Below are 57,671 nucleotides of genomic sequence, written 5' to 3'. Positions count from 1 at the left end.
TAACGCCTTCACCTAACTCAACAATTTCTCCTGCCATTTCATGGCCCGGTGCCCAGGGGAATTTTCTTCCCATGGATTTTCTGAACCCTTTCCAAGTCTGCCAGTCTACCGTACATATATTACATTGATGTATTCTTACAAGTACTTGCCCTGGCCCAGGTTTTGGTATATCCATTTTTCTAATAGCTACCTTGCCGATATCCTCCATTATCATTACTTTCATCTTGCCTTCCATTCTATATCCTCCTTTATATGGTTGCTCCAGAATGTTCTATAATAAGTACATCAAAAGCCATAAAATAAATTTAACAATTTCTGTTACAATACTTTATTGCATCCTTACAACTTTCCGCGCCTGCTCTCTCTACTGTCTGAACTAATTCCTCATTTGAAAGATACTCTCTTGAGGTAACTGCCTCTATAAGCATAGCTAAATTAATTCCGCTGATTACAGAACAGTTATATTTCTCTGATAACATTATTGACACATTACATGGAGTTCCTCCAAAAATATCTACCATTATTAATGAACCTTTCGGCATAGAATCTAATCTTGTTCTTACTTTTTTAGTAAACTCCTCGGGACTCATGCCTGGTAATAGGGCCTCTCCGTAAACTCCCTCCATTTCTCCTAATATCATCTTCGAACTTTCAATAAGTTCTATGCCCGCCCTTCCATGAGTCAAAATTAAAATTCCAGGCACCCTGCCTTTACATTCTTGTCCCATATATAAATGCACTCCTCTCTTAATAAATCTAATTTACATAAATTTGCTATTCTTCACCAAACTTTGTTCTTATTAAACTTCTTAATCCCATTATTGTTACTTGTTCATCCTCAGTCATTAACAAAATTTCCGTTCCTTTTGTTATTCTCAACACCAGTATGTTCATAATCGATTTGAATTTGCCGTTTTGTAACCTTATTGCTTCTTTTGTAAGTAATGAAGCAAGTCTTACATATAAGCCTGAATACACATTTTCCTCCCGTTGATTCTACTTTAAAATTATCACTTTAACATTTACAAATTTATTATTAGCAAATTCCATGCCAACCATCTGTAACAAGATTTAAATTTCCTAAGCCCTTAGCAAAACATCCTATAACTTCATCCTTTATAATAATTATTGTTGAAATAAAAAAATCAGTAACTATTTATTAGTTACCGATTTTTTATTACGTAAATAGTAAATCATATATATAATAAACTTCTCCATCGGATAAATTTATGTCATATGTAGATTCAATATTTTTAAATGATACTTTTATTACACTTAAAATCCTTTCGTCTACATTTTCAATCATACTTTCCGGTATCTCTAACGGCCTTCTGCTTACTACTATTCTTTCAACCATACAACAGCAGTGAATCATAAATCTTAATGTTACCTGCTGAGAAAACTTCATATTTAACTCCCTACAGATTTTATCATAAACATCATTAATCTCCGATAATACCCTTTGAGGATTCAGAAAAGTTATATAATCTATTATACTTTCAACAGTCATATCTTGGATAAACTTTTTAGAAACATCTTCAATAATGTCTTTCCTCTCATCTTTAGTATTGCCTAACTCTAACATTGCAATTAATAATTCAATTCCCTCCTCAGAAAAAAGCTGGTCAAGTGAAATAAAAGGTATATCCGGAAGTTCCGCTTTAAATGTACCTATTATCCCTAAAATTCGTTCATTTTTATCTATATGACCGGAAAGCCTATCTAAACTTTCCGTTTCCCCATAATCGACTACGCATATTCTCATAGACGAATCGATGTAATCTCTTAGAATATCTTCTATTAACTCTTTGATCTTTACTGCTGTTCCCAGCCCGGTTATACAAGATATAATAAGAACCTTGGATTTATTATTAACCTTACCGTCAAATAATTCACACTCGATTTTCATATTCTCCATTTTTTTAATAATATTATCAAAATCTATGGGTTCATAAATAACCTGCCTTGTTATTTCAAGAAGAACGAGAGTCGTAGTGTTTTTTATAAGTAAAGTTTTCATTTGAAACATCTTACTGACTATATCACCAAAGTACACTAAAGAACCTATATCTACTAATAAAATAAGACGTTTATATCCTCTTTCTTCCACCTTCTTAACAAGAAAATCCAAAGTGTCATGTACCGATTGATCGATAGGCATATCTATTGCCGTAATAACATCGCTTCCAAACAAATTATTAGAAAAATCCGCCATACTTGTAGCCGTAGAATTCCCATGAGCTATCAATATTACTCCACATTCTGTCTGTAATTCCAATTTTGATTTCTTATTTTTTAACTCATTAATCAATAAATTCATATATATTAATTCCGTATTAGGACACTTAATATTGAAAACGGCTTCTATCTTTTTGCATATCTTCTTTGAGCAGTCATAATATCCTAACTTACTGCTGTCCGATAAGTTCTTGGGGTAAATCATAGGGATTTCACCTTTATTAATAAATGATATCAGAGTTAAAAGGTGAGTTCTTAAATTTTCTATCTCATTATTCTCCAAAGCAAAGCCTACAAGTTCTTCAATATATTCGATTATTTTTTTAATCTTATCTTCTATTCTATAACCATATTCTTTGGTAATATTTTTGTTCATTTTACTGTTGTGTGCTATTCCGTAATGAAAAATCGTTTCCAACTTATTCATCAATAAAGAACTTGTTTCATCTGCCGGGATATTGCTGTTCCTCAAATTTTTATATTCCTTTGATAAGTAAGAATAAAAAATATCCGGTTCATCTTCTTCAGATATACTTGTTAATTTCTCCGTTAAATTTTCATTAAAATGAGGAAATATGCTGATATATTTTCTGTCATCAAACATATCTTTAAGGATCTGCCTCACTCCAATATCCTTTAAAATATTTTTATGCTTCACGTATCTTCCGTCAATTAGTAAGTAGTCCTTTCGCTGAGATATCTTATTGACATAAGCTTGAGCACAGGCAAATTGAATTTCACTTTTAAGTTCCCCTATATTTGCCTCAAAATCACTCGATAAAAGATAATACATATATTCCTGGCTTATTCGAATTTCTAAATTTATTTTTTTACTTTCTATTTGGAAAAAGTTAAATACCAACTCTATCTTTTCCTCTATGCTTTTGTCTCTAAGGGGAGGTAATTCAATATTAACCTGGATTCTTCTTAAAAATGTCTTTAAAAATCCTGACTTTATATCTTCCGTAGTCGCACAAATCAATCTTAAGTTTATTTTTTCTTCCTTTTCCGGAGAACCCAATTTTCTAAAGGAACCCTTATCTAAAATTGAAAATAATTTTTCTTGTCCTTCTGAAGGTAATCTATGAACTTCATCAAGAAATAAAAATCCCCCGTCAGCTTTTTTAATGATTCCCTCTTTATCTTTAGTCGCTCCTGTAAAAGCACCTTCTTCATAGCCAAAGAGATGGGAAGTTAAAAGTTCAGGATTATTATAATATTCAGAACAATTAAAATATACCAAAGGACCGTTCTTGCTTATAACACCCATCTTTTGGGCAAACTCATGTATTATTTCCGCAAAGTACGTTTTGCCAACTCCTGATTGACCTGTCAGCATAATATGCAATCCATTGGGAGGATATAAAACTGCTGCCTTTGCTTTCGCAATTGCCTCAGCTAAACTTTTGTCGTAACCGATTAATTTCGTAAAAGGATCTGTGCCTTCTATTTGAAGACCATTAGGTATTGCTGAATAATATTCTAATATCTCTCTGATATCCTTAACCTCACAAAATTTATTATTAATTTCACGGCCCAGCAAAATTTCTAAAGATCCTTTATGGATAAACAATACAGGTCTGCTTTTAACTTTTATTACATATCCATCAATACATAATGAGGTTAGTTCTTTACTCACCGTATTTCTTGCTATTCCCACATTTTTTCCTATAAATTCCGCACTAAAACCTATATTGACACCGGTTAGCAGGTTCTCCTTGGTAATTTCATTGCTCAGTCTTTTTAATTCATCGTATATTATGTCTTTTCTCAAATTTTCTCTCCCCTCCATTTGCAATAGATTCTAACTCTATTAGACATATTGTATATTATTCTAATACTAATTTCATTTAGCAATCTATGTAAAAGCACGGAATAGATAATGGCAGTTATTATCTATTCCGTTTAAAGTTTCTATAAAACCTTTCTATATAATGCTTCAATATCCTCTACTGTACTTTGACGAGGATTAGCCAAGATATTCCCTGATTTCATAGCATCCGTTGCCATTTCCCGGATTTTATCTTCAGTAACACCTACTTCCGATAAATTTGGGGGAATTCCCAATGAAGAAATTAAGCTCTTAATTTCCTCTGTCAGCATATCTGGAGTGAAGTTATAAGTTTGTTCCTTACTTAATTTAATATAGTTATAAATTTTTTCGTATTTCCCATTATCGGTTAATGCATTATACTCAATAACCGCCGGTAATAAAATTGCGTTAGCAATTCCGTGGGGTACATTAAAGTAACCGCCAAGAGGATGAGCCATAGCATGTACATTGCCTAAAAGTGCTCTTGTAAAAGCAATACCGGCAAAATTACTTGCAATCAACATAGCACTCGCTGCTTCCTCATCTTTTCTGTTAGCAACAAATCGACGAATATATTTCCCTATAAGCTCCATAGCCTTCTCTGCCATGGTGTCTGTAAAAACATTGGAATTTAGGGAAATATAAGATTCTATAGCATGTACTAAAGCATCAATTCCTGTAGATGCTGCTACAATTGGAGACAACGACATAATCAGCTCAGGATCCAGAATAGCAAAACTCGGAATCATAGTACTGCTAATGACAGCAAATTTATAATTTCTTGATTTATCCGTAACTACAGAAGTCCTTGTTACTTCACTGCCCGTTCCGGCTGTAGTAGGAATTGCAATAATCGGTATTATCTTACCCGGTACTTTTTCATATCCCTCATAATCCGTGATTTCTCCTCCATAAGTCGCAAGAACTCCAACAGCCTTTGAGACATCCATTGGGCTACCTCCACCTAAAGCGACTATATTTGTAGCCCCGCTATCTTTGTACATCTTGGTTGCCTCATATACTGTCTCAATTGACGGGTTTGGCTCAACATCCAAAAAAACATCATACTCTAAACCCGATTCTTTTATTAAGTCAGTAAGTTTTTTAACTGCTCCTATTTTATTAAGTGTCGGGCCTGATACAATAAATACCTTTTTACAGCCATTGTCTTTCAGTATGTCAGGCACTTTTTTTAGACTTCCACTTCCAAACACAACATTTTGAAACACCGAAAAGTTAAAATCTTTCATTTTTCCCTCCTTATAATGATTTCACAAAATCATCTATCCCTATTAAATTTTTGAATGCCTTGCTATATTAATACAAAGTCCTATATATATCCTTAAATTCCTCTACGGACAGAAAAACATAATTGTTGACCAATAATCTTTGCTGTTCTTTTTCTACAGAAATAGCAAAGGAAGATATCTCACTTTCTTTCATTCCATATTCTCTTAATCTCTTTTTAGGAACCATTAAAGCGAAGAGTTCTTCTATCTTTTCAAAAACTTCAACATTCGCATTGCATTCAAGAATATCCGCTACGAATTCTACAAATATTTTAATCTTGCCCTTAGGGTTTTTATCATAATATTTCTTCAAAACCTCACTGTAAAACTGATAATTAGCTTCCCCATGGGCCACATGGTATGTACCGCTTAAAGGATAAGCTAAGGCATGTACGGCTGCTGTTCCGGCATTCCCAAAGGCTATACCGGCATAGTTGCTTGCTACGAGTACCTCTTTTTCAACATTCTTTCTTTCCTTCTGGCCCTTTACCATCAGAGTTTTAAAGGCTTTTAATATTTCACTAATTGCTTTTTTTGCGAAAATATCTGTATAATCATTTGCTTTAGGTGATAAGAAAGCCTCGGTAGCATGTACTAAAGCATCTATGGAACTGAAACAGAAAAATTTAAAAGGCAAAGTAGATATCAGTCCAGGAATAAGAACAGCTTTGTCAGCAAAAAGTTCATCATTGGCTATACCTAATTTTGTTCCTTTTTTAGTGAGTGTGGTAATTGATATGTTTGTTACCTCGCTGCCCGTACCGCAAGTAGCCGGAATTATAATTAATTTTTTATCTCTAACTACTCTCGAAGGATCTTCAAAGAGTTGTTCAACATAGTCGAATTTTTTTAACGATAATAATTTGGCTGTATCTATGACCGTTCCTCCCCCTGCAGCTATAACCCTATTGTAACAAATATCCTTGACCTTATTTACTATTCCGTCAACCATAATATCAGATGGTTCTCCCTTTCCAAACTCTCTTGGGAAAATCACATGGCATTTAAGATTTAAATCTTTTATAAAGAGTTCATATATAAGTTTTTGTGTAACAAGCAAATCCTTTTCTCCTAAAGGTATATCTTCTATAAATTCCTTAAAAGTATCAAATTGATAAATCTCAGGTCTAATTCTAAACCGCTCCATATTTATTTCTCCTTTTTCATATATATTTAAAATTTTTTTTAATACCTAAATGGTTTTTCTAACCATTTAATTTAGCAATTTCTATGCCAATAATCTGTAACAAAATTAGAGGGATTTTATAATCAGGTACTAAAAATTTATTTTCCTTTATAGTTGAATTAACTGATTCGATTCCTTAAATACATCATTAAACTTATTTAATATTTCTTCAATACATTATCTGCAATATTTATACATATTAGGAGTTAATTCTTTCTTTTTCGAAAACTTGTTTTAAAGATTTCCCTTTATTATTATATTAAAATCTGATATTATATTAAAAAATACATGTTTACATTATTTCTTTACTCCACTTTAGGCTGCTTAACCAAAATAGTAATATGTTTTAGAGATGCTGTCAATGTTTTTTCTCATTTTATGCTGTATTTCCTAACTTCCACTGTGCTGTAAACTCAATAGGGTTCAAATAAAAAATACAGAAAGTATAGCAACAAACCAATTTACTTTTTCTTTTAGTAAGTATCTTAATTTATACAACAAATTACTGCTTAGAATCAAGATAGACATAAAAGATGAAAAGTATAATTTCCTTCTCAAATGGAAAATATAAGGAAATACAAAAAAGGAGAGATTCGATGATTAGAAAGGCTACAATTCAAGATCTCGAAGGAATCATGACGATTTTAAAAACCTTAGGTAATCCCAACAAAGATTCGGTTCAAGGTTTTTTAATAGCTGATTATGCAGGACAAGAATCAAAATATCGCCCTATATACGAAGAAAAACTACAAAAATTGCAATATTTTTATGTCAATGAGCATGAAGGACAGATACAAGCATTTTTGATAGCCTATACCCAAGAAGAATGGTTGCTGCGGGAACCGAACTGGCTGAAAGAAACTTGTTGGGATCCTAGGTTTGATCAGACCAAACTGAAAAACTTTGTATTAGTAAGTCAGACAGCCATGCTTCCCCATCTAACAAGGAAAGGAATCGGTAGTGCTTTATACCAGTCTTTTATTTGGGATCTTCAAAAAGATAAGATTAAAAATATCTTTGCAGAAACAGTTATCGCCCCTATCCCCAATTTTGCCTCTCTTAATTTTCGCCTTAAGCAACAGTATACATTGGTTGGGTTGCGTTACGAAAAGCACAATAAAGTGAATTATACCACTCTAATTTATCATAAAGGTATATAGGTTATTTGAAAAAATCAAAAGCTATTTTTTAGTTGGACAAATTGCTGCCTAATTTTGTTAAAACCATTTCTTTTTCTTAAAGTAATAGACCATGAAGCTTGAAATAGCAATCATAATTGCCCATGTAATAGCATAACCCCATCTATATTCAATTTCAGGCATATACCTAAAATTCATACCATAAACTCCAACTATAAATGTAAGAGGTATGAAAATCGTAGAAATTATGGTAAGGACCTTCATTATTTCATTAAGTTTATAACTTGTATTGGAGACATATAGTTCCATTAGTCCTGTAAGAATTTCTCTATAGGTTTCCGTCGTTTCAATTGCCTGAGCTATGTGTTCATAGACATCTCTGATATATGGTTCCGTTGATGGCTGAATCAATTGATTCGACTCTTTTCCCATCAAAGAAGTAACTTCTCTTAAGGGCCATATATATTTGCTTATATTCAATAGAATCTTTTTTATCTTTCTAATTTTATACAAACGCTCTTGTGAATTATTCATTATAACTTGTTCCTCAAGGGTATCAATTTTTTCATCCAATACTTCAAGAACATCAAGATATCCGTCTACAATTGCATCAAGTAATGAATACATAAGATAATCAGCACCAAATTTTCTGATCTGTGTACCTTCATTTCTTATTTTGTCACGGATATCATCAAATACGTCTCCTTTGGTTTCCCCAAAAGAAATCACATAATTCTTTCCAAGAATAAATCTTATATGTTCAAGTACCAATTCATCCCCGGAATAATAAATCATCTTAGCTACAATATACAAAAAATCTTCATATTCTTCAATTTTAGCCCGCTGATTATTATTCAATATATTTTTAGTTACCAAGGGATGAATATTAAATACATCGCTAATCTTATTCAATACTTCCTCACTACATTGCCCGTCGATATTTATCCATCTGACATTTCCCTCCGGAATATCCCCAAGCAACCGGAAATTATATTTCTTAGTAGTTTCCGTCGTATATTCCTTGTACTTTTTCGAATTATATTCAATAACTTCAATTAAACTATGACTATTTCTTTTAGGAGTATTCATTTCCATAACACCTTCTAAAGTTTAATTTATATTTTACATTCGATTTTAAATGTCTCACAGTGATTAAAAACCATAAATTGGTTTATTTCAGTTTGAAAAAGTTTATAAAAATCATCATCAATTTTAGTATTTCCTTCCTTCCAAAAATTGAGTACATTAAGCTGTCTTACTTTTTTATTAAGGACAATTTCTATCCTTCCCACAAATCGATTTCCGTATAAAACAGGCAATACATAGTAACCATATTTTCTTTGACTCTTAGGTGTATAGATCTCCCATTTATAGTCAAAATCAAAAAGTGCACGGATAAGTTTTCTGTCCCAGAGCATATTATCAAGAGGAGCTATAAACTCGAGACGCAGTTTAAATGCATCCTGTGACAACACTGTTTTTATAAGTTCTTCATCTTCCTTAAGAAAATAAAGGATGCCTTGAATACCCTCAACTTTGCACTCCATTATTTTGTTTTCGGACAAAAGCAACGAAAATATATTGTTACGACGTTCTCCGTTAAATTTGTTGATGCCAAGCCATGCATCTGACGCCTTATTCCAAAGCAATCCTACTGAACCGATTCTACGAAGAACCTGCCATTTTATGAAATCATCTTCAGTTTTATTTGGATCTTCAGTGTTCAAAATCATCTCTTCAATATAATCTTCTGCCAAAGAATAATACTTATTATTTCCTTTCTTATGATGGATAATTAAATCTCCACGGAAATATAGGGTTTCAAGTACCGCTCTTGATAATGTTGTCGGAGCCCAAGGCCAATCGACCATCTGTTTTAAATCAATATCCTTGGAACTTACACATCCTTTTTCTTTTATAATTCCCTTAATCTCGCCTGCAACCTTATCTACTTTATCATGACTTCTTCCATAAGATCTATAATTTTCACGTAAACGAGCAAAGTATTTCCAATCTTCCACTCTAAAAATCGACATATTCTTATCAAAATAATCTATAAGTTTTCTATCCTCGTATAAAAGTTGATAAAGCATCTCCTTTGTAAATCCTAAAACTCTGGAATGCAAGACAAGCTCCGGATTTTTCCCACAAATATCAATCGGGTCAAATTGAATACAGCCGGCTTGCCTAACATAATCGCACACTCCCCCTTTATCTTCAAATTTATAATCTCCGATTAAACCTTGCTTTAAAAGTATAAAATTACGACCTTGGTCATTTGTTAAATTGTAAGTTTCCATTAAAAGTACCTCCTAAAAAGACAGGATAACAAAAATCATATGACATTATAAAGCAGATGAATCTATCAGCCTTGTAAAAATTATATATTAACATATTCAAAATTACAATTGGATACTACGATTTAATAAATTTATCGCTGGACAAAATAGCCTTTAGATGGTAATATATATTTATGTTATGCTGTTGTGGCTCAGTTGGTAGAGCGGCGCACTCGTAATGCGCAGGTCACCGGTTCAAATCCGGTCAACAGCTCCAAGTGAAGAGGTTGTAATAGGATATTTATTCTATTACAACCTCTTTTTCATAAATTAGAAGGAAAAATCTGTTTTATAGAGAATAATCAAATAGTAGAAGTAGAATACGTTTGAAGACATATCAGAAGGGTAAAAATCCTATTTTTAATATATATGCAGAAATAAAACTGATTTCTGAAAATATAAGATATTATGAAAAAATATAAATAATCATGTCATACTGTTGTCATGTTTGGTTTGTTATACTGTAAAAAAAATATCGAAAGGAGCAAGTATAATGAAAATTGAAATAGGTAAAACCCGACCACAGAATTTTAAAGAATATTGGGAGGATCAGTATCGCATCTTTTCACATTTTGAATATGCATGCGGCATACCCCATGTTATGTTTGCCATAACGACCTATAAAGAAAACGGTAAACCTAACGTGAATCTTCACTCCTGGAGTTCCTTTTCCGGTGATGGCAGCGGCTTTTTTGCAATCATTTCCGGACTTTACCAACATACCCATGCTTATAAAGACATCCTCAGGACAGGTGAATTCTGTATTAACTTTCTCAGTGCTGATTATTATGACAACCTTTATGATACGATCAAAAATAATAATTATGAAGCTGATGAATTTATAATTGGCAAGTTTACGGAAGAAAAAGCGAAACTCATTAATGCTCCGCGAATTAAAGAAAGCTTCTTGTGCTTGGAATGTAAATTACACAGTACCTCGGATTTAACCAATATGGGTATTGCAGTACTGGTCATTGGTGAAGTAATTAATATTGCTATAGATGAAGAATACTCAAAAGGCATAGATAAAAAATATTCCGAGACAGGTTTTATGTTTAATATCCACGCTCCAAAAAATCTATCTACAGGAGAAGATAATATCAGCGCCGTTGCCACATGTAATATAGTCAGAACGGAAAGTTGAATTATAAAAGATTATGGTACAAAGGAGGAATAAAAATGCCTAAAGTCAAATTGACTGTAGTAAAAAGCAATTGTAGAGGTAGATATTGCAAAGAAGGGGATGAATACATCATTGAAGATTTATGCCCCCCTATCTGCCATGAACTTTGGAATGCGGCATATCCTTATGTCTATACATTGCTAAATGGTGGAACATTGGATTATGGCAATAAAAGGGCAGCTATGTTTGACATAAAATGTCCTGATGAAGGTAGGGTTATAATCCATGGTGAAATAATAAATAATAGCTGAGATATTTTATAGGGAACTGTTGTATAAACAGTTCCCTTACATTACAACCCATTATTTAGTCAATATCAATTTTCTCTAATTTTAATATCTGAATTATTTAATCAAATTTATTTTATATTTTTCTGTCCAATAATCCATCAAATGAACCAAGTCATAAATTACTGTAAAGTTGTAATTCTGTTTAATATCTCTCTTACCTTAGGTTCTTCATTTAAATTAATAAGAAATACCAGATAATCTTCTCCCAAAATTCTCGTATTTCCTTTAGGAATAATATCCCTTCCTCCCCGTCTGATTGAAATAAGGAGGCACTCCTTCGGAAAAGCAATTTCTTTTACAAGTTTATTCTCAGCTTGGCAACCGTGATGAACAATTGTTTCTATGGTAATTTTCTTGCTTTTATCATATTCCGTGTCTATCTTGGATTCTGAAATTTGATTTTCCAGCAGAGAGTCATATATAGGTGCACTTTTCAATAAATCAGCAACTACATAAGCCGAAACTGCAACTACGGTGAGGGATAACAGATGAGTAAATGACCCGGTCATCTCAACCAGCAAGATAATACCCGTTATGGGTGCTCGGACAATCGATGTGAAATATCCAGCCATAGCAAGTATTATAAAATTGTAAAATAAATTTTCGTCACACCCTAAATAGTTTATTGAAATATTTCCCCAAATTGCACCGATAATCCCTCCCATAATGAGAAGAGGAAAAAATATTCCTCCCGGCGCACCGGAGCCAAAGCTTACCATAGAAAATATAAATTTAACGGCAAGGATCAAAAATAAAAACCTAATCCCCGTGGATAACTGAAGTTGACCGATTATTTTATTTCCACTTCCCAATACGATGGGGAAAAATATTCCCAATAATCCAGCACAGGCAAATGTAATTATCATTCTGACTTTTATATTGGATTTCCCGATTTTTTTATAAAGTTTCTGGCTCTTTAATAATATATAATTATAAAAGGCTCCGGCAATTCCAAGTATAGCTCCAAGTATGAAAAGCAACCAATATTTATTCAACGGTATGGTATTTTGAACGTTAAAATTAAATACGGGACCGGTTCCGAAAATAACTCTGGCAATAAAATCAGAAACAACAGCTGCTGTCATAGTCGACAATAAAATAACAGGAGAAAAATATTTAAATATCTCTTCCATTGCAAACATAGCCCCTGCCAGAGGAGCATTAAAGGCAGCCGAAAGTCCTGCACTTGCACCGCTTGCAATCAGTATCTTCTTCTCTGTCTGAGAATCGGCAAATTTATCTCCTATTCCCTGAGCCACACAAGCTCCAAGTTGAACCGACGGTCCTTCTCGCCCTAAAGAAAGGCCTGATAATATAGAAAGAGCTCCTCCTCCAAATTTTGCAATTAACGTACTGAACCAATTATTCTTAAAATATCCCATTATAATTCCTTTAACTTGAGGAATACCGCTTCCGCTAATCATCTTATATTTTGAAACCAAAATTCCTACAAAAAAACCGAGAAGACAAAGTATTATAAATACAAAGGGGAATAATATCAAATGACTATCTATGTAATCATATACTCTAAAACATAATTTTTCTCCACTCATAAGAACTAAACGATAAAAAGATGCTACAATACCTACTGCCAATCCTATTAATATGCTCTTATATAAAACCGGCAATTTCTTGGAATTAATATCAATTACTGATTTGTATTTGTTGTTAGTATTCATAAAATTTCCACCTTTAAATTATTGAATTTAATTAAATAGTCCAATTGCGATTATAACATAAAAAAATAAAAAATAAAAATACGTTTCTGTTAACCAAACAGTTATTTAACGACAGCATATATTTATATTATGCTGAGATAATGAAATTATCAAAGTAGTTAACCTGTAAATGAAACATTTGGCCTCAAATTAAGTTATTATTCGGAGGTTTTCATTGACAAAATTTAAATTTAAAAGTATAATTAGTTATACAAGTATTACATGTAAAACTTATTGGAGGTTTTAATATGAAAAGTAAATCTAAGAACACAGGTAAATATATGGGTTCAGTCAAGGTAGGCCCAAAAGGTCAAATTGTAATTCCTAAGGAAGTTCGTGACATGTTTGGAATTGAATCTGGAGATACATTGATTTTACTTGCCGACGCCCAGAAAGGTATTGCAATTGAAAGAACAGGTATTTTCGACAAGATTGCAGATGAAATTTTAAGTGGGAAGGGCAGAGAAATTTATCCCGAGCATAGCAATGAAGACAATTTAACTTTTGCAAAGGAAATTAAAAAAATCAGCGACAATGAGGAGAAAAAGAAATGATAGCAATTCAAACAACTAATCTTACAAAAAAATATAATGAAAAAACAGTTGTCAATTCTCTTAACCTAACTATTGAACAGGGAGAACTGTTTGCTTTATTAGGCGTAAACGGTGCAGGAAAATCCACCACCATAAAAATGTTATCATGTCTTACTAAACCAACAAAAGGCGATGGAATAATTTTCGGTAACAGCATCGTCTCAAATCCAATAAAAGTGAAAGAACATATCAACATTTCACCTCAGGAAACGGCCATAGCTCCTAATCTGACTGTCAAAGAAAATCTTGAATTTATTGCAGAAATATACGGAAGTAACAAAAAACAAGCCAGACAAAAGGCCGAAAATACTATATCAGCTTTTGATCTCTCCGAAATTGAACAGACCAAGGCAAAAATATTATCGGGTGGTTGGCAAAGAAGACTTAGTATTGCAATGGCATTAATTTCAGAACCTCGAATCTTGTTTCTTGATGAACCTACCCTTGGTCTTGACGTACTTGCGAGGAAAGAGCTCTGGAATATTATTAAAAAATTAAAAGGTAAAGTTACGGTTATTCTAACTACTCATTATTTAGAAGAAGCAGAATCTCTGTCTGACAGAATCGGCATTATGGTAAAGGGTGAGTTAAAAGCAATAGGTACCGTAAGCGAGCTACTGAAAAAGACAAATACAACAAAATTTGAGGATGCTTTTATTGCTATCGCAGAAAATGGAGGTATGGATGTATGAAAACATTAGCTTTTGCTTCACGAAACGGAAAAGAAATTGTGAGAGACAGAATTAATTTAGCCTTTGGCATTGGTTTTCCCGTAATCCTGCTTTTACTTCTATCAGCAATACAATCAAATATTCCCGTTAAACTATTTGAAATTAAGCACCTTACTCCCGGAATTGCGGTTTTTGGACTTTCCTTTATTTCGCTTTTTTCAGGTATGCTGATTGCAAAGGACAGAACCAGTTCATTTATGCTGCGTTTGTTTGCTTCTCCCCTTAAATCAAGTAATTTTATTTTCGGATATATGCTTCCCCTATTCCCTATGGCTATGCTGCAAGTTTGTGTATGTTTTGTCGTGGCATTTTTCTTGGGATTAGCCCCAAGCATGAATGTATTGCTTACCATCATCGTATTAATTCCGGCAGCAGTTTTGTTCATTTCAATAGGTTTGCTTTGCGGCAGTTTATTCAATGACAGGCAAGTGGGCGGTATATGCGGTGCACTGCTGACGAATTTGAGCGCGTGGCTTTCCGGAACTTGGTTTGACATTGATCTGGTCGGCGGCGCATTCAAAAAAACTGCAGAGGCACTTCCCTTCCTTCATGCTGTCAATGCCGGAAGAGCCGCCATTTCCGGCAATTATTCTTTAATTTTATCAGATTTATGGTGGGTAATCGTATATGCAGCTATTATTACGGTCATTGCTGTCCTTGTATTCACAAAAAAGATGAACAGTGACAAAATATAATGGAATCCATTTGCTGAAAATGTAAATTAGAATAAATTGGATTTTCCTATAGATTATAAAAGTATATGGAAAGGAACTTATTTTAAATTAATATTAAAAATAGGTTCCTTTTTTATAACCCATAGGAGAATCATAATTTTTTTAATATAAATTTTTCGTAAATGGGTTCCAAAAAAGTATTATTTGACATTTAAGTCTAATTAAAATATAATTAGGTTACTAACAATTAGTTTACTAATTATAAAGGAGGAAAATTTATGTCTATTGGACTACACATGGCTTTGGTTAAAACCTCTCATGCTCAGAAAAATAAGACACGCCCCGGTATGACAAAAATTGGTCTTTCTCCAGGGCAGCCGAAAATTTTAACTTATGTCTCGGAACATAATTGCTGTATGCAAAAAGAAATAGCGATGGCACTGGATATCGAACCGGCAACAGTATCCCAGCTCCTAAATAATATGGCACAAAACGGCTTAATCAAACGTTCGGCTCCTGCTGAACGAAAGCGTGCAGAATCGGTTTCAATTACCGAAAAAGGACAAAGTGCCTATAAGAAATGGCTGTGTCTCTGTAAGGAAATTGAAGAAGTTTCTCTACAGGGTTTTACAAAAGAAGAACAAGAACAATTTTTGGACTATCTCAGCCGTATGTATTATAATTTAACAGATAAAATCCTTGAATAAAAATTTATTTAGATAATTGGAGGTAAATAAGTGCTGAAACGTTTTTTTATTTATTTTAGAAAATATCGATATCATCTAATCGGAAGTATGGTCTGTGTTATGCTTGAATCGGCATTTGAATTGGTAATACCGTTGATTATGTCCGATATTATTGATGTAGGCGTCGCCAATAGAGATAAAAATTATATTTTGGGCAAAGGCCTTGCAATGATTGTATGTGCACTTATTTCACTTCTTCTGGGAGTGATGTATGCCCGTTTGGCTGCAAAAGCGGGACAGGGTTTCGGAGCGGAACTTAGAAAAGCGGAGTATCAAAAGATACAAAGTTTTTCTTTTTCCAATATGGATCATTTCAGTACGCCGTCACTTATAACGCGTCTTACAAGTGATATCACAATAATGCAAAACGCAATATGCAACGGAATACGTCCGGTAGTACGCAGTCCCGTAATGCTGGTACTGGCATTGGTAATGACCATCTTAATGAATCCACAGCTTGCAATGATTTTCGGAATAGCAATGCCGATATTAGCTGTCTGCCTTATATTAATTTTAAAAAAGCTTGGGCCTATATACAGAAAAATGCAACGTACTCTTGACAGAGTAAACTCTATCGTTCAAGAAAATTTAACAGCCATAAGAACCGTGAAATCATATGTAAAAGGTGAGTACGAATGTGGCAAATTCAGTAAAGTCAACAAAGAATTTAAGGAATCTTCCGAAGAGGCTTTCCATTATGCAGTAATGAACATGCCTTGCTTTTTGCTTGTCATGTATTCTACCATTATCGGCATATTGTGGTTCGGAGGAAACTTCATTAATTTGGGAACAATGCAGGTTGGAAAATTAACCGGATTTTTAAGCTATGTACTTCAAATTCTTAATTCTCTTATGATGATTTCAAATGTATTTTTAATGTTGAGCCGGTCCATGACTTCCGCCGACCGTATTCTTGAAGTTATGGATGAACCTTTGGGTATAATTGGAGGTCCATCTGATTATATAATTAAGGAAGGTGCAATAGATTTTGAGCATGTGTATTTTAAATATCAAGAAACTGCCAAGGAATATGTTCTTTCAGATATTTGTCTACATATTGAAAAGGGACAAACCGTCGGTATTATAGGCGGAACGGGTTCTGCAAAATCTACATTGGTACAGTTGATTCCAAGGCTTTATGACGTAACTTCCGGAATCATAAAAATAGACGGACGTAATATAAAAGAATATTCTCTCACTCATCTTCGCGATGCCGTGGGTATGGTTTTACAAAAAAATACTCTCTTTTCCGGAACAATTCGTGAAAATTTGAAATGGGGTAATGAAAACGCAACAGATGAAGAACTGGATTTGGTTTGCCGTATTGCCTGTGTAAATGAATTTCTCGAAAAGATGCCGGAGAAATATGATACAGATTTGGGGCAAGGCGGTGTAAATATTTCGGGTGGTCAAAAGCAAAGACTATGTATTGCAAGGGCCCTTCTCAAAAAGCCGAAAATTCTTATTTTGGATGATTCAACAAGCGCGGTAGATACAGCTACAGAAGCAAAAATATACAAGGGAATGGCAGAGAATCTAAAATATACTACTAAAATCGTTATTACCCAACGTGTCAGCTCCATAAAAAATGCCGACTTTATCATAGTACTTAAAGACGGAAAAATCAACGATATGGGTACCCATGAAGAATTGCTGTTCAGAAACGTAATCTATAGGGATATTTATAAATTTCAGGAAAAGGAGGCCTCTGCGTAATGGCAAAAACTATGAAGTACGAAAAACCGAAAAATATTCGTAAAACAATGGCGTTTCTTTGGTGTTATATGAAAAAACATAAAGGCCCTCTTATGATTATCCTTGTATTGGTTATAATAAATGCTCTGACCAATGTCTTGGGGACATACATGATTAAACCTATTATAAATGACTATATTATTCCGGGGGATATGAAAGGCCTCATTAAAATTCTTATTTTCACCGGGATTATATATTTTGCCGGTGTAGTCTCAACCCATGGATACACTCAGTTGATGGTAAAAGTGGCACAAAAAATTATTCAGGAAATCCGTGATGACCTTTTTTCCAAGGTACAAACCCTGTCTTTAAAATTTTTCGATGCAAAAACTCATGGTGAATTGATGAGTCGTTTTACCAACGATATAGATACGGTTGCAGAAGCTTTAAACAACAGCTTTACCGTAGTCATAAAAAATTTTGTTACTATAGTAGCTACATTTATAATACTCCTGATTTTAAACTATAAATTGTCGACTATTGTATTAACATCATTTTTTTGTATGTTTATTTTTCTCAGATACAGCGGAAAAAAGAGCCATACCTATTTTTCTCATCAGCAAAAATATATGGGCAGTTTAAATGGGTTCCTTGAAGAAATGGTAAGCGGACAAAAGGTAGTCAAAGTTTTTAATCATGAGGATAAAAATTTCACAGAATTTTGCAGACATAATGAAAATCTGAGGGAAGCTGCTACAGGAGCATTAACCTATTCCGGGATGTTAGTTCCGATAGTTGTAAGTATTTCATATTTCAACTATGCTATTTCTGCATGTGTAGGTGCATTTTTAGCTATTTCCGGACGAATAGACCTTGGAAGTTTGTCTTCCTACCTTGTTTATGTACGCCAAACTTCAATGCCCATCAATCAATTTTCTCAACAGCTTAACTTTATTCTTGCGGCTCTTTCCGGCGCGGAACGCATTTCTGAGATTATGGACGAAACTCCGGAAATAGATAAAGGAACAGTTACATTGGTCAATACAACTGTAGATTCTGAAGGAGTCCTGAAAGAAAGCAGCAATAGAACTGGAAATTGGGCATGGAAATGTTCAAATACCAAAGGTGGATTTGACCTCATAACTTTGAAAGGAGACGTACGTTTCCATGATGTAGTATTCAGTTATGAACCTGGACACCCTATTCTCAACGGAATAAACCTTTATGCAAAACCAGGGCAAAAAATCGCCTTCGTAGGTTCCACCGGTGCCGGAAAAACAACAATCGCAAATCTTATCAATCGATTTTATGACGTGGATTCCGGAAATATTACTTACGACGGTATCGATATTCGCAAAATCAAAAAAGATGATCTGCGTCATTCCATCGCAGTTGTCCTTCAGGATACTCATTTATTTTCCGGGACTATTATAGATAATATACGATACGGAAATCAGGATGCCGACAGACAGCAGGTAATAGAAGCGGCAAAACTGGCTAATGCAGATTCATTCATCAGGCGTCTGCCAGAAGACTATGATACAATGTTATCAGAAGATGGAACAAACTTAAGTCAAGGTCAGCGTCAGTTGATCGCTATTGCCAGAGCTGCAGTTTTAGATCCTCCCGTACTAATTCTTGATGAAGCTACGAGTTCTATAGATACCCATACAGAAAAACTAATTGAAGACGGAATGGATCGTCTGATGGAAAACAGGACAGTTTTTGTAATTGCTCATAGGCTTTCTACCGTAAGAAATGCAAAAGCAATTATTGTTCTTGAAAATGGTACAATTCTTGAACGGGGAGATCATGAAGAACTTATCGCACAAAAAGGCCGTTATTATCAGTTGTGTACAGGTAAATTTGAATTATCCTAATGTTAAGCTTTTATTTGTCCATTACTTAAGACTTCGATCTTAAGTAATGGACAAATATCATCAAAAATTTCAGATAGATAATGACTACTCATATCTAACTATTTAATCAGATTTATTCTATATTTCCCTATCCAATAATCCAATTGAATAAGCCAAGCCATAAATTGGGGGCCAGACATCAATTGGCCAAACCATGGAGTATTTGATTCCAATATCTGAGATAATTTTTTTATATTAATTATATCACTCAATATACAATCTTTATGACTTAACCGCTCATCCAAAATAGATTTTACTTTAGAGGCATAATTAGGGCTTACCGTTTTAGGATATGGACTTTTCTTTCGATTTACAACACTTAAAGGAACTATTCCTTTAGCTGCATCCCTTAAGATACTTTTAGGTTGATTGTCCTTATACTTATAGCTCCAAGGAAGAGAAAAAACATACTCGACTATTCTATGGTCTGCAAAGGGTACTCTTACTTCCAGAGATCTGCCCATACTCATTCTGTCTTTTCTTTCCAATAAAGAAACCATGAACCAATTTAAATTCAACCAACATATTATGGTTTTTTCTCTATCTCTATAATTTTCCCCTTCAATTACCGGACAAGATGACACACTTTTCTCATATATACTATTTACATAAGATGTGGATTCCTCTAAATTTATTATATCCGGAGAAAACAATTCTATTTTGTCCTTAAGAGAATATATCCACGGGAAAATATTTTTGCTCATTACTCCTTCCTTATGAAACCAAGGATATCCGCCAAATATTTCATCCGCACATTCTCCTGAAAGAGCCACAGTGTGGTTTTTCTTTATTTCACCGCAAAAATACATCAGGGAAGAATCTATATCAGCCATGCCCGGCATATCCCTTTTATCTACCGCTTCATAGAGAAGATCTATAACTGTATTTAAAGGTGCTGTTAGAACTTTATGAACGGTTTTAGAATATTTTGATACTTCCAAGGAATAATTATTATCGCTGTCCGGTTGAAAAGAATTAGGTTTAAAATATATATTGTTTTCTTCATAATCAAAGGAATAAGTCCTTAAGATTTCATTCCTCTTTGACAATTCCTCTGATGCAATACATGTAATTGTACTGGAATCAAGCCCTCCCGATAAGAGAGTGCAGAGAGGAACATCCGAAACTATTTGCCGTCTCACTGTATCTCTCAAAAGTTCTCTCAAATATACAACTGCTTCCGAATAAGTATGGGTATTTCGTTTTGGTTCTATTTCCCAATATTTTTGAATTATAAGTTTATCTTTTTTAATAATCATAAAAGAAGCAGGTTCCAATTCATTTATCCCTTTGAATACTCCGCTGCCCGGCACACGAGTTGGAAGAAGGCAAGCAACTTCCATAAACCCTTTTCTATCTATCTCGGCTTTCATTCCTTCGTATTTTAATATTGCTTTTATTTCCGAACTAAAAATTACTGTGGAATCTTTTTGAGAATAAAAAAGAGGTTTCACTCCTAGCCGATCTCTTGCCAGGAAAACCTGATGGTTCAACTCGTCATAAATTCCATAGGCAAAAATACCGTTAAGTCTTTTCGGAGATTCTTCTTCCCATTCCATATAAGCATGAAGCACCACTTCCGTATCGCAGTCAGTCTTAAAGGTGTGTCCCAATGAAAGAAGTTCATTCTTTAATTCTAAGGAATTGTACAGTTCCCCGTTGTATATAATAGTATACTTATATCCATTCTTCTCTGAAATCATAGGCTGGATTCCCTTTTCCACATCTATAACGGCAAGTCTGTTATGTCCAAAACACCAATCAAATCCAAAAGCAATCCCATTTTGATCCGGTCCTCTGTGAGATAAAGAAGAATTCATTTCCATTATATACTTAGGATCTATCTTTTTGTTAAAATCCACATATCCACATATCGAACACATATTACATACCTCCTAATTCCCCTTTTTTCATAACCCATAGGAAAAGCCCCTATTTCCCTTAATTCATACTTGACCTTAAATGGGTTCCAAAAAAGGCTTCCTTAGCTTATTGGTGTTTTAATAGAAGCCTTTTTTATTTATAGGTTCTTTATTAAAGTATGCATATGGTGAACAAAATGTTATATTTATAATTTCTGCATCTTTATGAAATTATAAAACTTATCATATATTTTTATCGCTAATAGACCGCATGATATACCAATCAATATTCCGGCAATAACATCTGACGGAAAATGAACATACAAATATAACCTCGAAAATGCCATAAGTATTGAAAATATTATTACAAATGTAGCAATTTTTTATTAATGAATTTTATCACCGTTGCCACAGCAAAAGACGACCCTGCATGGCCTGACGGGAAGGAATAGCTTATAGCTCCCCCATTCCCAAGTCTGGAAATTCCAATCATTACATGATCCAAAAAATCAGAATGAAGATAAAATTGAATAAAATTTAATATACTAAAATCAATATGTTGTATCATCATAGGCCTCTTTACTACTTCCCTTCCAAAATATAAATCACGGATATCATTTTATAACTCTTACTATATTCTCAATTTAACAGTATATTCAGCATCTTTGATGTATTATTAAGAAATTCCTTTGTAACTTTATAATGATCCGTATCAGTATATTTTTCTTCTTTATAATTAAAATCAATATTATATATTTTGGCATTAGGATATGCCATAATAATTGGCGAATGAGTAGCTATAATAAATTGGGAGTTCTCTTTTACCAATTGATGCATTCTCGAAATTAAAGCCATTTGCCTTGTTGGAGATAATGCTGCCTCCGGCTCATCTAATATATAAATTCCATTACCTCTGAAACGGTTCATCAACAATGCCATAAAGGATTCGCCGTGAGATTGTCTGTGCAAAGAACGCCCTCCATAATAATCAATTAGTCCCGGATCTATTTTCTCCAATTCATCGACATTCGTTGCTACATTATAAAAGCTTTCTGCCCGTAAAAAGAATCCGTCCTTAGGTTTTTTAACTCCCTTAACAATTTTTATATATTTATATAATCCTGAATGAGTATCTGCAGTAGAAAAATTAAAATTTTTCGTTCCTCCTTCAGGATTAAATCCGTAAGCAACACCTATTGCTTCTAACAAGGTGGACTTACCGCTTCCATTTTCTCCGACAATAAACGTTACATTAGGATGAAAACTAAGAACCGATAAGTTCCTAACTGCCGGTAAATTAAAGGGATATTCATTATACGAAATGATATTGGAGCTTAATAATTCCACTTCCCTGATATATTGCTCATAAGATATTTCGATCATATTAGCCACCTTTCCTTGTATTCAAAGTCCAAATATATTCAGAAGCAAATATTAAAATAAAACTCTACAGTTTCAAAACGGACATTATATAATCGGAAATTTTCAAATTTCCCTCCTTAGTCGGATGTATGCCGTCGATATACAGATCCCTTTTCAGACTCTCAGTTTTGCTGTCAATAAAAATACTATAAAGGTCTAAATATTTACATTGGGACAAAGAAGAAAAATTTATCAGCCAATTTCTATATTCTTCTATATTTGAATTGATTTTTTCAAAGTCATCACTAAATTGGAAGAATTTCTTTGCCTCTTCTGCAATCATTGGAATGGGTATGCCCAATAAGGGCAATATTCCATAATGATATGATTGATAGACCATAGAAAAAATGTTAGACTTAACAATCGAAATAGGCATTTCACAGACAAAATCATTGCTTCCTCCCATTATCATCACATGAGTGGGCTTTTCTCTTAAAACATCTCTTTCCAACCTTGACAGCATGCCTGAAGTGGTATCTCCCACAATCCCTTTATTAACAACAGAGATGCCTGATCTTTCAGATAATAATGATACCCAGGATTCCTTTCTCCTTACTCTGTAACCATAAGTTATACTATCGCCCAAACAAACCAATTTCAAATTATCACCTCAAACAAAACATGATTAGCATTCCTTTGTTTAATCAAAAATACAAGAGATGAAGTTATCTTTTGATATATTTCCTAAGAAATTATTTATCTCAACATCTTTCAACCTTTCTTTTACTTCGTATTCATCATATTTTAAACCTATAAGCATATTTTCCAGTTTTTCTATATCTTCCGTTCCAAAAAAGTCTCCGTATATTTTAATATTTTGAATTTTTCCGTCCACCGCATGAAGAGAGACTTCAACAAAACCAGCATCAAATTTCTTATAATTTTTAAAATTGAATTCAGGGGATCGTCCAAAATTCCAATCCCATGTGTTGTATTTTTCATCTGCCAGTTTTTGAATACCCTTCTTTTCATCTTCAGTAAGGCTATATATTTCCACAGGCTGCCCTTCCGCTTCAAATATATAATTAAGAAGAATTTCTCTGAATTTAAAGATAGTTATTTTTTCCTTCATATAGGGACTTATATTTGTCACGCGTTTTCTTACGGATTTAATTCCTTTAGACTCTATCTTTTCGGCTCTTACATTTAAAGCCTTTGTCAAAACATCCAACTGAGAATCAAAAAGTAAAGTACCATGATTCAGCACCCTGCCTTTTATTATACTTTGTGCTATTCCAGAAAATTTTTTCCCATTTATAGTGATATCGTTTCTTCCTGAAAGCTCACATTGAATTCCAATTCTTTTTAACGCATTTACTATGGGAATATTATATTTTTTGAAATCAATTTTTTCCAAAGGTCCGGATTTGGTAATAATAGAAAAGTTTAAATTTCCGAAATCGTGATATACCGCTCCTCCTCCCGTTATCCTTCTTACTACATTGATGTTGTTTTTCCTAACAAAATCCATATTTATTTCTTCAATGGTATTTTGATTTTTTCCTACAATAATAGATGGCTCATTTATCCATAATATTACATAGTCCTCATTTATATCTAAATTTTTAAATATATATTCTTCTAAAGCAAGATTATAATGAGGATCATTCGAATTGTTTTCTATATATTTCATATTATTTATTCCTTTCCTTTAACATATAATAAAATATATTAAATTTCAAATTTTATATTTTTCTGAAACCAACATTATCTTCTAAGAATTTTTTAATATTTTCCTTATCTATAACAGCTTTCCTAAATTTATTCATTCCCTTTATATCTCCAAATAAAATAACTCCTGTTATTTTTCCGTCACATGAAAAAAGTTTATGATGAATACCGTTATTTTCGTCCCTAAATTCATACAAATCATCATAAATTTTTATGTTCCCTGCCGAAAATAAAGAAACATCTCCTATCTCCAATGTAGTATAAGGAATCGCCGAAGTATATTCTCTCTCTCCTCCCGACATATTGGCCCCCGCAACTTTTCCTTGCTCATTTCCGGCACTCCAAAGAGCCAACACCTTTCCATCTACTTGTGCTGCATCTCCTGCGGCATAAATATTTTTTAAATTTGTTCTCATATGGCTATCAACTTTTATACCTCTGTCAAAATCTATATCGGTTTCCTTTACCAAACCCAGATTAGATCTTACCCCCGTTGAAAACAACACTGCGTCCGTATGTATTTCTCCGTTATTCTTTAACTTAATCCCATTGACCTCGTCTTCTCCAAGTATCTCTTCGCAAGAGGAATTTAAATATATATTGATGCCCATATCAAATAATTTTCTTTCTAACTTTCGAGATATCTCTTCATCTAATTGATTAGGAAGCAAAAAAGGAGAAAACTCTATTACGTTTACTTCTTTCTGTAAATTTTTTATTGACCATGCTGCTTCCAAACCTAAAAGTCCTCCTCCTATAACAGTAATACTTTTACAATGATTAAAATATTCCTTAATATGCCTTAGATCTTCTATTGTCCTCAAAGCGAAAACTCCATCTTCACACTTTCGGATTATCGGAGGGAAAAAAGGACTGCTTCCCACAGCTAACAACAGCTTTTCATAAAAAATTTCCATTCCGTCGTCTAATTCTATGCTCGACTCAGTTACATTGATTTTCTTTGCAATTTTATTTAATACAACCTTCACTTTCCTTTCATCATACCATTCTTGTTTATTGACAAGAAGTTCTTCATCTTTAAAATCTTTGCTTATACATTCTGTCAGTTTAATTCTGTAATATGTAAGATATGGTTCTTTTGAGATCACAGCAATAGTTCCCTCTTTATCATTCTTCCTTATTTCTCTTATTGCCGACAAACATGAGATTCCGTTTCCTATTATTAAATACTTATATTTTTCATTCATAAACTTATCCCCCTCGTTATTTACTCTCTTAATAGTTGTTTAACATAATTCAATCATACCATAAAATTAAAAGAAAAGACGAGTAAAAAATAACGGCTGTTATTTTTTACTCGTCTTTTTAAGTCTTTTATATATTTAGTCACCTATAATTTCAGTCCAGATTCTGTCATATTCTTTAACAAAATCCCCGAGATCCGTGAATATTTCACAATTATTTATAGTTTCTTCATCCGGATATGCTACTTTATCATTTTGAATATCTTTAGGTAAAAGTTTCACCCCCTCTTTATTTGGAGAAGAATACCCGATATATTCGGCATTCTTTGCTGCTATATCCCCTCTACACAAAAAATCTATAAATTCTTCCGCCTCTTTCTTATGTTCGCTTCCTTTAGGTATTACAACATTATCAAACCACAAATTGGAACCCTCTTTAGGTACTACATATTCCAAATTTTTATTTTCTTTTATCATATATGCCGCATCCCCAGACCAAACAATTGCTAAATTTGCTTCTTCTCCAATCATCAGGTCTTTGACTTCATCTCCTACGTATGCATACACCAAGGGTTTCTGCTTTATAAGTTCATCTTTAGCCTTTAAAAGTTCTTCGGGATTTTTGGTATTTATAGAATAGCCAAGCCTTCTAAATGCAGCCGTCAGAGAATCCCTTTGACTGAAAAGCATAAGTATTTGACCTTTATACTTTTCATCCCATAAAGCATTCCAACTGTCAATTTTTTCATTGACAAACTTTTTATTATATATAATTCCCAGGGTCCCCCACATATAAGGAACTGAATATTCATTTTTCGGATCAAAATCTAAATTTTTAAATTTATCATCTATATTTTTATAGTTGGGAATATTATTCATGTCTAATTCCAAAAGCATATCTTCTTTAATCATCTTTTCAATCATATAGTCCGAAGGAAACAGCACATCATAATTTCCTCCTCCGGATTTGATCTTTACATACATATCTTCATTGGTAGAAAAGGTATCATAATTAACGTCAATATTGAATTCCTTTTCAAATTCATCAATTGTATCGGGATCAATATAATCTCCCCAGTTATAAACATTGAGTACAACTTTATCATCTTTCTTACAGGAAACACTTACTAAAGTCACAAAAACTATTATGGCAACAAATACAAATTTTCTTACTATCTTGCTCACATTAACCCACCTCCATCTTCCTTTGAATTTCTTTTATTTATCAATAAAAGGAGTATAAGAACAGTTGAAAACATTATTGTTGAAAGTGCGTTTAACTCTGGCTTTATACCCCTCCTTGCCATGGAATATACGGTAATGCTCAAATTAGTAACGCCGTTACCGGTATTAAAAAAACTGATAACAAAATCGTCAATAGATAAAGTAAATGCCAAAAGCCCTCCTGTTATAATCCCCGGCATTATTTCGGGAATTATAACCTTTCTCAAAGCGTACAAAGGAGTCGCCCCCAAATCCATTGCTGCCTCCTCTAAATATTTATTCATATGTTTCAGTTTAGGAAGTATTGATAATACTACATAAGGAACATTAAAGGCTATATGAGATAAAAGCATAGTCATAAATCCAAAATTCATACTCATAAACTTAAATAAAGTCATAAAGGATATGGCCGTAACTATATCTGGATTTAAAACAGGCAAATAATTTATATTTAAGATAATTTTCTTTTTAAATCCTTTCATATTATGTATACTCAAAGCTGCAAATATCCCTATTAGTGTAGAAATCACCGATGAAAGACATGCAATTACAATTGTATAGTATAAAGATCTCATTATTTCATCATCTTTGAATAACTCCAAATACCACTTAAAAGTAAAACCATCCCATTTACTTAAAGTTTTGGAATTATTAAAAGAAAATATTATGAGTATTATAATGGGAGCATACAAAAATACAAATATCAAGAATACATAAAATTTTTTCAGTGTCTTTTCTACCATAAGCTCCCTCCTTCTTTATCTTTATTTTTGTCAAATACAGCTGTCAATCCCATCGATAGTAATATTATAAGCATCATTATAATGGAAATTGCCGAACCAAAGTTCCAGTCTCCAACCCATAAAAACTGCTGCTCTATCAAATTCCCTATAAGCATATATTGTCCTCCCCCCAGAAGTCTTGATATTACAAATGTACTGACAGCCGGCATAAATACCATAGTTACTCCGGACATTATTCCCGATACGCTTAAAGGAAAGGTAACTCCTAAAAAAGTTTTAAGTTTATTGGCTCCAAGGTCCTCTGCCGCTTCAATTAAATTGTTATCTATTTTTATAAGTACGGAATAAATAGGAAGAACCATAAAGGGCAAAAAATTATATATCATTCCCAAGATAACAGCTCCGTCATTGTATATCAGATTTGCGGATGAAAATCCCAGCATTTGAATTATATAATTGATAAATCCGTTTTTACCTAAAATAGCTCTCCATGCGTAAGTTCTCAAGAGAAAATTCATCCACATAGGAAGTACAAATAGAAGAATCATTGCATTTCTTTTCTTTATATTTTCTCTTGAGATAATCAATGCTATAGGATATCCCAAAATCAAACAAATAACAGTAGACCTCAATGCTAAATTTATGGATTTTAACAATATTTTTATATATACAGGATCAAAGAATCTTTTATAATTTGTAAGAGTGAATTTAAGCTCGGTTATATTTTGTATATCACCTGAAGTAAAGCTAAATAACAGAATAAGAAGCAGAGGAATTATCGTAAACATTATCATCCAAAAAATATAAAGATATGATAACCCTTTGTTTTTCAATTATTTTTCACCTTCTTCATAATATGTATATTTTCCGGAATTATTTTCATCCCTATTTCCGCATCAACAGGTTTCATAACGGTACTTTGAATCTTCCATGAAAAATTTCCACTTTCAGCAATCATTTCATAATGTACTCCTTTAAAAGTCACGGAGGTAATTTTCCCCTTTAATTGTCCTTCCTCCGCTGATACTATTTCAATATCTTCAGGTCTTATAACTACATCTACCGCTTCGTCTTTATCAAATCCCTTATCTACGCAATCAAACACAACCCCTTGAATTTCCACTATAAAATCATCATGCATAATGCCGTCTATTACATTGCTCTCCCCGATAAAATTGGCTACAAAGATATTCTTAGGTTCATTATATATATCAACAGGGGTCCCTATCTGCTGAATCTTGCCCTTGTCCATTACTACGACTGTGTCTGACATTGTAAGAGCTTCTTCCTGATCATGAGTTACATATATAAAGGTTATTCCTACCCTCTTCTGCATCTTTTTCAGTTCTAATTGCATTCCCTTCCTGAGCTTCAGATCCAGAGCTCCCAAGGGTTCATCCAAGAGCAACACCTTAGGCTTGTTAACTAAAGCTCTGGCAATTGCCACCCTCTGCTGTTGTCCTCCGCTTAAAGATTCGATGGGCCTCTTTTCAAAGCCCTCTAAATTTACTAATTTTAACATGTAACTCACACTATCTCTTATTTCCGATTTGCTGATTTTCTTAATCTTTAGCCCAAAGGCTATATTTTCAAACACATTTAAGTGAGGAAATAATGCATACTTTTGAAAAACCGTATTTATTTGTCTTTGATAAGGAGGTATATCTGTGATGTCCTTTTCTTCAAATATAACCTTTCCCCTAGTGGGATGCTCAAACCCTCCGATTATTCTAAGAGTTGTTGTCTTTCCACATCCACTGGGACCTAAAAGAGTCAAAAATTCATTTCTTCTCACATATAAGTTAATATCCTTTAAAGCCTCCGATTCACCAAATCTCTTAGAAACGCCAACTAAATCAATAATCCAGTTTTTCTCCAAGTCAATCACCTCTTCTATATATTAAAAGCTGGGGGGAGTACTAACCCAAATAAGCTTGGCAACATGTTTCCCCTCATTGGAAATATAGTGATTAGAATTAGCCTTAAAATAAAAGCTTTCTCCTTTCTTTAGCTTATACTTTTCATTTCCAATATGAATAAATACATGACCTGATATCACAAACCCAAATTCCTCTCCTTCATGAGGCGAATCTTCCTTTGTGCTTCCGCCCGGCTGAATTTCAACAAAAATGGGTTCCATTAAATTCTTTTGAGCATTTGGAACTACCCATTTGAGAATATATTTATATTCTTCATTTTCAGTAACAAAGGCATCATCTTGCGAAAACACTATCTTTTCATCTTCGGTTTCATTAAAAAAATCTTTTAGATTAGTTCCCAAACCATCAAGTATATCAACTAAAGTAGCAATAGATGGAGAAGTTAAGTCTCTTTCTACCTGTGAAATAAAACCTTTTGTAATTTCACACCGCTCTGCCAATTCTTCTTGAGTAAGAGAATTCTTAATTCTGAGACGTTTAATCTTATCTCCGATTTTCACATTTTCCCTCCTAACGTTCTAACGTTTGCTCTATATATTAAATTATTTGTTTATCATTACTAAACTATTCTTTTAACCAGTTTATTATAATAAAAAAGCTACTAAAAAGTCAATAGTTTTTTGAGTATCTTTTTTATCTTGTATTAAAGTAATATACTATAAAACAGGTATAACCATATATTTTTTTGTTTAATATATGCAAATTTTTTATTTAATAAATAATAATTCGTGTAAAAATCTTTTTCTTCACAAAAAAATAAAATCGGTATTTATCATACCGATTTTATTTTTACCATCTTCCTCCGGCTCCCCCGCCTCCGGAAGAACCGCCGCCGCCCCTGTCTCCTCCACCTCTTCCATTTCCGCCTCGGCCTATATTCCTTAAAATAAAGAAAGTAAGCCAGCCGTGGAAAAAGGTAAAATCTATAAACAGAAAGACGATCACTCCTATAACGATTAAAATCTTAGGGAGTATATTACCTACTCCAAAAAAATTTTTCTCAGAATAATTTTCATATATATTTTGATTAACATTTTCTCTTCCGACATCCACATTGTATTCATCTTCAATAACGGTAATAATGGAATTAAAACCGTTTAATATGCCCTTTTCATATTGATTCTCTTTAAAAGAAGGAATCATTTCATCTTCGATAATCCTTCCTACTTTACTGTCAGGAAGAGGCCCTTCAAGACCATATCCTACTTCTATCCATAATTCTCTGTTCTCCAAATCCATGAGAATCAAAATACCATTATCATATTCCTTACTTCCAATTTCCCATTTCTCGAATAGTCTATTGGCATATTCTTTTATATCCGTATCTCCTGTGGTATTAACTATTGCGACTACAACCTGTGCACCTGTTTTTCTGTAAAGATTTTCATTAACAGAAACAATGTAGTCAGTTCCATCTGCGTCTAATATATTGCCTTCATCATAGACATAAAAATTTTGAGATGCTTCCGGAAGGTTTAATTTTTCGGCAAAGGATATATTGGTTCCTATTAAAAGTATTAAAAATAATACAATTAAGCCCTTAACACTTTTTTTCATTTAGATCCTCCCATTAAAAGTTTACATCCGGCACTTCCGCATCCTTTGCATCTATTTCAAAATATGCTTTCTTCTCAAAACCGAATAACTTAGCAACTATGTTAGTCGGAAATTTTCTTATAGTGGAGTTATAGCTTTGTACCGCTTCATTGTATCTTCTTCTCTCCGTCGCAATTCTATTTTCAGTACCTGAAAGCTCATATTGAAGATCAGAGAAATTTTTGCTTGCCTTAAGATCGGGATAATTTTCTGCTACCGCATACAGCTTGGTTACAGCTGCACTTAATTGCCCGTCGGCTTCCGCATATTCTCCCGGAGTATTGGCGCTTTCAAATTTACTTCTTGCTTCGGTAATACTTGTCAGTACTTCTTGTTCATAATTAGCATATCCCTTTACGGTATTCACTAAATTCGGTATAAGGTCTGCTCTTCTCTTTAAAACATTCTCTACCTGAGACCAAGAACTATCCACATTTTCTTCCAATGTATTAAGATTGTTATATATGCTTACAAAGCCAAATACTAAAATTAAAGCTACTACTATAACAATAATAATTGGTGTTTTTTTCATTTAACATCCTCCTTCATTTATCATATATATAATACTACATTTATTTATTTTTAGCTATAAAAAAAGCCGATAAGCATCGGCTTTTTTTTATACTGCATTCTTTTTTTGTCCTTTCCTTATTAACGTTTCATCCCACAATTTATCTGCAGTCTCTGCCCATTTTTCCGCAGCCTTTTCTGTCTTTGCGGTTAAATCATAAACATCTTCCTTATCAAGAGGCTGGGTTGATACCGCTCCGGATCTTTCAACCATACCTTTCAATTTTTCAGGATTATCAAGTAGAGGACAAGGTCTCAACTGATTTCCGTTAAATGGCTGACCTTCATTATATTCCTTAAATATAGGAGACTGAAGGGCTTCTATCAGGCTAACATCTTTTATATTTACATTGGAATAATGAATAAACGCACAAGGTTCTACATCTCCTCTGGCATTTATATGGAAATACTTTCTTCCTCCGGCAATACATCCACCTACATATTCTCCGTCATTCCAAAAATCAAGTACAAATATCGGCTCAGTTTCCCTGAATTCTCTTACTCTATGATACATCTCTTCTCTCTGCTCTGCAGTTGCCATCAAATCCGTCACAGCATCCTTGCCAATGGGCATATAAGTAAAATACCATCCAAACATACATCCCTTATCTATAAGCATCTCTAAATATTCTTTTGATCCCACTACGTCAACATTATATTTATGATAGCAAGTCGAAAATCCAAACACCACTCCATACTTTTTAAGAAAATCCATTGCATTCATTACACTTTGGAATGTCCCTTTTCCTCTTCTCATATCCGTTTCTTTTTCAAATCCTTCTACGCTTATTGCAAGTCCAAAGTTACCTAACTCTCCAAGTTTCTTAGCAAATTCCTCATCAACTAATGTGGCATTAGTAAAGGAAAGGAAAGCACAATCGCTATGTTTTTCCGCAAGACGTATCAGATCATTTTTTCTCACTAAAGGTTCTCCTCCGGAATATATATACATATATATTCCAAGTTCTTTTCCTTCATTTATTATCCTATCCAAAGTATCAAAACTCATAGAATCCGTCTTTTCGTATTCTGCAGCCCAGCATCCTGTACACTTTAAATTGCAGGCACTGGTAGGATCCATAAGTATTGCCCAAGGAACATTGCAATGATATTTTTCCTGCATTTTCTTTTCAATAGGAATACCGACCATACCTGAATTAACCATATAATTTATTAAAAATTTCTTTCTGGTACTGGGCGACAGCTCATCAAAAAATCTTTCTATTAATTTATACCAGTTACTGGTAGGATCATTTACAATCTTCCTGAAAGTTTCCACATGTTTTTTATGATTATCCAAGGTGACAATCTTTCCGGCCCAGTCAACAAGTTTAGGCAAGTTTGCCATAGGATCCTTTTCAATATATTTTAGTCCTTCATTCATTAATGCAGTACTTACAATTTGCTTTACATTTACCACAATAAATTCCTCCTTAACATAATTAAGCTCTTAACCCATCAATTAAAATATTAAGGGAGCTCAATCTTTTTTTAAAATCAATGTCACTATATGAATCCTGTTGGATAATAAAAGAATTGATAAAAGAAAATATTGTTTCTGCCATTCCTTCACTATCAATAGGTTTAATTTCTTTTGATTCAATTCCCTGAGATATGAGGTCGTTAATAGAATCCATTATCTCTTGAAAATATTCTTTAATCTTATTTACTATTTTGTTATTCTGCATTTTTAATATCACACATATTTCCGCAACAATAATAAATACATGATTATATTCATATTCATTAGTTAATTCAAATACCAGTTTTTTTAGTTTTTCCACAATTGTAAGATCTTTATCCGTTACAATAGTTTCCACTTTACCTTTAATTTCTTCCAACGTTTCACTTATAGCATAATAAAATATCTCGTCCTTATTTTTAAAATATTGATATATTGTAGTTCTGCCAAATCCACAACTATTAGAAATATCAGAAATGTTTGTATTAAAATATCCTCTTTTAATAAATAGTGCCTTAGCCTTTTCTATAATCTCTGCTTTCCTTTCTTCATAATTAACAACTTTTGGCAAACTTTTTATTCCCTCCTTTCCATAGATTATTAATATCTAATTAATATCTATTCTTATTTTAACATAAATGACACCAATGTCAATAAAAAAATACAATATCTTCTAAATGCGAATGATTAGCTTTAACAGCATTATTTAATAATTGTTACTGTTATTTTATTTAACGCTTCCTCAATCAATTCATCTATATTTAATTTTTTTTCGGATTCTTCAATAGTTTCTATTTTAGGTCTGGTCACAGGGTGCTTTGGTAAAAATACGGTACAGCAATCATCAAAAGGTTCTATGGATTTCTCATAAGTTTCTATATCCTTCGCTATTTTAATTATCTCTACTTTATCAAAACCTATCAGGGGCCTAAAAACGGGCCTATCCACAATATTGTCCGTTACCTTAATCCCATCTATGGTCTGGCTTGCAACCTGTCCTAAACTTTCTCCCGTTATGATTGCATCACAACCTTCTTTTTCTGCTACCATATCTGCTATCCTCATCATGAATCTCCTCGAAATAATGGTCATCTCGTCTTCAGGGCAACTTTCGTGAATAGCTTTCTGGATATTTAATATATTAATGCTATAAAACTTTATTTCTCCATTAAAATGAGTAAGCATCTCTGCCAATTCTTTAACTTTCTGTTCTGACCTTTCACTTGTAAAGGGATAACTGTGATAATGAATTATACTTAATTTGACTCCCCTTTTCGCCATCAAAAATCCCGCTACAGGACTGTCAATACCTCCTGATAACAAAAGAAGGCCTTTGCCATTTGTTCCCACAGGGAGTCCTCCATAGCCCTTAACTTTCTCAGTATATACATAACATTCTTTTTTAATATCTATATACAAAAATGTATCAGGATTATGAACATCTACTTTTATATCATCAAAGGTATTTAACAAAACCTCTCCTATCCTTCTTGAAAACTCAGGAGATTTTATCGGAAATTCCTTATCAACTCTATTTGTCTTTACTTTAAATGTACTTACCTTTCTTTCATCAATTGCTTTCATCATCATTATTTTGGCAGCCTGTTCTATACTTTCAATATTCTTCTCCACTCTTAAGCATGGGCTGATATATACAATCCCAAAAACTTTTGTAAGTCTTTTGATTATTAAACTAAAATATCTTTCATCAGCTTCAATGTATATCTTTCCCTGATCCTTATATACATTTGAAAATTCAAAATCCTTTATTGCTTTTTTTATCTGCTTTATAAGAACCGCCTCAAAGCTTCCTCTGTTTAATCCCTTTAATGCTATCTCGCCTAAACTTACACTTATCACGTTCTCCATTTCATCACCTCTTAGTTATTCGTCTTATTTCTTCCAAAGAATCTTTCAGTACATCTAAAGTATAATCTAAATCTTTCTTTGTATTCATAGCTGAAAAGCTAAATCTCACAGTTCCTTCTACTTCTCTGTCTTTAAGGCCTATAGATTTTAACACATGACTTTTTTCTTTGCTGTGAGAAGAGCAAGCGGAACCTGTAGAAATATATATACCCTTTTCTTCAAGATAATGCAGGAGAACTTCTCCTCTTATCCCCATAAATGAAACATTAAGTATAAACGGAGAAAATCTCTCGTCAACTCCACTATTAATTTTTATATCACTAATTTCATTTTTTAATCTTCCGATAAAATATTTTTTTAATTCCGTCACTTTTTCTCCTGCCTCAAAAAATTCGTTATTCAATATCTCCACTGCTTTTCCCATTCCTACTATTCCCGGAACATTCTCGGTACCGGATCTGATTCCTCTTTCCTGTCCTCCTCCAAAAACCAGAGGATTTAAAATTACATTTTTATTTAGATATAATCCCCCTATTCCTTTAGGCCCATGAATTTTATGACCGCTAAAAGAAAAAGAGTCTATTCCCCATTCTTTTAAATGTAATGGAATTTTCCCAAAGGCTTGTATTCCATCTACATGAAAAAAAGCTTTACTTCTTTTTCTCGTCAAAATTTTTTTTACTTTTTCCACCGGTTCAATTGAGCCGATCTCATTATTAACCAGCATAAGAGCTATAAGAATAGTCTCATCATCTATGCTTTCTTCAAGCTCTTCTAAATCTATAATCCCGTCTTTATCTACATCCAAATAAGTAACCCTTAACCCCCTGTTCTCATAGTTTTTAAAAATATCAAGCACAGAAGGATGTTCTATCTTTGAAGTAATAATGTGATTGCCATATCTTAAATTTTTATTTATTATCCCTTGGATTGCTAAATTATTGCTTTCTGTACCTCCGGAAGTAAAAAATAATTCATCACTTCTTATTTTTAAAAAATCGGCAATTATATTTCTTGCCCATTTTACCTTTTTCTCTGCATCAAACCCCATTCTATGAAGAGAAGAAGGATTCCCATAGCAAGTTTTAAGCATAAAAGTCATTTCTTCAATTACTTCATCTCTTGGTTTTGTAGTCGAGCTATTATCCAAATAAATTTCCATGATCATCACCTTATCCTTTGTCAATATATAAAATTTAATTAAATAACATGGTATAACTTACTTTATACAACAATTTTCCAATATCTAAAGAACCTATAAAAACAATCTCCATTTTATATTATATATCATATTATCTTCTTTTTTATAACCCCTATAAAAGTTATATTTTTCATTAATACACAGTTGACCTTAAATGGATTTCAAAAAAGGCTTAATTGATTTACTAATATTTCTATTAAAGCCTTTTTTATAACCCATAGGAAAGTCATGTTCTTCCTTAATTTGTACTTTCCGTTAAATGGGTTTCAAAAAAGGTTTCATTAATTTATTAATATTTCTATTAAAACCTTTTTTATATTATTTATACATTAAAAATATTATATACAATCTTGATAAATTAGAGAAGTAAAAATATATTACAAGTTTTTTAAATTTTTTTAGCAAAAGATGTTGCAAACCATGTCGTAATTTGCTATAATATGAGAGTGGTTATCCCCCTGGTAACCTCAAATAAGATCTCTATTCCCAATACCCCTTTTGAACGGTTTTATGTTACATCCCTTTGTGGATGTAGGGGCTCCTTAATAAGGAGTCCTTTTTTATTTTATTTATTTTTGTATAATATGTTAAAATATAATTGTACATAAAATAACTTTAGGAGGCTTTATTATGAAAAGAAAAAAAGTAGCCATTATATTCACAGGCGGGACTATTTCTATGAAGATTGATCCTCGTATTCATGCTGCTATTCCTGCTTTGTCCAGTGAGGAAATACTATCTATGGTCACGAATATTGAAAAAGCGGCGGAAATCGAAATTATTGATTTTGCTAATCTTCCGAGTCCTCATATAACTCCTGACATAATGATGAAATTATCTCAGACCGTTAAAAAAACGATTTCCCGTGAAGACATCAATGGTGTCGTTGTGACTCACGGAACGGATACTCTCGAAGAAACAGCATACCTATTGGATTTAACTATTAAAACAGAAAAACCTATAGTAGTGGTGGGAGCTATGAGAAACAGTTCAGAACTTGGATATGACGGTTCGAGCAATCTTTCTGCCGCAATTTGTACGGCAACTTCTGAAGATGCAAAAAATAAGGGTGTATTGGTAGTTATGAATAATGAAGTTAACAGTGCAAGTGAAGTAACAAAAACAAATACTCTTTCTCTTGACACTTTTAAGTCACCCGAATTCGGTCCTCTTGGAATTATAGATAATGATGAAGTTATTTTTTATAGAGATATACCATATAAACAGCATATTCAAACGGAAAGTATTGAATCCAAAGTCGGACTTGTAAAATGTGTTTCAGGAATGGAATCGGACATACTCCACTTTTTAATAGATTCCGGATATAAAGGAATAGTATTAGAAGCCCTTGGAAGAGGAAATATTCCTCCAAAGATGATGGAAGGAGTAGAAAAAAGTATAAATAAAAATATTCCTGTAGTAATGGTATCACGATGTCCTACAGGACGAGTTTTGGACTCTTATGGGTATGCCGGAGGCGGAAAAACTTTAAGAGAACTTGGCGTTATATTTGGCGGCGATCTCCCCGGCCAGAAAGCAAGAATAAAATTAATGTTAGCTTTAAGCATAACTGATGATATTGAAGTCATAAGATACTTATTTGAAAGAAAGGAGCATTCTACCTTAGTTAAAAATATAAACTAAATATTATCTGCCCTTAATTCTTGAGAAAAAGCCCCGGGTCTTTCTGTCTAAAAAGTACTCAATATATGATACTCTTTCCTTTAAATCTTTATCTATACTTTTTAGTTGATCTTCAAGAATCCGAACCTTCTCTTCAAGAGTCTCTATTGTTTTGTCTTCATAATTTTTTTCTTTAGATGTTAAAAGGGTAGAATCCATGAATGCAAGTTTTTTTTTAGAGGTATTTCAGCAGTATTCTGCAAATTTCCAAAACCAATAAAAGATATCTCGGGATATATTTTTCCAAAAGAAAAGTTCAAGATATGTCGGTCTGTATTGAAATACCTCTTATATTTATATCTTACAACTTCTTTTCCTTTAGATTCTTTCCATTGATAAATACTGCCCCATGTATCTCCTTCATCTGCACTGAATCTGCTTGTTATATTATCATATTCAATCCATTCCACCCATAATTTATCTTCAAAATATACTAAAGTAGGATGAGAACAGTTTTCAATATTAGATATATCCTCTCTAACTTCCATATTAGCTATATTTTCCGAAAGAGAAAATCTTTCATATCTTATTTTCAAATTTCCTTCGTAATATTCGCTATACACTAAATGTATTTTTTCATTTAACACTATCATGTCTATATATAATTTGGGTTTCTGATCTTTTGTAAGCTGTATCTTTCTATCCCATTTCCCTTCTTTTAGTGAAAAAGATTTAACACATACTTCTTCTTCCATATTAAACAGGTCATAGTATCCTATCATAATGGTATCCTTGTTTTTAATCAGCTGAATAGGATTTAATATTTTTTTTACCTTTATGTCATCAACAATATTGGTTATCCACTTGTCTTCTTTTTTATATTGATGACATATTCTATAAATGTTTTCAATATCATGAAGAGGCACTTCATATATTATATGAATATTTTCTCCACCCATCATAATATTTAAATTATACATAACTGGAAGGGGTTCTTCCGTAATTACAGTTCTCTTTATACGGTTCTCTTTTAATTCCAACAATATTAAATTAAAGGATTGATCTTGGTAAACCAAATATATATTATCCTCTGAATCCACAGTAACATCAAATTCTTCCAATGTATTTTCCGCAATAATCCTTCTATCCGTCTGTTTATTGGCCAAATTAAAATAGTAGGAATAGATATTCCCCGAATTCCATTGAAACATATGAATATTTTTCATACTATCCGTAATGATAGGAATATTATCATTAAAAAAAGCCATATATACACCACCTGTCATTTAATCTTTCTATATAGATATTAATTGATTAAATAAAATATTCTTTATTTTTAGTCTGTAACACAAATATAGTATTTCGAATATATTATCAGTGAGAATGTAATTTAAAAATTCCATGAAAGGAGGATATATAATGGGTTCTGCTGATATAAATAAAGATATTTTAAGCCAGTCAATAACAGAAAGTTGTTGTAACGGTACAACAGGATGCGATTGGGATGGAACACTGAGAAGAGTTAAAAACGAACCAATATATGTTCAAAAAGTTTTTGATGCAACTCTACTGAATTCTCAGGCATTAAGAACTATTCAAAATCAACCATTTAGCCCAAGTTTAGGAAGAAATGCACAAATTATAAGAGTAACCGATATTAGATGTAGAAAATACTTCAATCCGGCAAATATATTTGATAAAGATAATTTAACAGTTAATGCAAATACGGTATTATCAGGAGGTAGCTTCGTTGAAGATGGAGCTTGCAATCCTATTACTGTTATAGGTCCTGACGGAACTTCAAGTGAAAAAATAATATATGTAAATACTTCTGATTGCGATAAACAAGGAAGGGGAACACCAGTCTTTGGAACTCAGACTGTACGTATTACAGGAAATGTTGTTGTAGAAATCGACGTAGTTTTCCTTGATGGAAGAGGAAGAAGAACTCCCATAACTCTAAAAGCTGTTGTACCTATTGCATCAGTTAAAAATCCAATAGTTCTGACAAACTTCTTCGAACTGTGCGTACCATCAGTATTTAATTCCGCATTTTTACCAAGATTTGCTGAATTCTGCAGCGTAGCATGTGAAACAAGGTTAGCAACTAATAGTATTACCAGAGATATATGCATCGATCCTGTTACAGGACAAATAAATGCAAGCCTTATAATTGCTATATGTATAACTTGTGAAAAGAAAGTGGTAGTTCCTGTACAGCTTTGCGTATTGTCAACAGGATTCCCTGTACTATCGCCGATAGTATCTCCGATATGCTCTACTTTCCCGACTCTTTTCCCAAGACAAATTGACGAAAGCAGTAATGATGACAACGATGGTTGTGGTCGAAATTCCCAATCTCTTGGAATAAGCGAAGATGAAAAAGACGAATGCGAAGAATATGGGGATAATTATTAATAAATAGGGACTAAAACAGAAAGCAGGTAATTGATTTACCTGCTTTCTATAGTTTCTTTAATACCTGTCTCTAAATCTTCTTTCCCATTCTTTTATAAGCTCTTCTCTAAAATCAGGGTAAGCAATATTTATCAGCTCTCTTCCCCTTTCCTTTAAAGTTTTCCCCTTAAGTTGCGCTATCCCGTATTCCGTGACTATGTAGTTAGCGTCATTTCTTGAAGTTGTAACGGAAGCTCCATGATCAATAAAGGGAACTATTCTCGATATTTTATTATTTGCTGCAGTAGAAGGCATTGCAATTATCGATTTTCCTCCATCTGCCATATTTGCTCCTCTGACAAAGTCCACTTGCCCTCCTGTACCACTAAATTGCCTTTCTCCTATTGTTTCCGAAACTATTTGGCCCATTAAATCAACCTGTATACATGAATTTATTGAAATCATTTTATAATTCTTCATTATAACGGTAGGATCATTTACATAATCTACAGGATACAATTCTACATTCTTATTATTATTAACAAAATCATAAAGACGTTTAGTTCCCATCATAAATGTAACTATAATTTTATCTTTGTGAATAGATTTTTTCTTATTCGTAATAACTCCAGATTCGTAAAGATTCAAGATTCCATCGGATATCATCTCTGAATGAATTCCAAGATCCTTTTTATCTTTCAGGAACAATAATATAGCATCGGGAATCGCTCCTATTCCCAATTCAAGAGTAGAGCCGTCTTCAATCAAAGAAGCGCAGTACCTTCCTATAGATTCTTCAACTTTAGTTATTTTCGGAGGATTTAATTCCAATATAGGTCTATCCGCCTCAACTATATAATCAATATCAGATATATGGATAAAGGAATCTCCAAAAGTCCTCGGCATTTCCCTATTAATTTGAGCAATTACAATATTCGCACTTTCTGCTGCTGCTTTTGTATAGTCTACTGAAATACCAAAACTGCAGTAACCCTCCTCATCGGGAGGGCTCAATTCAATTAATGCCACGTCTACCGGAAGATACCCCTCTCTAAAAAGTTTAGGTACCTCATAAAAAAAACACGGAGTATAATCTGCTCTGCCACAATTAATCGCATCTCTCGTGGATACACCTGCGAATAGAGAATTGTGACGAAAATGCCCTGCCATCTCTAACTTTGTATATTCTCCCTTCCCCATAGGAACCATATGAGCTATTTCTACATCTCTATATTCATTATAATTAGCCACCAGTTCATCAACTAAAACAGAGGGTTCCCCTGCTGCATGGCCTATTACAACTCGATCTCCGGATTTAATATGTTTAACTGCTTCTCTTGGAGATACTAATTTTGATCTATATTCATTTTTCCAATCCATTTCCCTCACTCCTCAATCTAATTTGGTATGTATTGTTTCATAAGGTTTAAATTAACCTTCAACTATAAATTTTTATTATTAAAGTCAATTTTATCTATTACCTTAGATGCAAAAAAAGAAACGACTACAGCTATAGTTATCCTTATACTCAAAAGAAGTATCCCATTAGCACCTACCGAAACAAAAATTAACGTATCTTCAAATACCGAATGGCACGATATCAAAAATATGATAAGAACATATAGATCCTTTTTATTCAAATTACTTTCCTTAGCACTTTCAATTATGACTCCAGCTCCATAGGCCAACCCAAAGACAAGACCCACTATTAACGGGAAAGTGGCTTCTTTCGATATATTATAAAATTTAGAAACAGGGCTTAAAAATTTTGCCCCTTTATCAAGTATCTTTAAATCCTTTAATATCTCCATTATAATCATAAGGGGAATAATAATTAAAGCCAATTTATAAACAGATTTGATACTTCCAAAAGTACTTTCCTTTAAAAATCCCAATAAATTCATAGAAGCCTCCTACAATACAAGATTCAATACAATTCCTGAAATAATAGCTAATGAGAACCTGCAGGCCAAAACTATAAATACATTCATCCCTGTCTTTTTTACAACCGCTGTCTCCATAAACAAACTGTGAGAAAAAGAAAGCATAAAAGCAATTATGGTAATCTGCTTTGCTTTGAGGTTTAAACCTGCTATGGCACCTATTCCGGCATATAGGTTAAGCATGTTTCCCAACACTAAAGGAAGACTCGCTTCTCCAGGAAGACCAAATATTTTCATCACAGGAGTAAAAAAATCGGATATCCAGTTAAGAATCGGAGTGTATTTTAAAAAGGTGACAAAAAAATAAACAGGAACTATGACTTTCGTTAATTCCCATGTCGTTGAAATACCTTTTCTTAATCCTCTTGAGATACTTTCTTTGTACATACAATCACCTTTCCGCACGTTTATATATTTATTATACATCACAAAATTTCTCAATTCAATGTTAAAAGATCAGACATTTCAGTTTAACATTGGCCAATCTGAAATATCTGATCTTCATTTATAAAGATTATCAGCTATTGATTGATTATCAGATTATACAATCTATCCAGCATCACTGCTGTCTCTGCCCTTGTGGAATATTTCTGAGGAGAGAATTTTCCATCTGCTCCTTTTATCAGTCCAAACTGAGCTGACAAATTCACTCCGTCTTCTGCCCATTCCGCTATTTCATTACCATCACTGAAATTGCTTAAATAATCTCTTCCATCATATTCATACCCTGATAAGGTCAGTATATTTGCCATGGCTTGAGCCAATTCCTGTCTTGTTATCTTGCCTTCAGGAACAAATTTAGTTTCTGATTTTCCTTCCATCAGGTTATTCTCATAAGCTGCATTTATTACTTTCCAATACCATGCATCGGACTTTACATCTTCAAATGCCTTTATATTTTTGACATCGGAACTGTCCGCTTTCACCATTCTTACCAAAAGTGCCGAAATTTCTGCTCTTGTCAGCTCTCCAGACGGTACAAATGATCCGCCGCCTCTCCCATTGATTATTCCTTTTGATGCCATAGAATTTATAGAACTTCTTGCCCAATCGTAATTCTGCAAATCTGTAAACTTTACCGGATTATCGGTAATATAATATTTACTGTTACCTTTTGTGGTAAACACCATCTCCTTGTTTTCCTTATCGTATATTCCTCCAAGATTTTCTTTACTACCATTATCGTCTTCCCTCATTACAGTTTTTCCTGTACCATTTTTCTCATAGGGAAGCCTTATGGTTATAGGTTCTTCAAATTTTTTCTCAGGCAATATCTGTATCTCTGTATAGTCAGCCATATTTTTCATCATAATGGTAATTTCTTTATCCAATATTAACTGTTTTATAGGTATCTTCATATTTCCACCGTTGAAATATAGCATTAATTTGTCTAATCCTGATCTCAATAATTTTTCAGTAGTATCAGTGGGCATAACTATTTTTTCAATATCATTGTTCATATAGAAAGCAAGAACCGCTTCTAACTTTTTACCGTTGGTTATCTTGGCATTTTCTACGGATTTGATTAAACTCCTGTTAAATTCCCCTATGGTTTCAAAATCCTTCGTATATTCTACCGTTATTCTTTCCGACTGTACTTTTATATTCGATTTCTTATCAAGAGCTTTCTGTACTGTAGAAATCAAGTCCTTTTGGCTGTTTATGCTATCTTCCTGAGCCATGCCATTTTTCACTTTCCCCAGATTATCTATTATATACACGAGTACTTGTTGAATATAGCTCACGTTCTGTGTCCTATCCACCAGCAGATCTGCTATTATATTTAAATCTCCGACTATGTCTTTTATCTCCTGAGGATTCATCTTATTTACATCAATTTCCTTTATTACCTTGGATATAACTTCTTCCGATTTCTTTTTAATTTCAGGATCTGTCATATTTCCGCTGTATAAACTGTTGGCTAGCTCTTTTAAAGCGGCATTCTTTATGTTGTTAACTGCTGGACTTGGTTTTACAGCTTCAGAAGGTTTATCTCCCATATCGTATCCCAAATCTTTCCCTAAATCCATAGTATAGAGCCATCTTATATAATCTCCGTCCTCTACTTTTACGCTTCCTGCCCCTACATTCGGAAACTTTCCGTTGACCGAATACATCCAGCCGCTTCCAGGCCCTTTATCCATTTCTCCTTGTCCATCTATACTTGCTATATATCCTGAACGTTCAACGTATTCTATATTCTTACGATTCAGTACCCTTTTTGTTAACCCCAATACTGTTTCTCCTTTATTGATATCTACTTTTTCTTCATCTACTATTATTCCATCATATCCTTTAACATAAATATATGCTGACTCAGGTTTGTCGGGGTCATCCGGATCTGGATCTTCTTCATCAATAACAATAGTTTTGGATGCGGTCTTTCCGTCAATATTAACTAAAAGGTTATATTGTTTTCCTCTTTCTAACTGAGCTTTAAATTCAATTTTTCCCTTTGAATCCGTAACTCCCTGATTTATATAATATTTTCTGTTATTGTCCTTTATGGATATACTTACAGGCTTATTTCTTTCTCCTTGAATTGAAATAACGGTTGTTTCTCCTTCTAAGCGGTAGTCAATATTAAAGTCGGCTTGAGCAAATACAAATGAAGGAATCGTTAAAATCAATATAAGAAGAACCGCAATTAATTTCTTATTCATTATTTTCCTCCTCAAACAATATTGTCCGAACAAAATTTCTGATTTCATCTATTCCCTTTATTATTCTACTTCTATCCTCAGGGGTATTCCCAATAGAATATTTTGATTTTCAAAATTATCCCATACTATTGCTTTTATTATATAATCTCCCGTTTCAGGTATCAAAAATCCTGCTCCCATTTCCTTTGTTTCTCCTGCTTTTATAGCTTCATTTACATAGGAATAATTTATCATTTTGCTCTCATCTTTATTAAATAACACCACTATAAAGGTAGCCGATTTATCTGAACTGCTTATATTCTTTATTCTTATTTCCACTCTTCCTTCGGTTCCCTTTCTTATGGGATCATTTCCTATTCTTTCTATCTGAAAATCTTCCGGTTCCACAGTTAAGCCTACAGTATCCGCTATATTTTCATATCCTTTTATCTTTACCGTTATTGTTACTTTTCCTGCCTTCTTGGCAGTTACTGTTCCATCTTTATCCACTTCTGCTACATTATTATCGGAACTTTCCCACAGAAGATCATAAGCCGGAAGGTAATTATTGTTTTCATCATAAGTTCTTGCTTCTAAATTCAATGTTTCATTTTCCTTTAAAACCGTCTTGGCTGGTTCAAGAATTCTTACAGTTGCAGGTTCTCCTTCTTCTAATCCTATTTCTTTAAACATGGATTTCCCTCTGTATAAATCGGCCAATGCTATAAATGCCTGTTCCGTAGCACTGTCTATTTCCGTTCCCCATTCTGAAGTACTTTCAAAATGATCTCCTACTTTATAGGATATTAGAGCGTCTAACATTGAATTACCGTTTTTTCTCCACTCTGATGACAGCGGATCCTCTCCTACAGCAATAAGCCCTTGTATAACGGCCGATACAGAGTAAGGATTTTCTGAGCCAAAAGTTTCAAATCCTCCTGAATTTTTTTGATTTGCCCTTAAATAGGCCAGAGCCCTATTTATCGAATTATTTACTCCGTTAAGGTCCCTATGGCTGCCCAGAGCCATGATGCTCATAGCTGCATCATCTACCATTCCATAACCTCCAAAACTTCCGTCATCATTTTGATATCCTATAAGAGCCGATACGGCCTTTTCTACATCATATTCTCCCTTAGCCATGTCCAACGCTATAATGCCGAAAGCTAAGGTAGTGGGATAATCGTCAGATGTACCGATAATGAATTTACCTGAATCCTGCTGAGAATCCGCCAACTCTTTTATATAATTTTTTCCGTTATAATCATATGGATTTCTTCCCGCGGATATCAGCCCTATAATATTTCCTGCATAAGCCGAAGCCCCGTTCAAATTTTCGCTTACCGCATACCTATCCCGAATTATAGGAATGTCCCTCTCCAAATTATCGCTTGTATAATTATATCCTATAGATGCTCTAAAGGTATACGCCGCTTTTTCTCCATAGTAGTTTCTCAGAGTCTCTACAGTTTCCCTGATTGTTCTCTCATCTTCCGTTTCTTCCTCTTCCAGGCCTTCCAACGATGATACCAATCGGGTTAAAGCCTCTACTATCTCCTGTTGAGAAGGATTTTCTTTTTCTAATACCTCTTTGGCAATGTTTAATGCTTCTTGTAAAGCCCTCCAACTTTTTTCTGTATAATCACTTTCCTTTAAAGTCCCGTCTTCAATCTTGCTTTCTATTTCATTTACCTTTGCTGACAAAGTCTCTTTACTTATAGGTACAGTGCTTTCAATGGTAACTGAAATGTCCTTGGTGAAAAATTCACCGTTTTTTATAAATCCAAGAGTTACACTTGTTTCCTCATTTCCTTCTGTGGTCTTTTGTTTCAATAACGTGTACTGGCCCGGAGTAACACTGTCGGAAACATAACCCGTATAATTCTTTTGAGCATAAACAAGGTATATGGTCGGGTCTGATGTTTGTCCATCTTTTAACCTTACAATATAACTTGTAACATTTGAACCTTCCGCAGCTGTATTGGGAATTAATACACTATCTTCGTATTTTTCGGCTTCCCTTCTCACCGATAATTTATCGTCATTGTCATCTTCTTCCGGAAGAGTCACTCCCAATATTTCTTGCAGTTTTTCTCTTGCTTCTTCCGGCGTAACGCCTATTTCACCGTACTTACCTTCTGTATCACTGCCCAATCCCTTAATTATATTTCCCAAATAATCTGTGGAATTTCCGAAACAGTTTTGAAGATCATTTTCCACATCGTAACCATCATAATAACCTGCAAAACCTCCGTTCCAGCTCCAGCTCGGCACAACCGTTCCCGTGCTTACGGAATTTTTTGTTTTACCTGATGTACTTCCTACAAATCCTCCGAAATAATTACCCTTGTTAATTTTGTCGCCGATAACATTTCCTGTGGAATAACAGTTCTCTATAGTAGTATATAAGTTGTTTGATCCTGCAAAACCTCCTACCGTTTGACAGCCCGTTACGTTCCCCATAGCATGGGAATTGTATATCTGTTCCCAATTTGAGCCAACCAGTCCTCCTACAAGATTACCGCCATTTACATTTCCTTCTGCATAGCTGTTTCTGATTATACCTCTATTCCAGCCTACAAGGCCTCCTACGTCTCCCCCGTCTCCTATGGGAACGGTGGAACATATAACTTCCGCATCCGCCGAACAATTATCTATAATACTGTAGATATAACTTCCACTTCCCGTTCCCGGTACTGTATTGTTACCATCGTTGATTCCGATTAAACCTCCTATACGGGTAGCTTTTATAACATCCGTGCCTAAAGCCGTTATCCTTCCGCTTACATGACAGTTCCCTATTAAGCAGAAACCGCCTTCCCCATCCTCTTTTGCATAGCCTGCCAGAATTCCCAACCTGCTGCCGCCTGTAACGTTGGTATTTGTTATTGTTACATTCACTATTTTTGCATTGTCTAAAACCCCGAAAAGCCCTATATTTTTGCTGCTTTCCGGTTTATCGATTTTCAGGTTCGAAATCTCTTTATTGTTTCCGTCAAAGGTACCTCTGAAAGGATTGCTTTCAGTTCCTATAGGCTCAAATTCCGCATCTTTCAGATTTATATCATTGTTTAATTTAAAATGGGCCTCAGGATATTCCATAATATGAGAAAAATCTTTTGCTTTTTCTACCAGATAAGGATTTTCCTCCGTTCCTTCTCCTTCAAAATAACCGCTTTCTTCCCCTTCTCCCGGAGTCGGAGATACCATCTCATCCCATTTAGGCCCTTTAAAATTGTTAACGGGGCTTCCGTAGTACCAAAGAATTTTATCTCCGTCCTTAACGGTAGCGGTAGATACTCCCACAGGCGAAACCTTATCATTAACGGTAAACATCCATCCGTCGGGAGATACGGCTTCTATTCCGTCTATGGACTTTATAAATTTTCCGTAATCTCCGTCTTCCGCTTCGTAAGGGATCTCTTCCTCTCCTGCTTCCAAAACATCCAAAGCAGTAGGACTTGTACCTTCTTTCTCGACTTTTATGGGAGTTACGCCGATATGGGTTTCAAAACTGTAATTTTCAAAATCATAAGTTGCGACCAATACTTCTACTGTTATTTCACCGGAAGGTTCAGGTCCCGAAGATTCCGGAGCGATTGACAGGATATAAGGAAATCCTCCGTTGATATTATCCGCCTTTCCCCAGATGGAATTTCCGTTATTCAAAGCAGCAAGCACTTCGTCGGATTTCAGTTCTTCCGCCGTTTTGGCTTCGATTCCGTCCAAGGTCGCACTGTTTTCAGACGGCAGCTGCCTTTCCGAGTTGTAGAAACAGTTTGAAGCTGTCCCTCCTCCAGAGGATAATCCGCCTATAAAAGCACCTCCGCTTGTTTCAGGTACAACATCAGTATTTGCATAGCAATTCTCAATATTTGAAGAGTCTGCTGCACGTCCTATAAAACCGCCTATTTCTTCCGTACCTTTAACAGTTCCTGTACTGTAGCTGTTAATGATAGAACCATAATTCCAACCAACCAATCCTCCGCACCATTTTTTTGCTTCAACAGTAGCAGAAGAATAACATTCGTTGATAGTACCATCAGGGGTATTTCTGCCTACCAAACCTCCGTGAGTTGTCGTACTATATGTATTATCATATTTAACAACCCCGCTATCAATAAAACTTCTTTCGACCGTTCCTTCATTAATTCCTACAAGTCCTCCAACGACATTGCTCGTACATGTAATTTGCGTATTTACCGACGAACAGTTTTCTATTGTTCCTTCATTGGTTCCTGCCAAAGCTCCGGAAGAACCATACAAACTAAAATCACCGTCTACCAACTTCAGATTTTTTACTGTAGCTGAAGAGGACAATTTGTAAAACAACCCGCCATTTTCACTACTAAAAGATATTTCAAAATTTTTAATAGCATGTCCGTCTCCGTCAAAAACTCCTGTGAAAGGATGTGACGAGTTTCCTATAGGTTTCATCGTCTGTCCTGGAGTCGCCTCTTCCATATCAATATCATTGGCTAATTGATACGTCTTTGCCCATTCTGTTTCTTGAGCTGACTGGCTTTTATTAGCCAAATCAATCAGCTGATCCGCAGTACTGATCTCTACTACTTCCGAATCCTCTTCGCCTGATATTTCATTATTGGATTCAATATTAATTTCCTCTGGTTTTTCATTTTTTTCCTGAACCGGTTCTTCTGCTTTTTCTTTGTCTGTATATTTTTCTTATTCCTTAACTGGTTTTACCTCTTCATTTATTGTTTCCGTAGGTACTATTCGGTTTCCTGTATCTACTGCCAGTCCCAAATTTGAAAATGTTCCTATCAACATAATAATCGATAAGAATAATGCTAACATTTTTTTGCTGAATATTTTCATTTAATGCACCTCTCTTTTCCCCTTATTTTTATATATAATCAACATAATTAAGGCTATTTTGCTCTTATTTTATGTTGTTTTATAACTACTTCAACTAAAAAAATCCCAACTTCCGTGAAGTTAGGATTTTTATTTAAGTAAAGCACATATTTATCTAAACAAAAAAGACATTAAACTTACCTCAATCCCGGAAGGTTAGTGCTCTCATATATAGGCAGGTCTCCTGACTTATGGATCAGCACTTGACTTTTATCCTTCCCAAGATCGCTCTCAGTGGTATTATTAAAAGCAGCTCCCCAATTACAGTGGCCGGACCGCTCAGGATTTTCACCTGATTCCCTTTTAATTTCTAAAAACCTAAATATCTTATCTATATTCAGTTTTATAAATTAATTTAAAAAATTTCACTATTTTAATTGTATAATAGTATAATCAAATTTTCAATACATTTATACATTTTTTATAACTCATACGAAAACCTATGCAAATTTGCTTTCCCTGTTATTAAGTGAATTAGTCCATTTACCGCATCTGTCTCCGTACCTTGCTATAACTACATCGTTTTCTTTTATCTCTACCACTTCACATGCATTTGAACAGCCTAAGCAGTCAATTCCCTTTACATGGTATTCCATCTCTGATATCCCAAATCCTCTGAAATTGGTACTTTTCTTTTTTCTCATTTCTTCCTTGGCAAGAATTCCTGCACCTACTGCCCCCATCACGTCAAAATATTCGGGAACATATACACTCGTATTTAAAGTTTCCTCAAAGGACTGTTTTATTCCTTCATTAGCCGCTACTCCTCCTTGAAATACCACAGGGCTTTCGATATTCTTGCCCTTACCTACATTATTCAAATAGTTCCTTACCAACGCATCACATAATCCTTTAACGATATCTTCCTGATTATGGCCTAACTGTTGTTTGTGAATCATATCGGATTCCGCAAAAACCGCACATCTTCCAGCTATTCTCACTGGATTGGAGGATTTCAATGCAAGTTTTCCAAAATCCTCTATGGATATTCCCAACCTTTCTGCCTGCCTATCCAGAAATGAACCTGTACCGGCGGCACATACCGTATTCATGGCAAAATCAACTACTATATTATCTCTCAATATTATAATCTTAGAATCCTGGCCTCCGATTTCTATTACCGTTCTTACATCAGGAACATACATGAGAGCGGCAACTGCATGAGATGTTATTTCATTCTTAACCACATCGGCTCCCACAATAATATTTGCAAGATATCTTCCGCTGCCGGTAACTCCCACTCCTTTTATATTAATATTTTTTCTGTTATCTCCAATGTCTTTTAGCCCTTCCTTTAATATTTCAATAGGGCGTCCCTGAGTTCTTATATACATTTTATTTAATACTTTATTATTTTCACTTAACAACACTATATTGGTACTTACACTTCCCACATCAATTCCAAGATAACAATTTTCCATACTTTTTCTCCTCTCTTCTTCTTTTAAGTAAATCCACAAAAGCCTCCAGTCTTGTTATATAACCTGATTCTCCTGTCATTTCATCTACTACCAAGGTCATAATTGGAATATTATAATCCTTCTCTATATTCGGAAGTATACTCTTTGCTACTATCTCAGGCATACAATTTAAGGGAAGAAGCTGAATTACTCCATCAAATCCTTTATTGGCATAAATTATGGCACTTCCTAAAGTTTCTCTGCAATGTCCCCCTATTAACTCCTTCATATAGGGCCTTGCATAATGAAATTTTCTTTTCTCTTCCTTTGAACCAAAGGGAAATTTGTAAACATGATGTTCTATCCACTTAGTCGGTGTCAAAGATTTTTCGACTATAACACCCATATGCCCCAATTTTTTTTCAACTTCAAAGTTAACAAATGGTTCAATTATTGTGTATATCTCACCTATTATTCCAATCCTAATGGGATCCCTGTTGTTATCCGTTTTTAAACTGTTAAGCTTATCTTTTACATCTTCCATCAAAATAAGCAGTTCTTTCGCCCCAAATGTTTTTTCCGCTTTTCTATAATAATCTTCCATTATGTTATCAACCTTATAGCTTTCCTCTGCATATGCTCTTTTTATGTTTGATAATTGAGTTAAATCATCGGCTTTGCTGATCAATGTTCTTCCTAATCTAGCTACCGTAGGTATCTTTTTTATATTTTTGATATTTAATCCTTTTTTTAATCCTGATTTTAAATTATCTATTCCCTCTCCTATAGGATCAAAAACAATTAGATTTACATCGTATCCCAGATCTTTTAAGATATTTCTTTCCAATACGGAATAATATCCAAATCTGCACGGCCCGCAACTCCCTGTTATTAGTATTGTATCTGCCCCTCTTTCTATGCTTTCCACATAATTCCCTATATTTATCTTAAAAGGCATACACATCATTTCGGGAGAGTATTTCGTCCCTATCTCAAGGGTTCTGTTGCTGCATCTGGGAGGAGGAATTACCTCCTGACCTAATTCTTCAAGAAGTGCCTTACCGGCTATATAAGTATTACCCAAGTGTGGAAATGTTATTTTCATCTCTATCCCTCCACATCATCATATCTAAAAATGCCTCTATTCTTGTATTTATTCCTGCCTCTCCCGTTTGTTCATCCACCGTTATGAGCATAAAGGGAACCATTTTTTCTTTAGCTTTTCTTTCTATTAAATCAACAAGTATCGAATCCATTCCACATCCAAAAGAAGAGATATAAATCATTCCGTCGCATAAACCTTCTTCTATAGCACAAAAGGATGAACCTATTATTCTCTTGCCATAAGTCCAAAACATCCTTTTAGGTAATTTTGAAGAATAAAATAATATTTTATTTTCGTCTATGGTCTCGGAAGTTATAACCTTTACATTGTTTTTTACTAATTTATAAGCTAAATTCATATTTATATAATTATCATATATATTATAAGGATGGCCTACCATCATTATTGTTCTCTTCTTTTTGTCATGCAAAGAATTTATATCTTTTAAAGTCCTACTTTGTGTTTTTACTCCTTCAATCGATATTATTTTTTTATTTATAAGGTTTTTGTATTCTTTAAAAACTTTTGTTGAGCTATTATAAGCTCTTCTTATTTTAAATAAATCAGGTGTAATCTTCGTCCCTATTTCCAATACCGATTTCTTTATATTGTTATTTCCTTTATACAGGTTTACGGTAGTACTTATAATCTCCGGAAGTTCATCAAAAGAATTTTTTATCATTTCCGGAAGCCCTAATATTTTGGGACAAAAATAGTCCTTTCTGCATACACTCATGATTTTAGGTATAAATAAAAAATCAACTTTATCCTTAAGATAATATACATGTCCATGAAATATTTTTACAGGAAGACATGATTCGTCTACGCAATGGGTTACTCCCTTATCCAATATTTCTTTATTTGTATCGGGAGAGACTATTACCTTCGCTCCCAACTCTTTAAAAAACAAATCCCATAAGGGAAAATAATCATAATATAACATTGCCTTTGGAATTCCGATCTTATATGCCATTTTATCCCTCTTTCTAATTTATTAGTGATTTCAAAATCACTCCTTTATATATTATTGACATATAAAAAAAATATATAACAAAAAATAGGTATTACAAAGCTACCGTACAGTAGTTTTGCAATACCTACTTCTTGATAAAGATAAAAAAGAGTTGTTACATAAATTATTTATCCTTTTCTATACTATCTTGAACCATTGCATATAAGATACTTTGATAATATTTTGCTTCTTCATCGGAAGTAACGGAACTATCCAATGCAATATTTATATAACTCATCAAATCGTCAATATTATTAAAAACATATGGAATCTCAGCCATCAAATTCCTCATCCTGATTTTTCTTTGTACATTATTGCTGGGCAAATTTCTAAAAATATATTGAATAAAATTTTCCGTAATTTGTTCGGAATCATCTAATGTCATAGGATCTCTTTGATTATGAGGCAAAAATCCTAAACTATCTAATTTCATATTATTTAAATAATAAATAATCTCTTCAATTATAATCAGATCCCGGTTCAATTCTTCATCGGCTTTTTCCCTAAAAATATGGTCTTCATCCAATTTTTCTAAATTCTTAGCTCTTTCTTTTATATTATCGTAAACATCTTTGGATTTTTCTTTAAGGAGGGTAATTAAATGTTCTTTATTATTTTGATTATTATTCCAATATAAAGCCCATTCCGATAATATCTTTTCATCTATATTGTTTTTAATTAAATCCTTTGTACTAAATATTACAATTAATTTATTGATTAAGATTCCTAATATTCCAACAAAATGTATAAGATCTGTAATGCTATTCTTTATAACCGTCAAATCTTCAAAAGATTTTTTTAATTCATCATTGGAACATTGCTCATAATTTTTTACCTTAAATTCTTCGATTCTTCTAAAATAATTATCAAATTTTACACCATAACTTCTTTCCATGGTACCATTAAAGATAATTTTATATTTCTCAATATAAAATTCTGCTGCCTTTTTAGGAAACCCCTTAATCTCCTCTTTCAAAGAATCTCCTATAATATCTGAAAATTTATATTTTGTTATTCTGAAAGGTAATATTTTAACAATATTAAAAATTAAATCATTCAATTGTTCTTGGTCTTTTATATTGTCATTTAAGTAATAATAGATGTTTTTAAAAAATGTATATGAATTTTCGGGCCTTGTATCTTCTGAGCTAAATTTATCTTTTATATAACGTTTTTCAATATAATAATTTATGTTTTCAAAGATATAATCAATTTCAATATCATAAGCAGATAAAGAATTTAATATTTCGCAAATTTCTTTCCTCTGATTTTTTACAAGCTCAAGTTTTGATTCAGAACTTTTTAGCTGTTCTTCTATATTTAACCCGATATTTTTTATCTCATTATACAGAGAAACTATATCTTCCCCTTCTTTTCCGTTATTATTTTTTATTCCTTCCAAATCATTTTCCTGTTCTACACTATCCGAAAGGACTAAAAAGTTTTCCAAAAAATTGTATAAAGCAACTAATCCAAAATTATTTTTTTGTGCATTGTTTATTTCCAAAAAAGATTTTTTTATGTCTTTAATTTCCACTGCAACTCTCCTCTCAATATAAATAATATTTGATACAAAAGTTAAAAAAGTCTATAATTTATTTGACATCTTATTTAATTATAACACTTTTATTTAATTTAATAAGTAAAAAATATTTGAGTATATGTTAAGAGGTGAAAAATGAAAAACTATATTAATACAGAGCCTGTATCAATAGATACAAAAACATATTTCGATACAGACAAAATATGTTTTTTAGACATTGAAACCACGGGGTTCAGCAGAGAAAAAAGTTTTATATATTTAACCGGAATACTTCTTCCTCATAATGATCATTTTTCAGTTAATCAGATTTTCATTGATAGTCCCAATGAAGAAGACGAACTTTTAAAAGAAGTAATGAAAATAACGGAAAGATATAAATATATAATTACCTATAATGGGAACAATTTTGATATTCCTTTTTTAAATTACAAATATAAAAAATATAATATTGATTATAAAATTTCTTATGATAAAAGTATTGATCTATATAAGATAATTAAAAGAGAAAATGATTTTTTAAGCCTTAAAGATTTAAAATTAAAATCCGTCGAAAAATATCTTAATATATACAGAGAAGATAAAATTAGTGGAAAAGAATGTACAAATATGTACTATAAATATATGAATCAAAGAAATGAGGATCTAAAGAGGGAAATACTACTTCACAATTATGAGGACATAAAAAATTTACCTAAATTGTTATCCATATTTAACATAATAGAAGATAAGAAAACTGTAGAAATATCAGTTTCTTCCAAACCCTTTAAAATAATATTAGAAGAAATGAATATTCAAGATGAATCGTTGGAAATCAAATTTCAATGGCATGGGCTGAAAAATATTCCTATCATATATTTTGATGAAAACTTCAGTTTAAAATACGATCCCACTAATAAAGAAGGAATATTAATCTTACAATCAAATCAAGGTTTATTGTCAAACAACAAGAAATGTCTTTATTTAAATTTATCAAATTTTCCTGAATTGAAGCCTATTAAGGACAGTACCTCCTTTTGCCTTCCTGAAAACATAATATTATTAAAAGCAGATAAAATCTTAATTACCGATAATATCATAAATATAGTTAAAAATATAATAGCTTTTATTGTAAAAAAGCCTTCTATTGAAGCATTAATAAATTAAGGAAGCCTTTTTTGAAACCCATTTACGGAAAATTTATATTAAGGAAATTATAATTTTCCTATGGATTATAAAAAAAATAGACTTATAACATTTAAGTCTATTTTTAGTGCCCAAAGGCGGAATCGAACCACCGACACGAGGATTTTCAGTCCTCTGCTCTACCTACTGAGCTATCTGGGCAAAATGGTGGGCCTTCAGGGACTCGAACCCCGGACCTGCCGGTTATGAGCCGGACGCTCTAACCTACTGAGCTAAAGGCCCTCAATTTTTGAAAAATAATCATATAATTCTTCTAATCGGAGTGGTGGGATTTGAACCCACGGCCTCATGGTCCCGAACCATGCACACTACCAAGCTGTGCCACACCCCGCTATCTTTACAGTGGGTACAATAGGGCTCGAACCTATGACCCCCTGCTTGTAAGGCAGGTGCTCTCCCAGCTGAGCTATGCACCCTAATCCTAATAATTGTTTACTATTGGCAGGGGTGGCAGGATTTGAACCCACGACATTCGGTTTTGGAGACCGACGTTCTACCACTGAACTACACCCCTTTATAACAAATATAAAAATGGTGGGCCTTCAGGGACTCGAACCCCGGACCTGCCGGTTATGAGCCGGACGCTCTAACCTACTGAGCTAAAGGCCCCTATTCTTTTACTCTTTGGCGGAGAAGGAGGGATTTGAACCCTCGCACCCCGTAAAAGGTCTACTCCCTTAGCAGGGGAGCCTCTTCAGCCACTTGAGTACTTCTCCTTACAAGCTAAATGGCGGAGAGGGTGGGATTCGAACCCACGCGGGCCAAAGACCCAAACGGTTTTCAAGACCGCCCCGTTATGACCGCTTCGGTACCTCTCCAACATATGGTGACCCATCGGAGACTCGAACTCCGGACACCCTGATTAAAAGTCAGGTGCTCTACCACCTGAGCTAATGAGTCATAATAATTTTATAATTTTGGCTGGGGTGGCAGGACTCGAACCTGCGGAAATGCTAGAGTCAAAGTCTAGTGCCTTACCGCCTTGGCTACACCCCAAAATTAGTGGTGCACCTAGGAGGATTCGAACCCCCGGCACACGGATTAGAAGTCCGTTGCTCTATCCACCTGAGCTATAGGTGCTAATTTCTTATGGAGCGGGTGAAGGGAATCGGACCCTCGCAACCAGCTTGGAAGGCTGGGGCTCTACCACTGAGCTACACCCGCATATGTATCATTTTATTTTTTCATGGTGGAGGGGACTGGATTCGAACCAGTGAAAGCTCAGCTAACGGATTTACAGTCCGTCCCCTTTGGCCAACTCGGGAACCCCTCCTGGAGCTGGTGAGAGGACTTGAACCCCCAACCTACTGATTACAAGTCAGTTGCTCTACCAATTGAGCTACACCAGCAGATTTATTAAATTACTGCTTTCAATTTACACACTGGTTATATTAGCTCTCCCACTAAGCGATTCACTCCAAATCGAAATACACGATTTGGGTTCTCTGCTTATACCAATTGAGCTACACCAGCATGTTTATATTATATTGTTACTCTTTTAATCATACACTGCTTATTCTAACTGTTCCACTAAGCGATTCACTCCAAATCGAAATACACAATTTGGGTTCTCTGCTTATACCAATTGAGCTACACCAGCATGTTTATTAAATTACTGCTTTCGATTT

The 57,671-nt window shown here is 33.7% G+C and carries 51 protein-coding genes, 15 tRNA genes and 1 riboswitch (1 of these 67 running past the window's edge); of the genes, 13 read left to right on the top strand and 53 right to left on the bottom strand.

What is annotated here, in order from left to right:
- From PP176A_RS13420 to PP176A_RS13395, 6 genes are all read right to left on the bottom strand, one after another.
- Positions 1 to 235 carry the 5' end (the start) of a zinc-dependent alcohol dehydrogenase gene (locus PP176A_RS13420; RefSeq protein WP_071140983.1) on the bottom strand. The gene continues 824 nt to the left of window position 1, outside the view, so 235 of the gene's 1,059 nt are visible here — the first part of the coding sequence; its start codon is at positions 233 to 235; its stop codon lies off the left edge, out of view.
- 70 nt (positions 236 to 305) lie between these two features.
- The gene (locus PP176A_RS13415) at positions 306 to 728 is read right to left on the bottom strand and encodes a PTS sugar transporter subunit IIA (protein ID WP_071140982.1); all 423 of its coding nucleotides are present in this window, start codon (positions 726 to 728) and stop codon (positions 306 to 308) included.
- Between the two features lie 46 nt (positions 729 to 774).
- Positions 775 to 978, bottom strand: a complete 204-nt coding sequence (locus tag PP176A_RS13410) for an HPr family phosphocarrier protein (RefSeq protein WP_071140981.1) — start codon at positions 976 to 978, stop codon at positions 775 to 777.
- A gap of 199 nt (positions 979 to 1,177) precedes the next feature.
- Positions 1,178 to 4,012 carry a sigma 54-interacting transcriptional regulator gene (locus tag PP176A_RS13405; RefSeq protein ID WP_159429070.1) on the bottom strand — a complete coding sequence of 945 codons (2,835 nt, stop codon included), beginning with the start codon at positions 4,010 to 4,012 and terminating at the stop codon, positions 1,178 to 1,180.
- A gap of 140 nt (positions 4,013 to 4,152) precedes the next feature.
- Positions 4,153 to 5,301, bottom strand: coding sequence for an iron-containing alcohol dehydrogenase family protein (locus tag PP176A_RS13400; protein WP_071140980.1), 1,149 nt, complete (start codon positions 5,299 to 5,301; stop codon positions 4,153 to 4,155).
- A 67-nt stretch (positions 5,302 to 5,368) separates the two neighbouring features.
- Positions 5,369 to 6,487 (bottom strand): 4-hydroxybutyrate dehydrogenase, encoded by a 1,119-nt coding sequence (locus PP176A_RS13395; RefSeq protein ID WP_071140979.1) that lies wholly within the window; start codon positions 6,485 to 6,487, stop codon positions 5,369 to 5,371.
- Positions 6,488 to 7,122: 635 nt separating this feature from the next.
- Here PP176A_RS13395 and PP176A_RS13390 point away from each other — a divergent pair.
- Positions 7,123 to 7,686, top strand: coding sequence for a hypothetical protein (locus PP176A_RS13390; protein WP_083381965.1), 564 nt, complete (start codon positions 7,123 to 7,125; stop codon positions 7,684 to 7,686).
- Between the two features lie 57 nt (positions 7,687 to 7,743).
- Here PP176A_RS13390 and corA read toward each other — a convergent pair whose 3' ends face one another.
- Both corA and PP176A_RS13380 read right to left on the bottom strand, forming a co-directional pair.
- On the bottom strand, positions 7,744 to 8,754 hold the full coding sequence (gene corA, locus PP176A_RS13385) for a magnesium/cobalt transporter CorA (RefSeq protein ID WP_200796161.1): 1,011 nt from the start codon (positions 8,752 to 8,754) through the stop codon (positions 7,744 to 7,746).
- Positions 8,755 to 8,780: 26 nt separating this feature from the next.
- On the bottom strand, positions 8,781 to 9,965 hold the full coding sequence (locus PP176A_RS13380; protein ID WP_071140976.1) for a winged helix-turn-helix domain-containing protein: 1,185 nt from the start codon (positions 9,963 to 9,965) through the stop codon (positions 8,781 to 8,783).
- 180 nt (positions 9,966 to 10,145) lie between these two features.
- Here PP176A_RS13380 and PP176A_RS13375 point away from each other — a divergent pair.
- The 3 genes from PP176A_RS13375 (at position 10,146) to PP176A_RS13365 (ending at position 11,438) form a co-directional block, all read left to right on the top strand.
- Positions 10,146 to 10,221: transfer RNA gene (locus tag PP176A_RS13375), tRNA-Thr, on the top strand.
- A gap of 276 nt (positions 10,222 to 10,497) precedes the next feature.
- Positions 10,498 to 11,148: a flavin reductase family protein gene (locus tag PP176A_RS13370; protein ID WP_071140975.1), complete on the top strand. Its 651-nt coding sequence runs from the start codon at positions 10,498 to 10,500 to the stop codon at positions 11,146 to 11,148.
- 35 nt (positions 11,149 to 11,183) lie between these two features.
- Complete coding sequence (locus PP176A_RS13365) at positions 11,184 to 11,438, top strand: TIGR04076 family protein (protein ID WP_071140974.1); 255 nt, start codon at positions 11,184 to 11,186, stop codon at positions 11,436 to 11,438.
- A 158-nt stretch (positions 11,439 to 11,596) separates the two neighbouring features.
- Here the strand turns inward: PP176A_RS13365 and PP176A_RS13360 are convergent, their stop codons facing one another.
- The gene (locus PP176A_RS13360) at positions 11,597 to 13,156 is read right to left on the bottom strand and encodes a ClC family H(+)/Cl(-) exchange transporter (RefSeq protein ID WP_071140973.1); all 1,560 of its coding nucleotides are present in this window, start codon (positions 13,154 to 13,156) and stop codon (positions 11,597 to 11,599) included.
- A gap of 287 nt (positions 13,157 to 13,443) precedes the next feature.
- Here PP176A_RS13360 and PP176A_RS13355 point away from each other — a divergent pair, with 287 nt between their 5' ends.
- The 6 genes from PP176A_RS13355 (at position 13,444) to PP176A_RS13330 (ending at position 19,514) form a co-directional block, all read left to right on the top strand.
- A complete protein-coding gene (locus tag PP176A_RS13355) occupies positions 13,444 to 13,749 on the top strand; it encodes an AbrB/MazE/SpoVT family DNA-binding domain-containing protein (RefSeq protein ID WP_071140972.1) in 306 nt (101 codons plus the stop codon).
- Positions 13,746 to 14,480 (top strand): ABC transporter ATP-binding protein, encoded by a 735-nt coding sequence (locus PP176A_RS13350; protein WP_071140971.1) that lies wholly within the window; start codon positions 13,746 to 13,748, stop codon positions 14,478 to 14,480. Before PP176A_RS13355 ends, PP176A_RS13350 begins: the two co-directional genes overlap by 4 nt.
- A complete protein-coding gene (locus PP176A_RS13345) occupies positions 14,477 to 15,214 on the top strand; it encodes an ABC transporter permease (RefSeq protein WP_071140970.1) in 738 nt (245 codons plus the stop codon). The genes PP176A_RS13350 and PP176A_RS13345 overlap by 4 nt, the downstream gene beginning before the upstream one ends.
- Before the next feature lie 257 nt (positions 15,215 to 15,471).
- Entirely contained in the window at positions 15,472 to 15,900 is a 429-nt protein-coding gene (locus PP176A_RS13340; RefSeq protein WP_071140969.1) for a MarR family winged helix-turn-helix transcriptional regulator, read from the top strand.
- A gap of 30 nt (positions 15,901 to 15,930) precedes the next feature.
- Positions 15,931 to 17,655 carry an ABC transporter ATP-binding protein gene (locus PP176A_RS13335; RefSeq protein WP_071140968.1) on the top strand — a complete coding sequence of 575 codons (1,725 nt, stop codon included), beginning with the start codon at positions 15,931 to 15,933 and terminating at the stop codon, positions 17,653 to 17,655.
- Positions 17,655 to 19,514, top strand: a complete 1,860-nt coding sequence (locus PP176A_RS13330) for an ABC transporter ATP-binding protein (protein WP_071140967.1) — start codon at positions 17,655 to 17,657, stop codon at positions 19,512 to 19,514. Before PP176A_RS13335 ends, PP176A_RS13330 begins: the two co-directional genes overlap by 1 nt.
- A gap of 98 nt (positions 19,515 to 19,612) precedes the next feature.
- Here PP176A_RS13330 and asnB read toward each other — a convergent pair whose 3' ends face one another.
- The 18 genes from asnB to PP176A_RS13245 form a co-directional block, all read right to left on the bottom strand.
- Positions 19,613 to 21,436 (bottom strand): asparagine synthase (glutamine-hydrolyzing), encoded by a 1,824-nt coding sequence (gene asnB, locus PP176A_RS13325; RefSeq protein WP_071140966.1) that lies wholly within the window; start codon positions 21,434 to 21,436, stop codon positions 19,613 to 19,615.
- A gap of 185 nt (positions 21,437 to 21,621) precedes the next feature.
- A complete protein-coding gene (locus tag PP176A_RS16775) occupies positions 21,622 to 21,762 on the bottom strand; it encodes a phosphatase PAP2 family protein (RefSeq protein WP_234958942.1) in 141 nt (46 codons plus the stop codon).
- Between the two features lie 17 nt (positions 21,763 to 21,779).
- Positions 21,780 to 21,983, bottom strand: a complete 204-nt coding sequence (locus PP176A_RS16540; RefSeq protein WP_071140965.1) for a hypothetical protein — start codon at positions 21,981 to 21,983, stop codon at positions 21,780 to 21,782.
- Positions 21,984 to 22,054: 71 nt separating this feature from the next.
- Positions 22,055 to 22,798: an AAA family ATPase gene (locus PP176A_RS13315; RefSeq protein ID WP_071140964.1), complete on the bottom strand. Its 744-nt coding sequence runs from the start codon at positions 22,796 to 22,798 to the stop codon at positions 22,055 to 22,057.
- 64 nt (positions 22,799 to 22,862) lie between these two features.
- Complete coding sequence (locus PP176A_RS13310; RefSeq protein ID WP_071140963.1) at positions 22,863 to 23,438, bottom strand: SGNH/GDSL hydrolase family protein; 576 nt, start codon at positions 23,436 to 23,438, stop codon at positions 22,863 to 22,865.
- Positions 23,439 to 23,477: 39 nt separating this feature from the next.
- The gene (locus PP176A_RS13305) at positions 23,478 to 24,470 is read right to left on the bottom strand and encodes a lipoate--protein ligase (RefSeq protein WP_071140962.1); all 993 of its coding nucleotides are present in this window, start codon (positions 24,468 to 24,470) and stop codon (positions 23,478 to 23,480) included.
- 52 nt (positions 24,471 to 24,522) lie between these two features.
- Positions 24,523 to 25,716, bottom strand: coding sequence for an NAD(P)/FAD-dependent oxidoreductase (locus tag PP176A_RS13300; protein WP_071140961.1), 1,194 nt, complete (start codon positions 25,714 to 25,716; stop codon positions 24,523 to 24,525).
- 135 nt (positions 25,717 to 25,851) lie between these two features.
- Positions 25,852 to 26,898, bottom strand: a complete 1,047-nt coding sequence (locus tag PP176A_RS13295) for an ABC transporter substrate-binding protein (protein ID WP_071140960.1) — start codon at positions 26,896 to 26,898, stop codon at positions 25,852 to 25,854.
- On the bottom strand, positions 26,895 to 27,680 hold the full coding sequence (locus PP176A_RS13290; protein WP_071140959.1) for an ABC transporter permease: 786 nt from the start codon (positions 27,678 to 27,680) through the stop codon (positions 26,895 to 26,897). Before PP176A_RS13290 ends, PP176A_RS13295 begins: the two co-directional genes overlap by 4 nt.
- Positions 27,674 to 28,513 (bottom strand): ABC transporter permease, encoded by an 840-nt coding sequence (locus tag PP176A_RS13285; protein WP_071140958.1) that lies wholly within the window; start codon positions 28,511 to 28,513, stop codon positions 27,674 to 27,676. The genes PP176A_RS13290 and PP176A_RS13285 overlap by 7 nt, the downstream gene beginning before the upstream one ends.
- A complete protein-coding gene (potA, locus tag PP176A_RS13280) occupies positions 28,510 to 29,559 on the bottom strand; it encodes a spermidine/putrescine ABC transporter ATP-binding protein (protein ID WP_071140957.1) in 1,050 nt (349 codons plus the stop codon). The genes PP176A_RS13285 and potA overlap by 4 nt, the downstream gene beginning before the upstream one ends.
- 21 nt (positions 29,560 to 29,580) lie before the next feature.
- Positions 29,581 to 30,120 (bottom strand): helix-turn-helix domain-containing protein, encoded by a 540-nt coding sequence (locus PP176A_RS13275; RefSeq protein WP_071140956.1) that lies wholly within the window; start codon positions 30,118 to 30,120, stop codon positions 29,581 to 29,583.
- Between the two features lie 289 nt (positions 30,121 to 30,409).
- Positions 30,410 to 31,177 (bottom strand): TPM domain-containing protein, encoded by a 768-nt coding sequence (locus PP176A_RS13270; protein ID WP_071140955.1) that lies wholly within the window; start codon positions 31,175 to 31,177, stop codon positions 30,410 to 30,412.
- Between the two features lie 13 nt (positions 31,178 to 31,190).
- Entirely contained in the window at positions 31,191 to 31,748 is a 558-nt protein-coding gene (locus tag PP176A_RS13265) for a LemA family protein (RefSeq protein ID WP_071140954.1), read from the bottom strand.
- 87 nt (positions 31,749 to 31,835) lie between these two features.
- On the bottom strand, positions 31,836 to 33,206 hold the full coding sequence (locus PP176A_RS13260; protein WP_071140953.1) for a radical SAM protein: 1,371 nt from the start codon (positions 33,204 to 33,206) through the stop codon (positions 31,836 to 31,838).
- Between the two features lie 22 nt (positions 33,207 to 33,228).
- Positions 33,229 to 33,819 carry a TetR/AcrR family transcriptional regulator gene (locus tag PP176A_RS13255; protein ID WP_071140952.1) on the bottom strand — a complete coding sequence of 197 codons (591 nt, stop codon included), beginning with the start codon at positions 33,817 to 33,819 and terminating at the stop codon, positions 33,229 to 33,231.
- A gap of 131 nt (positions 33,820 to 33,950) precedes the next feature.
- Entirely contained in the window at positions 33,951 to 35,117 is a 1,167-nt protein-coding gene (gene thiI / locus PP176A_RS13250; protein ID WP_071140951.1) for a tRNA uracil 4-sulfurtransferase ThiI, read from the bottom strand.
- Positions 35,118 to 35,121: 4 nt separating this feature from the next.
- Entirely contained in the window at positions 35,122 to 36,279 is a 1,158-nt protein-coding gene (locus tag PP176A_RS13245) for a cysteine desulfurase family protein (protein WP_071140950.1), read from the bottom strand.
- A 669-nt stretch (positions 36,280 to 36,948) separates the two neighbouring features.
- Between PP176A_RS13245 and PP176A_RS13240 the strand changes: the two genes are divergently transcribed.
- Positions 36,949 to 37,962, top strand: a complete 1,014-nt coding sequence (locus PP176A_RS13240; RefSeq protein ID WP_071140949.1) for an asparaginase — start codon at positions 36,949 to 36,951, stop codon at positions 37,960 to 37,962.
- Between the two features lie 3 nt (positions 37,963 to 37,965).
- On the opposite strand, the gene PP176A_RS13235 is transcribed toward PP176A_RS13240, so the two are convergent.
- Positions 37,966 to 38,160, bottom strand: coding sequence for a DUF5320 domain-containing protein (locus tag PP176A_RS13235; RefSeq protein WP_071140948.1), 195 nt, complete (start codon positions 38,158 to 38,160; stop codon positions 37,966 to 37,968).
- Complete coding sequence (locus PP176A_RS13230) at positions 38,142 to 39,209, bottom strand: hypothetical protein (RefSeq protein ID WP_071140947.1); 1,068 nt, start codon at positions 39,207 to 39,209, stop codon at positions 38,142 to 38,144. The genes PP176A_RS13235 and PP176A_RS13230 overlap by 19 nt, the downstream gene beginning before the upstream one ends.
- Before the next feature lie 151 nt (positions 39,210 to 39,360).
- Between PP176A_RS13230 and PP176A_RS13225 the strand changes: the two genes are divergently transcribed.
- Positions 39,361 to 40,359 carry a hypothetical protein gene (locus PP176A_RS13225; RefSeq protein ID WP_071140946.1) on the top strand — a complete coding sequence of 333 codons (999 nt, stop codon included), beginning with the start codon at positions 39,361 to 39,363 and terminating at the stop codon, positions 40,357 to 40,359.
- 57 nt (positions 40,360 to 40,416) lie between these two features.
- On the opposite strand, the gene PP176A_RS13220 is transcribed toward PP176A_RS13225, so the two are convergent.
- The 10 genes from PP176A_RS13220 to PP176A_RS13180 all read right to left on the bottom strand — a co-directional run bounded on the left by PP176A_RS13220 (position 40,417) and on the right by PP176A_RS13180 (position 54,855).
- Positions 40,417 to 41,718, bottom strand: a complete 1,302-nt coding sequence (locus PP176A_RS13220) for an acetyl-CoA hydrolase/transferase family protein (protein ID WP_071140945.1) — start codon at positions 41,716 to 41,718, stop codon at positions 40,417 to 40,419.
- Positions 41,719 to 41,780: 62 nt separating this feature from the next.
- On the bottom strand, positions 41,781 to 42,242 hold the full coding sequence (locus tag PP176A_RS13215; protein WP_071140944.1) for a nucleoside recognition domain-containing protein: 462 nt from the start codon (positions 42,240 to 42,242) through the stop codon (positions 41,781 to 41,783).
- A 9-nt stretch (positions 42,243 to 42,251) separates the two neighbouring features.
- Positions 42,252 to 42,668 (bottom strand): nucleoside recognition domain-containing protein, encoded by a 417-nt coding sequence (locus PP176A_RS13210; RefSeq protein ID WP_071140943.1) that lies wholly within the window; start codon positions 42,666 to 42,668, stop codon positions 42,252 to 42,254.
- 134 nt (positions 42,669 to 42,802) lie between these two features.
- A complete protein-coding gene (locus PP176A_RS13205) occupies positions 42,803 to 44,944 on the bottom strand; it encodes an S-layer homology domain-containing protein (RefSeq protein WP_071140942.1) in 2,142 nt (713 codons plus the stop codon).
- Positions 44,945 to 45,004: 60 nt separating this feature from the next.
- Positions 45,005 to 49,459, bottom strand: a complete 4,455-nt coding sequence (locus PP176A_RS13200; protein WP_071140941.1) for a GLUG motif-containing protein — start codon at positions 49,457 to 49,459, stop codon at positions 45,005 to 45,007.
- 150 nt (positions 49,460 to 49,609) lie between these two features.
- Positions 49,610 to 49,762, bottom strand: a complete 153-nt coding sequence (locus PP176A_RS16270; protein ID WP_159429069.1) for a hypothetical protein — start codon at positions 49,760 to 49,762, stop codon at positions 49,610 to 49,612.
- A gap of 196 nt (positions 49,763 to 49,958) precedes the next feature.
- Positions 49,959 to 50,138, bottom strand: a riboswitch (cobalamin riboswitch).
- A 103-nt stretch (positions 50,139 to 50,241) separates the two neighbouring features.
- Complete coding sequence (locus PP176A_RS13195; RefSeq protein WP_071140940.1) at positions 50,242 to 51,222, bottom strand: acyl-CoA dehydratase activase; 981 nt, start codon at positions 51,220 to 51,222, stop codon at positions 50,242 to 50,244.
- On the bottom strand, positions 51,197 to 52,306 hold the full coding sequence (locus PP176A_RS13190) for a CoA protein activase (protein WP_071140939.1): 1,110 nt from the start codon (positions 52,304 to 52,306) through the stop codon (positions 51,197 to 51,199). The genes PP176A_RS13195 and PP176A_RS13190 overlap by 26 nt, the downstream gene beginning before the upstream one ends.
- The gene (locus tag PP176A_RS13185) at positions 52,278 to 53,279 is read right to left on the bottom strand and encodes an acyl-CoA dehydratase activase-related protein (protein WP_071140938.1); all 1,002 of its coding nucleotides are present in this window, start codon (positions 53,277 to 53,279) and stop codon (positions 52,278 to 52,280) included. The genes PP176A_RS13190 and PP176A_RS13185 overlap by 29 nt, the downstream gene beginning before the upstream one ends.
- Positions 53,280 to 53,442: 163 nt before the next feature.
- Positions 53,443 to 54,855, bottom strand: coding sequence for a hypothetical protein (locus tag PP176A_RS13180; protein WP_071140937.1), 1,413 nt, complete (start codon positions 54,853 to 54,855; stop codon positions 53,443 to 53,445).
- 141 nt (positions 54,856 to 54,996) lie between these two features.
- On the opposite strand from PP176A_RS13180, the gene PP176A_RS13175 reads away from it, so the two are divergent.
- Complete coding sequence (locus tag PP176A_RS13175) at positions 54,997 to 56,004, top strand: ribonuclease H-like domain-containing protein (protein WP_071140936.1); 1,008 nt, start codon at positions 54,997 to 54,999, stop codon at positions 56,002 to 56,004.
- A gap of 107 nt (positions 56,005 to 56,111) precedes the next feature.
- Here PP176A_RS13175 and PP176A_RS13170 read toward each other — a convergent pair.
- The 14 genes from PP176A_RS13170 to PP176A_RS13105 all read right to left on the bottom strand — a co-directional run bounded on the left by PP176A_RS13170 (position 56,112) and on the right by PP176A_RS13105 (position 57,392).
- A tRNA-Phe gene (locus PP176A_RS13170) sits at positions 56,112 to 56,184 on the bottom strand.
- 4 nt (positions 56,185 to 56,188) lie between these two features.
- Positions 56,189 to 56,265 (bottom strand) — tRNA-Ile (locus PP176A_RS13165).
- Between the two features lie 35 nt (positions 56,266 to 56,300).
- Positions 56,301 to 56,374 (bottom strand) — tRNA-Pro (locus PP176A_RS13160).
- A 12-nt stretch (positions 56,375 to 56,386) separates the two neighbouring features.
- Positions 56,387 to 56,459 (bottom strand) — tRNA-Val (locus PP176A_RS13155).
- Between the two features lie 23 nt (positions 56,460 to 56,482).
- Positions 56,483 to 56,557: transfer RNA gene (locus PP176A_RS13150), tRNA-Trp, on the bottom strand.
- An 18-nt stretch (positions 56,558 to 56,575) separates the two neighbouring features.
- A tRNA-Ile gene (locus PP176A_RS13145) sits at positions 56,576 to 56,652 on the bottom strand.
- A 16-nt stretch (positions 56,653 to 56,668) separates the two neighbouring features.
- A tRNA-Ser gene (locus tag PP176A_RS13140) sits at positions 56,669 to 56,759 on the bottom strand.
- Between the two features lie 12 nt (positions 56,760 to 56,771).
- Positions 56,772 to 56,861 (bottom strand) — tRNA-Ser (locus PP176A_RS13135).
- A gap of 6 nt (positions 56,862 to 56,867) precedes the next feature.
- Positions 56,868 to 56,943 (bottom strand) — tRNA-Lys (locus tag PP176A_RS13130).
- Positions 56,944 to 56,961: 18 nt separating this feature from the next.
- Positions 56,962 to 57,039 (bottom strand) — tRNA-Gln (locus PP176A_RS13125).
- A 7-nt stretch (positions 57,040 to 57,046) separates the two neighbouring features.
- Positions 57,047 to 57,123 (bottom strand) — tRNA-Arg (locus tag PP176A_RS13120).
- Positions 57,124 to 57,133: 10 nt separating this feature from the next.
- Positions 57,134 to 57,207, bottom strand: a tRNA-Gly gene (locus PP176A_RS13115).
- A gap of 23 nt (positions 57,208 to 57,230) precedes the next feature.
- Positions 57,231 to 57,316 (bottom strand) — tRNA-Tyr (locus tag PP176A_RS13110).
- Positions 57,317 to 57,392: transfer RNA gene (locus tag PP176A_RS13105), tRNA-Thr, on the bottom strand. It abuts the tRNA gene before it with no gap.
- Positions 57,393 to 57,671 lie beyond the last annotated feature (279 nt).

This window comes from Sporanaerobacter sp. PP17-6a (assembly GCF_900095615.1).
In the GTDB taxonomy this organism is placed as follows: domain Bacteria; phylum Bacillota; class Clostridia; order Tissierellales; family Acidilutibacteraceae; genus Acidilutibacter; species Acidilutibacter cellobiosedens.
The sequence above is the reverse complement of the archived record's forward strand: the minus strand, read 5'-3'. Positions and strand labels throughout refer to the sequence as shown.

Bases quoted from the DNA above. Each gene is read 5' to 3' on its own strand.
- PP176A_RS13415 (WP_071140982.1), bottom strand. From the start codon at position 728: ATGGGACAAGAATGTAAAGGCAGGGTGCCTGGAATTTTAATTTTGACT.
- PP176A_RS13400 (WP_071140980.1), bottom strand. From the start codon at position 5,301: ATGAAAGATTTTAACTTTTCGGTGTTTCAAAATGTTGTGTTTGGAAGT.
- PP176A_RS13395 (WP_071140979.1), bottom strand. From the start codon at position 6,487: ATGGAGCGGTTTAGAATTAGACCTGAGATTTATCAATTTGATACTTTT.
- PP176A_RS13390 (WP_083381965.1), top strand. From the start codon at position 7,123: ATGATTAGAAAGGCTACAATTCAAGATCTCGAAGGAATCATGACGATT.
- corA (WP_200796161.1), bottom strand. From the start codon at position 8,754: ATGAATACTCCTAAAAGAAATAGTCATAGTTTAATTGAAGTTATTGAA.
- PP176A_RS13380 (WP_071140976.1), bottom strand. From the start codon at position 9,965: ATGGAAACTTACAATTTAACAAATGACCAAGGTCGTAATTTTATACTT.
- PP176A_RS13370 (WP_071140975.1), top strand. From the start codon at position 10,498: ATGAAAATTGAAATAGGTAAAACCCGACCACAGAATTTTAAAGAATAT.
- PP176A_RS13365 (WP_071140974.1), top strand. From the start codon at position 11,184: ATGCCTAAAGTCAAATTGACTGTAGTAAAAAGCAATTGTAGAGGTAGA.
- PP176A_RS13360 (WP_071140973.1), bottom strand. From the start codon at position 13,156: ATGAATACTAACAACAAATACAAATCAGTAATTGATATTAATTCCAAG.
- PP176A_RS13355 (WP_071140972.1), top strand. From the start codon at position 13,444: ATGAAAAGTAAATCTAAGAACACAGGTAAATATATGGGTTCAGTCAAG.
- PP176A_RS13350 (WP_071140971.1), top strand. From the start codon at position 13,746: ATGATAGCAATTCAAACAACTAATCTTACAAAAAAATATAATGAAAAA.
- PP176A_RS13345 (WP_071140970.1), top strand. From the start codon at position 14,477: ATGAAAACATTAGCTTTTGCTTCACGAAACGGAAAAGAAATTGTGAGA.
- PP176A_RS13340 (WP_071140969.1), top strand. From the start codon at position 15,472: ATGTCTATTGGACTACACATGGCTTTGGTTAAAACCTCTCATGCTCAG.
- PP176A_RS13330 (WP_071140967.1), top strand. From the start codon at position 17,655: ATGGCAAAAACTATGAAGTACGAAAAACCGAAAAATATTCGTAAAACA.
- asnB (WP_071140966.1), bottom strand. From the start codon at position 21,436: ATGTGTTCGATATGTGGATATGTGGATTTTAACAAAAAGATAGATCCT.
- PP176A_RS16775 (WP_234958942.1), bottom strand. From the start codon at position 21,762: ATGGCATTTTCGAGGTTATATTTGTATGTTCATTTTCCGTCAGATGTT.
- PP176A_RS16540 (WP_071140965.1), bottom strand. From the start codon at position 21,983: ATGATACAACATATTGATTTTAGTATATTAAATTTTATTCAATTTTAT.
- PP176A_RS13315 (WP_071140964.1), bottom strand. From the start codon at position 22,798: ATGATCGAAATATCTTATGAGCAATATATCAGGGAAGTGGAATTATTA.
- PP176A_RS13305 (WP_071140962.1), bottom strand. From the start codon at position 24,470: ATGAAATATATAGAAAACAATTCGAATGATCCTCATTATAATCTTGCT.
- PP176A_RS13300 (WP_071140961.1), bottom strand. From the start codon at position 25,716: ATGAATGAAAAATATAAGTATTTAATAATAGGAAACGGAATCTCATGT.
- PP176A_RS13290 (WP_071140959.1), bottom strand. From the start codon at position 27,680: ATGGTAGAAAAGACACTGAAAAAATTTTATGTATTCTTGATATTTGTA.
- PP176A_RS13270 (WP_071140955.1), bottom strand. From the start codon at position 31,177: ATGAAAAAAAGTGTTAAGGGCTTAATTGTATTATTTTTAATACTTTTA.
- PP176A_RS13265 (WP_071140954.1), bottom strand. From the start codon at position 31,748: ATGAAAAAAACACCAATTATTATTGTTATAGTAGTAGCTTTAATTTTA.
- thiI (WP_071140951.1), bottom strand. From the start codon at position 35,117: ATGGAGAACGTGATAAGTGTAAGTTTAGGCGAGATAGCATTAAAGGGA.
- PP176A_RS13245 (WP_071140950.1), bottom strand. From the start codon at position 36,279: ATGGAAATTTATTTGGATAATAGCTCGACTACAAAACCAAGAGATGAA.
- PP176A_RS13240 (WP_071140949.1), top strand. From the start codon at position 36,949: ATGAAAAGAAAAAAAGTAGCCATTATATTCACAGGCGGGACTATTTCT.
- PP176A_RS13235 (WP_071140948.1), bottom strand. From the start codon at position 38,160: ATGGATTCTACCCTTTTAACATCTAAAGAAAAAAATTATGAAGACAAA.
- PP176A_RS13230 (WP_071140947.1), bottom strand. From the start codon at position 39,209: ATGGCTTTTTTTAATGATAATATTCCTATCATTACGGATAGTATGAAA.
- PP176A_RS13225 (WP_071140946.1), top strand. From the start codon at position 39,361: ATGGGTTCTGCTGATATAAATAAAGATATTTTAAGCCAGTCAATAACA.
- PP176A_RS13220 (WP_071140945.1), bottom strand. From the start codon at position 41,718: ATGGATTGGAAAAATGAATATAGATCAAAATTAGTATCTCCAAGAGAA.
- PP176A_RS13215 (WP_071140944.1), bottom strand. From the start codon at position 42,242: ATGAATTTATTGGGATTTTTAAAGGAAAGTACTTTTGGAAGTATCAAA.
- PP176A_RS13210 (WP_071140943.1), bottom strand. From the start codon at position 42,668: ATGTACAAAGAAAGTATCTCAAGAGGATTAAGAAAAGGTATTTCAACG.
- PP176A_RS13205 (WP_071140942.1), bottom strand. From the start codon at position 44,944: ATGAATAAGAAATTAATTGCGGTTCTTCTTATATTGATTTTAACGATT.
- PP176A_RS16270 (WP_159429069.1), bottom strand. From the start codon at position 49,762: ATGAAAATATTCAGCAAAAAAATGTTAGCATTATTCTTATCGATTATT.
- PP176A_RS13195 (WP_071140940.1), bottom strand. From the start codon at position 51,222: ATGGAAAATTGTTATCTTGGAATTGATGTGGGAAGTGTAAGTACCAAT.
- PP176A_RS13190 (WP_071140939.1), bottom strand. From the start codon at position 52,306: ATGAAAATAACATTTCCACACTTGGGTAATACTTATATAGCCGGTAAG.
- PP176A_RS13185 (WP_071140938.1), bottom strand. From the start codon at position 53,279: ATGGCATATAAGATCGGAATTCCAAAGGCAATGTTATATTATGATTAT.
- PP176A_RS13175 (WP_071140936.1), top strand. From the start codon at position 54,997: ATGAAAAACTATATTAATACAGAGCCTGTATCAATAGATACAAAAACA.